This window comes from Mesorhizobium sp. M0136, from assembly GCF_040322515.1.
GTDB lineage: Bacteria > Pseudomonadota > Alphaproteobacteria > Rhizobiales > Rhizobiaceae > Mesorhizobium.
Genome location: NZ_JAMYTP010000021.1, coordinates 1 through 55,000, shown reverse-complemented (window position 1 = coordinate 55,000; position 55,000 = coordinate 1). Strand labels below are relative to the sequence as shown.

59 protein-coding genes and 1 pseudogene (1 of these 60 cut by a window edge) are annotated in these 55,000 nt (G+C 62.5%); 40 read left to right on the top strand and 20 right to left on the bottom strand.

What is annotated here, in order from left to right; translation table 11 throughout:
- Window positions 1-281: the 5' end (the start) of a hypothetical protein gene (locus NKJ35_RS23390; protein ID WP_352649715.1), read on the bottom strand. 313 nt of this gene lie to the left of the window's left edge; only the first 281 of its 594 coding nucleotides appear in the window; its start codon is at window positions 279-281; its stop codon lies off the left edge, out of view.
- Between the two features lie 119 nt (window positions 282-400).
- On the opposite strand from NKJ35_RS23390, the gene NKJ35_RS23385 reads away from it, so the two are divergent.
- Complete coding sequence (locus tag NKJ35_RS23385) at window positions 401-1,531, top strand: metallophosphoesterase (protein WP_352649714.1); 1,131 nt, start codon at window positions 401-403, stop codon at window positions 1,529-1,531.
- Between the two features lie 63 nt (window positions 1,532-1,594).
- Here the strand turns inward: NKJ35_RS23385 and NKJ35_RS23380 are convergent, their stop codons facing one another.
- Window positions 1,595-1,774, bottom strand: coding sequence for a CsbD family protein (locus NKJ35_RS23380; RefSeq protein WP_352479307.1), 180 nt, complete (start codon window positions 1,772-1,774; stop codon window positions 1,595-1,597).
- Window positions 1,775-1,922: 148 nt separating this feature from the next.
- Here NKJ35_RS23380 and NKJ35_RS23375 point away from each other — a divergent pair, with 148 nt between their 5' ends.
- Together NKJ35_RS23375 and NKJ35_RS23370 are read left to right on the top strand one after the other, a co-directional pair.
- Window positions 1,923-2,591 (top strand): glutathione S-transferase family protein, encoded by a 669-nt coding sequence (locus tag NKJ35_RS23375; RefSeq protein WP_352649713.1) that lies wholly within the window; start codon window positions 1,923-1,925, stop codon window positions 2,589-2,591.
- A gap of 77 nt (window positions 2,592-2,668) precedes the next feature.
- Window positions 2,669-3,424 (top strand): SDR family NAD(P)-dependent oxidoreductase, encoded by a 756-nt coding sequence (locus tag NKJ35_RS23370; protein ID WP_352649712.1) that lies wholly within the window; start codon window positions 2,669-2,671, stop codon window positions 3,422-3,424.
- An 18-nt stretch (window positions 3,425-3,442) separates the two neighbouring features.
- Here the strand turns inward: NKJ35_RS23370 and NKJ35_RS23365 are convergent, their stop codons facing one another.
- Window positions 3,443-4,294 carry a LysR family transcriptional regulator gene (locus tag NKJ35_RS23365; RefSeq protein WP_352649711.1) on the bottom strand — a complete coding sequence of 284 codons (852 nt, stop codon included), beginning with the start codon at window positions 4,292-4,294 and terminating at the stop codon, window positions 3,443-3,445.
- Between the two features lie 160 nt (window positions 4,295-4,454).
- Here NKJ35_RS23365 and NKJ35_RS23360 point away from each other — a divergent pair, with 160 nt between their 5' ends.
- The 8 genes from NKJ35_RS23360 to NKJ35_RS23325 all read left to right on the top strand — a co-directional run bounded on the left by NKJ35_RS23360 (window position 4,455) and on the right by NKJ35_RS23325 (window position 7,966).
- Entirely contained in the window at window positions 4,455-4,853 is a 399-nt protein-coding gene (locus tag NKJ35_RS23360) for a RidA family protein (protein WP_502904669.1), read from the top strand.
- 74 nt (window positions 4,854-4,927) lie between these two features.
- Window positions 4,928-5,719, top strand: coding sequence for an SDR family oxidoreductase (locus NKJ35_RS23355; protein ID WP_352649710.1), 792 nt, complete (start codon window positions 4,928-4,930; stop codon window positions 5,717-5,719).
- A gap of 50 nt (window positions 5,720-5,769) precedes the next feature.
- Window positions 5,770-6,138, top strand: coding sequence for a hypothetical protein (locus NKJ35_RS23350; protein WP_352649709.1), 369 nt, complete (start codon window positions 5,770-5,772; stop codon window positions 6,136-6,138).
- An 84-nt stretch (window positions 6,139-6,222) separates the two neighbouring features.
- Complete coding sequence (locus NKJ35_RS23345; protein ID WP_010915421.1) at window positions 6,223-6,432, top strand: cold-shock protein; 210 nt, start codon at window positions 6,223-6,225, stop codon at window positions 6,430-6,432.
- Between the two features lie 344 nt (window positions 6,433-6,776).
- Entirely contained in the window at window positions 6,777-7,004 is a 228-nt protein-coding gene (locus tag NKJ35_RS23340; RefSeq protein ID WP_352508855.1) for a hypothetical protein, read from the top strand.
- On the top strand, window positions 7,004-7,411 hold the full coding sequence (locus tag NKJ35_RS23335) for a hypothetical protein (RefSeq protein ID WP_352649708.1): 408 nt from the start codon (window positions 7,004-7,006) through the stop codon (window positions 7,409-7,411). Before NKJ35_RS23340 ends, NKJ35_RS23335 begins: the two co-directional genes overlap by 1 nt.
- A 1-nt stretch (window position 7,412) precedes the next feature.
- A complete protein-coding gene (locus NKJ35_RS23330) occupies window positions 7,413-7,577 on the top strand; it encodes a hypothetical protein (protein ID WP_352649707.1) in 165 nt (54 codons plus the stop codon).
- A gap of 50 nt (window positions 7,578-7,627) precedes the next feature.
- Complete coding sequence (locus NKJ35_RS23325) at window positions 7,628-7,966, top strand: YkgJ family cysteine cluster protein (RefSeq protein WP_352649752.1); 339 nt, start codon at window positions 7,628-7,630, stop codon at window positions 7,964-7,966.
- A gap of 47 nt (window positions 7,967-8,013) precedes the next feature.
- On the opposite strand, the gene NKJ35_RS23320 is transcribed toward NKJ35_RS23325, so the two are convergent.
- Together NKJ35_RS23320 and NKJ35_RS23315 are read right to left on the bottom strand one after the other, a co-directional pair.
- Complete coding sequence (locus NKJ35_RS23320) at window positions 8,014-8,337, bottom strand: helix-turn-helix domain-containing protein (RefSeq protein ID WP_352649751.1); 324 nt, start codon at window positions 8,335-8,337, stop codon at window positions 8,014-8,016.
- A 96-nt stretch (window positions 8,338-8,433) separates the two neighbouring features.
- A pseudogene (locus tag NKJ35_RS23315) lies at window positions 8,434-8,877 on the bottom strand (cupin domain-containing protein); the annotation flags it as partial.
- Between the two features lie 218 nt (window positions 8,878-9,095).
- Here NKJ35_RS23315 and NKJ35_RS23310 point away from each other — a divergent pair.
- Window positions 9,096-9,515 carry a nuclear transport factor 2 family protein gene (locus tag NKJ35_RS23310; RefSeq protein WP_352649706.1) on the top strand — a complete coding sequence of 140 codons (420 nt, stop codon included), beginning with the start codon at window positions 9,096-9,098 and terminating at the stop codon, window positions 9,513-9,515.
- An 86-nt stretch (window positions 9,516-9,601) separates the two neighbouring features.
- Window positions 9,602-10,213, top strand: coding sequence for a LysE family translocator (locus tag NKJ35_RS23305; protein ID WP_352649705.1), 612 nt, complete (start codon window positions 9,602-9,604; stop codon window positions 10,211-10,213).
- 61 nt (window positions 10,214-10,274) lie between these two features.
- Here the strand turns inward: NKJ35_RS23305 and NKJ35_RS23300 are convergent, their stop codons facing one another.
- On the bottom strand, window positions 10,275-11,318 hold the full coding sequence (locus NKJ35_RS23300) for an AraC family transcriptional regulator (RefSeq protein WP_352649704.1): 1,044 nt from the start codon (window positions 11,316-11,318) through the stop codon (window positions 10,275-10,277).
- Between the two features lie 182 nt (window positions 11,319-11,500).
- Between NKJ35_RS23300 and NKJ35_RS23295 the strand changes: the two genes are divergently transcribed.
- On the top strand, window positions 11,501-11,926 hold the full coding sequence (locus NKJ35_RS23295) for a GFA family protein (protein ID WP_352649703.1): 426 nt from the start codon (window positions 11,501-11,503) through the stop codon (window positions 11,924-11,926).
- Window positions 11,927-11,980: 54 nt separating this feature from the next.
- Window positions 11,981-12,496, top strand: a complete 516-nt coding sequence (locus NKJ35_RS23290) for an OsmC family protein (RefSeq protein WP_254820658.1) — start codon at window positions 11,981-11,983, stop codon at window positions 12,494-12,496.
- A gap of 102 nt (window positions 12,497-12,598) precedes the next feature.
- On the opposite strand, the gene NKJ35_RS23285 is transcribed toward NKJ35_RS23290, so the two are convergent.
- The 3 genes from NKJ35_RS23285 to NKJ35_RS23275 are packed head-to-tail and all read right to left on the bottom strand — an operon-like array spanning window position 12,599 to window position 14,511.
- Complete coding sequence (locus NKJ35_RS23285) at window positions 12,599-12,985, bottom strand: nuclear transport factor 2 family protein (protein WP_352649702.1); 387 nt, start codon at window positions 12,983-12,985, stop codon at window positions 12,599-12,601.
- 17 nt (window positions 12,986-13,002) lie between these two features.
- A complete protein-coding gene (locus tag NKJ35_RS23280) occupies window positions 13,003-13,449 on the bottom strand; it encodes an OsmC family protein (RefSeq protein WP_352649701.1) in 447 nt (148 codons plus the stop codon).
- A gap of 51 nt (window positions 13,450-13,500) precedes the next feature.
- Window positions 13,501-14,511 carry a zinc-dependent alcohol dehydrogenase family protein gene (locus tag NKJ35_RS23275; protein WP_352649700.1) on the bottom strand — a complete coding sequence of 337 codons (1,011 nt, stop codon included), beginning with the start codon at window positions 14,509-14,511 and terminating at the stop codon, window positions 13,501-13,503.
- 103 nt (window positions 14,512-14,614) lie between these two features.
- Between NKJ35_RS23275 and NKJ35_RS23270 the strand changes: the two genes are divergently transcribed.
- Window positions 14,615-15,226 (top strand): TetR/AcrR family transcriptional regulator, encoded by a 612-nt coding sequence (locus tag NKJ35_RS23270; RefSeq protein WP_352649699.1) that lies wholly within the window; start codon window positions 14,615-14,617, stop codon window positions 15,224-15,226.
- Window positions 15,227-15,384: 158 nt separating this feature from the next.
- Here NKJ35_RS23270 and groL read toward each other — a convergent pair whose 3' ends face one another.
- A complete protein-coding gene (gene groL, locus NKJ35_RS23265; protein WP_352649698.1) occupies window positions 15,385-17,040 on the bottom strand; it encodes a chaperonin GroEL in 1,656 nt (551 codons plus the stop codon).
- Window positions 17,041-17,102: 62 nt separating this feature from the next.
- Window positions 17,103-17,399, bottom strand: a complete 297-nt coding sequence (groES, locus tag NKJ35_RS23260; protein WP_006203049.1) for a co-chaperone GroES — start codon at window positions 17,397-17,399, stop codon at window positions 17,103-17,105.
- Between the two features lie 218 nt (window positions 17,400-17,617).
- Here groES and NKJ35_RS23255 point away from each other — a divergent pair, with 218 nt between their 5' ends.
- Window positions 17,618-18,553 (top strand): bifunctional helix-turn-helix transcriptional regulator/GNAT family N-acetyltransferase, encoded by a 936-nt coding sequence (locus tag NKJ35_RS23255; protein ID WP_352649697.1) that lies wholly within the window; start codon window positions 17,618-17,620, stop codon window positions 18,551-18,553.
- Between the two features lie 37 nt (window positions 18,554-18,590).
- Here NKJ35_RS23255 and NKJ35_RS23250 read toward each other — a convergent pair whose 3' ends face one another.
- The gene (locus tag NKJ35_RS23250) at window positions 18,591-19,979 is read right to left on the bottom strand and encodes an FAD-binding oxidoreductase (RefSeq protein WP_352649696.1); all 1,389 of its coding nucleotides are present in this window, start codon (window positions 19,977-19,979) and stop codon (window positions 18,591-18,593) included.
- Between the two features lie 144 nt (window positions 19,980-20,123).
- Between NKJ35_RS23250 and NKJ35_RS23245 the strand changes: the two genes are divergently transcribed.
- The 5 genes from NKJ35_RS23245 to NKJ35_RS23225 all read left to right on the top strand — a co-directional run bounded on the left by NKJ35_RS23245 (window position 20,124) and on the right by NKJ35_RS23225 (window position 27,543).
- Window positions 20,124-21,032: a LysR substrate-binding domain-containing protein gene (locus tag NKJ35_RS23245; protein ID WP_352649695.1), complete on the top strand. Its 909-nt coding sequence runs from the start codon at window positions 20,124-20,126 to the stop codon at window positions 21,030-21,032.
- Window positions 21,033-21,188: 156 nt separating this feature from the next.
- Window positions 21,189-21,668: a MarR family winged helix-turn-helix transcriptional regulator gene (locus tag NKJ35_RS23240; RefSeq protein ID WP_352479968.1), complete on the top strand. Its 480-nt coding sequence runs from the start codon at window positions 21,189-21,191 to the stop codon at window positions 21,666-21,668.
- On the top strand, window positions 21,665-22,843 hold the full coding sequence (locus tag NKJ35_RS23235; protein ID WP_352649694.1) for an HlyD family secretion protein: 1,179 nt from the start codon (window positions 21,665-21,667) through the stop codon (window positions 22,841-22,843). Before NKJ35_RS23240 ends, NKJ35_RS23235 begins: the two co-directional genes overlap by 4 nt.
- A gap of 304 nt (window positions 22,844-23,147) precedes the next feature.
- Window positions 23,148-24,683, top strand: coding sequence for a DHA2 family efflux MFS transporter permease subunit (locus NKJ35_RS23230; RefSeq protein ID WP_352479893.1), 1,536 nt, complete (start codon window positions 23,148-23,150; stop codon window positions 24,681-24,683).
- 175 nt (window positions 24,684-24,858) lie between these two features.
- A complete protein-coding gene (locus tag NKJ35_RS23225; protein ID WP_352649693.1) occupies window positions 24,859-27,543 on the top strand; it encodes an EAL domain-containing protein in 2,685 nt (894 codons plus the stop codon).
- Window positions 27,544-27,591: 48 nt separating this feature from the next.
- Here NKJ35_RS23225 and NKJ35_RS23220 read toward each other — a convergent pair whose 3' ends face one another.
- Complete coding sequence (locus tag NKJ35_RS23220; protein WP_023717111.1) at window positions 27,592-28,110, bottom strand: CAP domain-containing protein; 519 nt, start codon at window positions 28,108-28,110, stop codon at window positions 27,592-27,594.
- Between the two features lie 213 nt (window positions 28,111-28,323).
- On the opposite strand from NKJ35_RS23220, the gene NKJ35_RS23215 reads away from it, so the two are divergent.
- The 5 genes from NKJ35_RS23215 to NKJ35_RS23195 all read left to right on the top strand — a co-directional run bounded on the left by NKJ35_RS23215 (window position 28,324) and on the right by NKJ35_RS23195 (window position 34,644).
- Window positions 28,324-29,085 (top strand): Tll0287-like domain-containing protein, encoded by a 762-nt coding sequence (locus NKJ35_RS23215; RefSeq protein ID WP_023717112.1) that lies wholly within the window; start codon window positions 28,324-28,326, stop codon window positions 29,083-29,085.
- On the top strand, window positions 29,082-31,868 hold the full coding sequence (locus NKJ35_RS23210) for an ATP-binding response regulator (protein WP_352649692.1): 2,787 nt from the start codon (window positions 29,082-29,084) through the stop codon (window positions 31,866-31,868). Before NKJ35_RS23215 ends, NKJ35_RS23210 begins: the two co-directional genes overlap by 4 nt.
- A gap of 2 nt (window positions 31,869-31,870) precedes the next feature.
- Complete coding sequence (locus NKJ35_RS23205; protein ID WP_023717114.1) at window positions 31,871-32,242, top strand: response regulator; 372 nt, start codon at window positions 31,871-31,873, stop codon at window positions 32,240-32,242.
- 24 nt (window positions 32,243-32,266) lie between these two features.
- A complete protein-coding gene (locus tag NKJ35_RS23200) occupies window positions 32,267-33,832 on the top strand; it encodes an adenylate/guanylate cyclase domain-containing protein (RefSeq protein ID WP_352649691.1) in 1,566 nt (521 codons plus the stop codon).
- Window positions 33,833-33,945: 113 nt separating this feature from the next.
- Window positions 33,946-34,644, top strand: coding sequence for a superoxide dismutase (locus NKJ35_RS23195; protein ID WP_084642425.1), 699 nt, complete (start codon window positions 33,946-33,948; stop codon window positions 34,642-34,644).
- A gap of 483 nt (window positions 34,645-35,127) precedes the next feature.
- Here the strand turns inward: NKJ35_RS23195 and NKJ35_RS23190 are convergent, their stop codons facing one another.
- A complete protein-coding gene (locus tag NKJ35_RS23190; protein WP_352649690.1) occupies window positions 35,128-35,493 on the bottom strand; it encodes a winged helix-turn-helix transcriptional regulator in 366 nt (121 codons plus the stop codon).
- Window positions 35,494-35,599: 106 nt separating this feature from the next.
- Between NKJ35_RS23190 and NKJ35_RS23185 the strand changes: the two genes are divergently transcribed.
- Window positions 35,600-36,304, top strand: a complete 705-nt coding sequence (locus NKJ35_RS23185) for a glutathione S-transferase family protein (protein WP_352649689.1) — start codon at window positions 35,600-35,602, stop codon at window positions 36,302-36,304.
- A gap of 141 nt (window positions 36,305-36,445) precedes the next feature.
- On the top strand, window positions 36,446-37,270 hold the full coding sequence (locus tag NKJ35_RS23180; protein WP_352649688.1) for a DUF2189 domain-containing protein: 825 nt from the start codon (window positions 36,446-36,448) through the stop codon (window positions 37,268-37,270).
- A 6-nt stretch (window positions 37,271-37,276) separates the two neighbouring features.
- Here NKJ35_RS23180 and NKJ35_RS23175 read toward each other — a convergent pair whose 3' ends face one another.
- Window positions 37,277-37,909 carry a LysE family translocator gene (locus NKJ35_RS23175; protein ID WP_352479901.1) on the bottom strand — a complete coding sequence of 211 codons (633 nt, stop codon included), beginning with the start codon at window positions 37,907-37,909 and terminating at the stop codon, window positions 37,277-37,279.
- Window positions 37,910-38,139: 230 nt separating this feature from the next.
- On the opposite strand from NKJ35_RS23175, the gene NKJ35_RS23170 reads away from it, so the two are divergent.
- Window positions 38,140-39,000, top strand: a complete 861-nt coding sequence (locus NKJ35_RS23170; RefSeq protein ID WP_352649687.1) for a TIGR01459 family HAD-type hydrolase — start codon at window positions 38,140-38,142, stop codon at window positions 38,998-39,000.
- Between the two features lie 9 nt (window positions 39,001-39,009).
- Window positions 39,010-39,993 (top strand): bifunctional riboflavin kinase/FAD synthetase, encoded by a 984-nt coding sequence (locus NKJ35_RS23165; protein WP_254817425.1) that lies wholly within the window; start codon window positions 39,010-39,012, stop codon window positions 39,991-39,993.
- A 141-nt stretch (window positions 39,994-40,134) separates the two neighbouring features.
- Here NKJ35_RS23165 and NKJ35_RS23160 read toward each other — a convergent pair whose 3' ends face one another.
- The gene (locus NKJ35_RS23160; RefSeq protein ID WP_254817426.1) at window positions 40,135-40,689 is read right to left on the bottom strand and encodes an HdeD family acid-resistance protein; all 555 of its coding nucleotides are present in this window, start codon (window positions 40,687-40,689) and stop codon (window positions 40,135-40,137) included.
- Between the two features lie 350 nt (window positions 40,690-41,039).
- Here NKJ35_RS23160 and NKJ35_RS23155 point away from each other — a divergent pair, with 350 nt between their 5' ends.
- A complete protein-coding gene (locus NKJ35_RS23155) occupies window positions 41,040-41,945 on the top strand; it encodes an alpha/beta hydrolase (RefSeq protein WP_352649686.1) in 906 nt (301 codons plus the stop codon).
- A gap of 199 nt (window positions 41,946-42,144) precedes the next feature.
- Entirely contained in the window at window positions 42,145-42,951 is an 807-nt protein-coding gene (locus NKJ35_RS23150) for a MipA/OmpV family protein (protein WP_502896144.1), read from the top strand.
- Window positions 42,952-42,967: 16 nt separating this feature from the next.
- Here the strand turns inward: NKJ35_RS23150 and NKJ35_RS23145 are convergent, their stop codons facing one another.
- The 3 genes from NKJ35_RS23145 to NKJ35_RS23135 form a co-directional block, all read right to left on the bottom strand.
- Window positions 42,968-43,402 (bottom strand): RES family NAD+ phosphorylase, encoded by a 435-nt coding sequence (locus NKJ35_RS23145; protein ID WP_352649684.1) that lies wholly within the window; start codon window positions 43,400-43,402, stop codon window positions 42,968-42,970.
- A 2-nt stretch (window positions 43,403-43,404) separates the two neighbouring features.
- Window positions 43,405-43,779, bottom strand: a complete 375-nt coding sequence (locus tag NKJ35_RS23140) for an Xre family toxin-antitoxin system antitoxin (protein WP_352649683.1) — start codon at window positions 43,777-43,779, stop codon at window positions 43,405-43,407.
- Window positions 43,780-43,852: 73 nt separating this feature from the next.
- Window positions 43,853-44,038: a hypothetical protein gene (locus NKJ35_RS23135; RefSeq protein WP_352649682.1), complete on the bottom strand. Its 186-nt coding sequence runs from the start codon at window positions 44,036-44,038 to the stop codon at window positions 43,853-43,855.
- 43 nt (window positions 44,039-44,081) lie between these two features.
- On the opposite strand from NKJ35_RS23135, the gene ileS reads away from it, so the two are divergent.
- The gene (ileS, locus tag NKJ35_RS23130; protein ID WP_352649681.1) at window positions 44,082-47,072 is read left to right on the top strand and encodes an isoleucine--tRNA ligase; all 2,991 of its coding nucleotides are present in this window, start codon (window positions 44,082-44,084) and stop codon (window positions 47,070-47,072) included.
- 195 nt (window positions 47,073-47,267) lie between these two features.
- Window positions 47,268-47,948: a hypothetical protein gene (locus tag NKJ35_RS23125; protein WP_352649680.1), complete on the top strand. Its 681-nt coding sequence runs from the start codon at window positions 47,268-47,270 to the stop codon at window positions 47,946-47,948.
- Between the two features lie 84 nt (window positions 47,949-48,032).
- Here NKJ35_RS23125 and NKJ35_RS23120 read toward each other — a convergent pair whose 3' ends face one another.
- A complete protein-coding gene (locus tag NKJ35_RS23120; protein ID WP_352479909.1) occupies window positions 48,033-48,485 on the bottom strand; it encodes a nucleoside deaminase in 453 nt (150 codons plus the stop codon).
- Window positions 48,486-48,561: 76 nt separating this feature from the next.
- Between NKJ35_RS23120 and NKJ35_RS23115 the strand changes: the two genes are divergently transcribed.
- The 5 genes from NKJ35_RS23115 to NKJ35_RS23095 all read left to right on the top strand — a co-directional run bounded on the left by NKJ35_RS23115 (window position 48,562) and on the right by NKJ35_RS23095 (window position 54,761).
- A complete protein-coding gene (locus tag NKJ35_RS23115) occupies window positions 48,562-50,487 on the top strand; it encodes a pseudouridine synthase (protein ID WP_352649678.1) in 1,926 nt (641 codons plus the stop codon).
- Window positions 50,468-51,022: a 16S rRNA (guanine(966)-N(2))-methyltransferase RsmD gene (gene rsmD / locus NKJ35_RS23110; RefSeq protein WP_352649677.1), complete on the top strand. Its 555-nt coding sequence runs from the start codon at window positions 50,468-50,470 to the stop codon at window positions 51,020-51,022. Before NKJ35_RS23115 ends, rsmD begins: the two co-directional genes overlap by 20 nt.
- Before the next feature lie 97 nt (window positions 51,023-51,119).
- Window positions 51,120-52,484, top strand: a complete 1,365-nt coding sequence (locus NKJ35_RS23105) for a M16 family metallopeptidase (protein WP_352649676.1) — start codon at window positions 51,120-51,122, stop codon at window positions 52,482-52,484.
- A 166-nt stretch (window positions 52,485-52,650) separates the two neighbouring features.
- Window positions 52,651-53,901, top strand: coding sequence for a M16 family metallopeptidase (locus tag NKJ35_RS23100; protein WP_502904668.1), 1,251 nt, complete (start codon window positions 52,651-52,653; stop codon window positions 53,899-53,901).
- Complete coding sequence (locus NKJ35_RS23095) at window positions 53,898-54,761, top strand: patatin-like phospholipase family protein (protein ID WP_352649674.1); 864 nt, start codon at window positions 53,898-53,900, stop codon at window positions 54,759-54,761. Before NKJ35_RS23100 ends, NKJ35_RS23095 begins: the two co-directional genes overlap by 4 nt.
- Window positions 54,762-55,000 lie beyond the last annotated feature (239 nt).

The following is a 55,000-nucleotide window of genomic DNA, read 5'->3' as shown; positions in this document are numbered from 1 at the left end:
CTGAGATCGGAGAACGGGATCATCGCCATCTGCCCTGTGCTGCTGTCGCGAAACACTTCGATCAGCCCGCCGAACAGGTACTGCGACTGCGGCGATTGCGACTGGTATTTATTGGCAACCGCCACCATTCCGCCCGCCGCCGGACGAAATTCGCTGTGGATGCCAGGCCTTTCGAGAACGAAGCCGGCCTTGGCCGATTTGGCGTCGATGCACGCGGAGGCGTGCGCTGCGCTCGTCATCGCCAGGATCGCCATTGTCATGCCGATGGATGCAGTTTTCATGGCGTCCTCCTCTGCCCGCGCAAGTTGAATGCCGAAAGCAATGCCAGACCTGGGAGAACGTGTCGACACACTTTGCGAGCAACTGGACTGCCGGTTCGCGTCGTGCTGAATTTTAGCGCATGATGCATCGCATTTCCGCCCGACCGGTCTCCCGGCGCAGTTTCCTGATGAAGGCAGCGGCCGTTGCCGCGGCCGGCGCCGTTTCGCGCCCGGCCTTCGGCCAGACCGGGCAGCGCATTCCGCCGATCGACGCCACCTTCCTGTTTATCGCTGATGTCCATGCCTGTCGCATGGCGAACGGATTGAGCCCGCACTGCGAGCAGGAAGGCAAGACCGACGCCGCCCTGCTGCGCAATGTCGCCGCACTCAACGGCGTCGCCGACAGACAATGGCCAGCTGAAATCAACGGCGTGGCCACCGGTCTGCATTCGACGGGCAATATCGGCACGCCGCTCGGCCTCGTCGTTGGCGGCGACATCACCGATGATGGTGGCGGCCAGATCACCCAGCCCAGCGAAGGCACGCAGCTGCTCCAGTTCAGCCAGCGCTACCAGCAGGGCGTTGGCCCCGACCGCGTGCACATGCCGGTCTATGTCGGCCTCGGCAATCACGACCTCGACCAGAACGGCCCGCGCTCGCATGTCGACTGGTACCGCCGCGAAATGCGCGACTACGTCGAGGTCAATCACCGCCCCGGCGTTTTCTTCAAGCCGCCCGCGCCGGCGACCAACTACGATCTCGAGACCGATTGCTATTCATGGGATTGGGGCGGTCTGCATCTTGTCCAGACGCACCGTTTTGCCGGCGATACCGGCCATGGCGCAGTCAGCAGCCTGCCATGGCTGAAGCAGGACCTGGCGACCTATGCCGGCGACGGCCGCCCGGTCATCCTGTTCCAGCATTATGGCTGGGATAATTTTTCGATCGAAAGATGGGACGCCGCCGAGAAGACCTTCGACGACAACGGCACGGGCCCACCGCATTGGTGGAGCGAAGCCGACAGGCAGGCGCTGCTGGCTGTGCTGAAGGGCTACAACGTCGTCGGCATCTTCCATGGCCACCAGCACGCGACGCCGATGATCTATCACCGTGACGGGCTCGATTTGTTCAAGCCGAAGGCTGCCTTCATGGGCGGCTTTGCGTTGGCGCGGGTGACCGGCAGCAGCATGGATGTGGTTCTGGGCGAAGCCGCCGGAGATCATGGCGAGGTCGCCTTCACCAATGCGTACAGCAAAAGTCTGACTTTCTGACGGGCAGGAGAGGCCCAAAAAAGGCGGCCGAGCCGCCTTTTTCTGGTTTGCGAAGCCTCGGCGTCAAAGCGCCTTCTTCACCTTGTGCTTCACGTCGCCGTAAGCCTTCTGCATCTTGCCGGTCGCCTTGTCGACGTCACCTTCGGCCTCGGTGCGCCTGTTGCCGGTGGCCTTGCCGGCGGTCTGCTTGACCGAGCCCTTGGCTTGCTTGGCAACGCCGGCAACCTGATCCTTGTTCACCATCTCGCATCTCCTGAACCGTTCGCCTGGAGAAACGGTCGCGGATCGCTTAGGTTCCGGGTTCGGCCCGTCGATTGCGATAGCTTCCGGCCGCGAAGCCGACAGGATAGGGTGCGCCAGGACGCCCGAACAGACAGGGGCCGGAGGGACAATGGCTGAATTCACGCTCTTCATCGGCAACAAATGTTTTTCGTCGTGGTCACTGAGGCCGTGGCTGGCGATGAAGTATCTGGAGATCCCGTTCGAGGAAGGTCTTGTGCGCCTGCGCACGCCCGAGACCGCGGCCAATCTGGCCAGGATATCGCCGACAGGCCAGGTGCCGGTGCTGAACCATCGGCTGCCGAATGGCGAGGTCCGGATCGTCTGGGAAACCCTTGCCATCCTTGAATACCTCGCCGAGCTGTTTCCTGGGAAAAAGCTCTGGCCGGCCGACATCGGCGCCCGCGCGCTGGCCCGCTCGGCGGCGACAGAGATGCATTCCGGCTTTCGCGAGGTCCGCTATGGCTGGCCGATGAATTTGCGCCGGCCAAAAGGCCACAAGCCGCTCGACGCCGAAGGTGAGGCACAACGGGCGCGCATCGAGGAGCTATGGCGCGAATGCCGCGAAAAATACGGCAAAGGCGGCCCGTTCCTGTTTGGCCATTTCACCGCGGCCGACGCCATGTACGCGCCGGTCGTCACCCGCTTCGACACCTATGGCGGCACGCTGGCAACCGATACCCGCGCCTATGTCGACGCCGTGCTTTCGATGCCGGCGATGCGCTACTGGTATGCCGAGGCGGCGAAAGAGCCTTGGCCGGAGCCCGGCCCCGACGAATAGAGCCGAGCAAAGCTGGTCTTCCACTTCGCCGCCCGCGGCCTATCTGAAGATCGGGCTGGGGCCTTGGAGACTTCACAATGATATCTGTTCCTTCCGCATTGGCCGGCAAGGTCGCACTCGTTACCGGCGCATCGTCGGGCATTGGCGAGGCGACGGCTGCGGCTCTGGCCGCCGCCGGGGCCAAGGTGGCGATTGCGGCGCGCCGCACCGATCGCCTCAAAGCGCTGGCCGCGCGTATAGAAGAGGCCGGCGGCGCGGCGCTCCGCATCGAGGCCGATGTCACCAGCAACGATGATGTCACCGGGATGGTCGACAAGGTTGTCGACGAATGGAGCCGCCTCGACATCCTCGTCAACAATGCCGGGGTGATGCTTCTGTCGCCGGCCGCCGAGGCCGTGCTCGACGACTGGCGCCGCATGGTCGAGCTCAACCTGCTGGCGCTGATGGGGGTCACCAAGGCGGCGCTGCCGCATCTCAGGGCCGCCAAGGGTCACATCGTCAACGTCTCGTCGGTCGCGGGCCGTGTCGCCAATCCGGGGGCCAGCGGCTATGCAGCAACCAAGTTCGGCGTCGTCGGCTTTTCCGAATCGCTGCGCCGCGAAGTCTACGCCGACAAGGTTCGCGTCACCGTTATCGAGCCCGGCCTGGTGCGCACCGAGCTCGGCGACCACATCACCAATCCGGCGTTCAAGGCTGATCTGGACAAGCGGCTCGCCGCCATGGAGGCGCTGACCGCCGAGGACATTGCCGCGGCCATTCTCTACGCCGTGAGCCAGCCGCCACACGTCAACGTCAACGAGATCGTCATCCGCCCGACCGACCAGGAACGATGAACGGCGTCGGATCTTTCGCTACGCCTCAAATCCCGCCCGCAGGAAATCGCCACATTCCTCGACCAGCCGCGACGGGTCCCTCGCGAGGTAGACGCCGAAATCCGCCATCGGCGCCGGCGGCAAGTTGAAGCGTCCGTTGAGGCTTTGGCAGTCGGGCGGCAGTCCTTCATGCAGCAGAAGCCCGATGCCAAGCCCGGCCCTCAGCGCCGAGATCAGTGTCGCGAAGGTCGACACGCGGCAGCCGATCTTCCAGCCGATCCCGGCCTCGGCGAGCGAAGCCAGCATCCTGTCCTGCCAGGAGCAGGCGCCTTCGAAGATGATCAGCGGCAGCTCGACCTCGTCGTCGATCTCGATCATGCGGCTTGCCGCCCAGACCAGCTGTCGTGACAGATGGCCTCGCGGCGCCATTGTGAAGCGCGCCGGATCGGCCATGACGATGTCGCATCTTCCTTCGCCCAGCGACTTGCTGAGATCGCTGCTGCTGGCCGATGTCAGTTCGATCTCCACGGAAGGATGCCGGCGCCGGAAGTCGGCGATGATCAACGGCAGCCGCGTTACCGCCAAATCCTCGACGATGCCCAGCCGGACACGGCCGACCAGCCTGCGGCCTTCTATCTCACGCCTGGCATCGTCGCCGATCGCGATGGCCTTGCGGGCGAAGGCGAGCAGGATCTCGCCGGCCTCGGTCAGCGTCACGCCGCGCGGCGAGCGGTGCAGCAGCTCGGCGCCGACTTCGCCCTCGAGGCGCTGAAGCTGCATGCTCACCGCCGCCTGGGTGCGGGCAAGCCGATCGGCTGCCCGGCTCACCGTCCCGGTATCGGCCACGGTGACGAAGGCGCGCAGCAGTCTGACGTCGATATCTCCGGTCATAAGAATTCCTGATAGCTGTGTCAGCACTATCAGGCTATCCGAAAGCCCGATCTGAATTCAAGGTCTGCTCGCACGAACGAAAACAGGAGCAGCCACCCTGTCCTACAGAAGAAGATTTGAGGAACTCGGCGTCGCCTGGCCGTCGCTCGAGCGGCCCGCTTTGCCGTTCTCGCCGACGGTTCGCGTCGCCGACATCGTCTATGTCTCCGGCCAAATACCCGAGATCGGGCCGGAGATCGCCGCGATCGGCCAGGTTGGCGCAGAGATCGATCTGGCTGCTGCGCAGAACGCCGCCCGGCTTTGCGCTGCCAACATCGTCTATTGGCTGGACAGGGAACTGGACGGCAATCTCGACCGCGTCGTGAAATTCGCCAAGTTGACCGTCTATGTGAATGCGGCGGCCGGCTTTTCGGCCTATTCGGAGGTCGGCAACGGAGCATCCGAATTTCTGCTCCATGTTTTCGGCGGGCGTGGCGAGCACGCCCGCTGCTCGCTCGGAATGGCCGGCTTGCCGGCCAATGTTCCGGTCGAAGCCGACGCTATCGTGCATGTCCGCTGATGCACCCCCAAAGCATGCCCTCGGGCCTGATCCCGAGGCTGCGCAGTGAAACAAAAACCAGGAGGAGACTTGGCTTGATTAGCGCAAATCTTGAGGGGCGGAAGGCGCTTGTCCTCGGCGGAGGCAAGGGCCTCGGTTTCGGCGTTGCCGAAGCGCTCGCGGCGAAAGGTGCCGAGATCATCCTGGTCGGACGAGGGGAGGCGACCCTGGATGCGGCACGGCGCGCGATCGACGCCGCCGGCCACATCTGCTCGACCTTCAGCGCCGACCTCTCCGACCACGACAGTGTCTCCCGGCTGATCCATGCCGTCGAGGACGAGCATCAGCGGATCGACATCGTCCTGCTCAATGGCGGCGGCCCGCCGCCCTTCGCGGCCAGCGTCTTCGATGTGAGCGTCTGGGAGAAACAGTTCACCAGCATGGTGCTAAGCCAGATGCGCATCGCCATTTCTTTCCTGCCAAGCATGCAGGCGCGGCGCTGGGGACGCATCATCGCTGTTTCTTCGACTTCTGTCCGCGAACCGATCCCCGGCCTTACCGCTTCGAACGCGTTGCGTGCCTCGCTCGCCGGCTGGGCCAAGACGCTGGCCGGCGAAGTGGCGGCGGACGGCGTCACCGTCAACCTGTTGCTGCCGGGCCGTTTTGCAACGGACCGGACGAAACAGTTCGACGCCGTGGACGCAGCCGACAGGGGTGTCGCCGTTGAGGTGGTCGCCGCCGAGAGTCAGGCCGAGATCCCGGCAAAGCGCTACGGCAGCCCCGCCGAATTCGGCGCGGTTGCCGCATTCCTGGCCAGCGACGACGCCGCCTATGTTACCGGCGTGGCGTTGCCGGTGGATGGCGGGCTCAGCCGCGGCATGCTGTGAGGGGCAGGTGATGACGGCACGATTGCGTGCATCTCACAGGAACGCCCCTCGTGCCTTTTATCTGCGCGGGGGGCGTCCTGTTTGTCGTCCGCCTTTCTCAAGATCGCTCTTTCGAGAACGGCTTTCGACATCGAAAAAAATGCCCTGGCCCCGAAATGGTTCCCGGCTGGAGCAATTCCAGGACAAGTGTGAACGATTTTCCGTCCGGAATTGCGCAAAAACAAAGAGCTCCAAGTGGTTTTTGGCAGGCAATAGCCCGGCTTTTGCTGTCGGATTTGCCGGCGCGCCGGTCGCCGCCGCGCGTCTCCGCGAGTGTCGCAAATCAAAAAATTGACACGGCGCGCAAAGAAGTCTATAAGAACTTTGTCGATGTTTGTTTGACCGACTTTTGTTATCCGCGTGCCAAGGCGCGCCTTTGACGAACTTCCCCATCAAAATCGAGACAAACGTTGTTGTGCATCCGCATGACGACGAACGAATATTTGCCATGGAAAGGGTTCGTTATGAGCACAGGCACAGTTAAATGGTTCAACGCCACCAAGGGTTTTGGTTTTATTCAGCCTGACGACGGTTCTGCCGACGTTTTCGTCCACATCTCAGCCGTCGAGCGCGCCGGAATGCGCGACATCGTCGAGGGCCAGAAGCTTGGCTACGAGATGGTCCGCGACAACAAGTCGGGCAAGATGTCCGCCGACCAGTTGAAGGCGGCGTAAAACGGAATTCAGCTTCACCGGTGACCACGGATGTACTGGCACCGGTGAATGGCTAATTCCAGCGCATGATCGCGGGAGGCTAAGTCCCCAGTTCATGCGCATGAGAAGAGCGTCTCTTTGCGCGTCTCTCGGGATGCGCGGGCGCTCTCATGGAAGGTCAGGCGGTGCCTGGCCTTTTTCATTTTTGCGCTTCGACCGCCGAAAGAGCGCTGCTCGACGGCCCGGACGTGCTAAGGACGCTTCAGCAATTTGAAACCGGCTGCCGTATTGCTTTGTGCGGGATCCTGGCCGAAGACCAGTCTCGTCACCTTTTGGGCGGCGCGCTCCGAACCGGGAGAAAGACCTTGACCGAACCTTCAAAAAAACCTCGCGACCAGGCCGAATCCATCTTCAGCAAGACGCGGACCCAGTCGATGTCGCTCGACCGCATCAATTCCGAACGGGATGCCGTCAGCCAGGCCCGCGAAGCCAAGACCGCACGGCTGCGCGAACTGCGCCTGGAAAAGGAAGCCGACGACATGGCGGCGGCGGTTGCGCTCGCGGCCTCGCCGAAACGCGCGGGCAAACGCTGATGGCCACCAAACGTGTGCCTCAAAAGGCGATCGCCGCCGATTCGACCATTGCCGATGTCGTGGGCGAACTCGACAAGCCGGTCGAATATGTCCGGCGCGTGCTCGAAAAGCTCGAGCGCTGCCGGCGTGTCCACGGCGATGCCCAGGTGCGGCTCGGCGTGCGCGGCCGCGCCGAATGCCCCAATTATCTGATCGAATACGTCCGGGAAAACGCCAAGACCCGCGAGCGCGTGACCTACCACGATGCTGCCTACAGCGGCAGCACGCATCGCGAGCTGGCGCCCCGGCACATCGAGGAGGCCAGGAACTGGTCGCCCGAAGAAATGAACATCACGGCCGTTTCGGCGCTCATCGGCCGCCTTCGCAATCCGAACGCGCCATCATCGCGTTTCTCTGACGAGGATTGATATGGCAATCAAGTTTTCCGCCAAGGGGCAACCGGCAGCTCCTGCTGCCGCCGTGAAGCCGGCCAAGCCGGCCGCCGCGCCAAAAACCGGCGAAGCCGCCGAAGCGGGCACCGATCTGTTCAGGTCGCCGGCCGAAGCGTCGCCGCGCAAGCCAAAGAAGAAATAGCGCCCTTGCAGCAAAATGCCGGCCGGAAATCGGCGCCAAGGCTGCTTGCCCTGGCGGTCGCAGAGGATTTTTCGTCGCCACAAGAGGGTCCCGACCCGGTTGCCTTCGATTGCCAGACCTGTGGCGCCTGCTGCGCCTACTCGTCAAGATGGCCGCGCTTTTCAACCGAGGATGACGCTCAGCTCGACCTTATCCCGCAAAAATACGTGGCTGCCGACGAAGCCGGCATGCGCTGCGACGGCGCGCGCTGTTCGGCACTGTGCGGCGAAGTCGGCAAGTCGACCGCCTGCGGAATCTACGAGATCCGTCCCGACGTCTGCCGCGCGTGCATGCCGGGCGATGACGACTGCCTGATGGCGCGCCGGGCTCACGGACTGCCGACGCTGTAATGACAGCACACGGGCTGGCGTCTCAGGTTTGAAATTCGTCAGTCATATCATCGAAAGTCGCTGCGGTAGAGGCCGGGCGATCGTCCGGTCAACCGTTTGAACGCCTGCGAGAACGACGGCACGGATTCGTATCCGACGGCGCGCCCGATCTCGCCGATGTTCTGGTTCGTTTCGCGCAGAGCCTTGGCGGCAAGGTTCATCCGCCACCGGGTCACATAGGACAGCGGCGGCTGTCCCACCAGTTGAACGAAGCGACGCGCGAAGGTGGCTCGGGATTGTGCCGCGCCGCTGGCAAGGGAAGCGATGGTCCAGGGATTGCCCGGCCGCTCGTGGATCAGGCGCAAGGCCTGCGCAATGCCTTTGTCGCGCAAGGCGCCAAACCATCCCCCTGTTCCGAGTGGCTGATGTTCGATCCAGGCACGCAACAAGAAGATCAACGTGCTGTCGAGAAGGCGTGGGGCGACAATGTCGTGGCCGCCGAGATTGCCTTTCGCTTCGACCTGCAGAAGTTCCAGGGCAAGCCGCAGCGGGTCGCTGGTGGCGATCTGATTCCGGGTCAAATGAATCAGCGGAGGAAACAGCGAAACCATCGGATATGGCCCGACGCCGTCGAGTGAATACCTCGCACAAAGAAGAGTTGTCGCGCCGCTCTCGCTTTTCGGTTCTGGTCCGCTCCGATTTGCGGAAAGGACGGCGGATATAGATGCCGTTGGTGCACCCGCCGGATTGCAAAGGGCATGCCCGATACCGCTCGCGACAAGGATGACGTCTCCCTCGCCTAAGCGGATCGGCTCTTCTTCACCGGCTAGCCGCAACCAGCATTCGCCGTTCTGTATGACGTGGATGGCGGCATTCCTTGTCGGATCGACTGAAATACCCCATGGCCGATGCAGGGTCGCGCTGCCGATCATGGCGCTGCCAAATCGCAGCGAAGCAAGAACTTCGGACAAGGCGTCCATGAGAACCATCCTCCGACAATGAACCAGACGACGATATTAGACGATTGGATAAGAATCCAGGCGAATAGCGTATCGACCATCTCACAAGCGTGGCTGATCATGTTGGGCAATATCGGCCTGCGGACTCCTGTCCATGCCAGGCAAAAGCAGGCACCCCACGGAGCAAAAACATGCGTGACGAACCATCAAATCCAGTTCCAGCCAAGAGCTTTAATTCGCTCGAGACCAACAAGACGATCGTCCTGGACTTCATCGACAAAGCAGTAAACCAAGGCAACATCGACGCTGCTTCGATGCATTTTGGCGAACGCTACATCCAACATAATCCGAACATTGCGGATGGTGCAGACGGCTTCAAAGCCTATCTTCAACAGCTCAAACAGTCATTTCCCCTCGTGAGGGGAGAGGTGAAGCGGATTTTTGCCGAAGGGGATTTCGTCATCGTGCACATGCACGCAAAACGTGAACCCCAAGAGGAGGGCTTGGCCATTGTCGACATTTTCAGGCTGAAGGACAGCAAGCTCGTCGAACACTGGGAAGTTCGGCAGCCCATCGCGGACAGCAAGCTGCACGCCAACAGCATGATCTGAATGCGCATAGGCTCTCAGGCTGGCTTGTGCCCACACGTTTCGCTGATTACGCTGCCGGCGGCAGGGCCAACGCCGGGAGACCATCCGTGAGCATCGAATTCCTGTTGACGTCGCTGATTGTCGTGGCTTCGCCCGGCACCGGCGTTCTCTATACGCTGAGCGCCGGGCTTTCGCGTGGTGCGCGCGCCAGCATCACTGCCGCTGTCGGCTGCACGCTCGGCATCATCCCGCACATGGCGGCCGCCATCACCGGCCTCGCGGCACTGCTGCACACCAGCGCCGTCGCCTTCGAAACGCTGAAATATCTTGGCGTCGCCTATCTTCTCTACATGGCCTGGAACACGCTGAAGGAGAAGGGCGGCCTGAGCGTCGACGAAGATGTCGCGCCGCGATCCGCCGGCAAAGTGATCGCCTCCGGCATTCTGATCAACATCCTCAATCCGAAGCTGTCGATCTTCTTCTTTGCCTTCCTCCCGCAATTCGTCAGCACCACCGAACCGCATGCGCTGTCGAAGATGCTGGAACTCAGCAGCGTCTTCATGCTGCTCACCTTCTTGGTCTTTGTCGGCTACGGCGTTTTCGCGGCGTCGATCCGCAGCCATGTCGTGTCGCGGCCAAAGGTGCTGACCTGGATGCGCCGTACCTTCGCCGGAGCCTTTGTCATGCTCGGCGCCAAGCTGGCGCTGGCGGACCGGTAGCTCTCGCTCTTTTGACGCAATTCCGGACGGGAAACCGTTTTCACACCTTTCCTGGAATTGCTTACCGCTGCGGATCGGCCGGCCCGCCTGCGGTTTCGGAAGCCTCGCTGCCTCCGAAACCGGGCGCAGCGCGAACACCCAGCCGCCAGGCCGATGGCGGGACGCCGATCATCTTCTTGAACGCACGGCTGAACGCCGCCTCGGACTCGTAGCCGATTTCCGCCGCTATGTTTGCGACGTTGCTGTTGCCGGTGCTGAGCAGTTCCGAGGCAATCTGCATCCTCCATTTGGCGAGATAGTGCACCGGCGGCATCCCGACGAGCCTGGTGAAGCGCTCGGCCAGCACGGTGCGCGACAGCGCGGCCTCCTTCGCCAGCGCCTCCACCGTCCAATTGTGCGCCGGCCGGTCGTGGATCAGCGCCAGCGCCTTGCTCAGATGCGGATCGCGCAGGCCCGCCAGCCAGCCGGTTTGTTGTGGCGGCAGCGACTCCACATAACGGCGCAGCACGTCGACGAACATCAATTCGCTGAGCTTGGTGAGCACCGTCTCGCTGCCCGCACGCTTTTCCGCGACCTCCGACACCGCCAGCTTGATGAACTGGCCGAGCCAGCCGCCGTCGCCTTTCACGTCTCCGGCCTTGATGACCGGCGGCAGCGCTTCGAGTAGCGGATTGAAGGGCAGCGCATCGCAAGCGAGATAGCCGCATACCAGCCGGGCCGACAGCGATCCGTCCTTGACGTAGTTGATGGGAAACGGTGTCTGGCTGGCGGCGGCGATATCCAGCACATCCGCGGTCGGCGGATCCGCGCGCAGGGCCGGATTGCTCGACATGATATGCGGATCGCTCCTGGTGAAGACCACGACTTCGCCGGCCTCCACGGGTATCGCCTCCTTGCCGATGATGCGGGCGAAGCAGCGGCCGGCCGTGAGCACGTGGTAGGAAATCAGGTGATCCGCGCCCGGCAGTATCCTCGGCAGTATCGAGGCGGGGGAGGGCGAGCAGACCGCCCAGGGGTCCTGGGCCGCGATGTCGAAAAATGTCGCGCCGGTTAGACGCACCTTTTTCAAGAGGTCAGACAGAGGGTCCCCGGCCATTCCATCCATGTCCCGTAAGTTGCGCGGCAACCCGGCGCGACATCCCTTTCGAGTTCCGGACGCGCTGTCAAGTGAGGCGGACGCCCCGTCATTCCGTTCATTGCCGGAAGCTTTAAACCCGTCGGCGCTGAGCTCTGTCTCAAATCAGGTGCTGAGCGCAGTCGAACTCAAGAAAAATGAGGATCTAAGTTATGACGATACATAAGGGCGGGTGTTTTTGCGGCGCCGTGGAAATCGAAGTGCACGGAGCGGCCGAGGCAATGGGCTACTGCCATTGCAGTTCCTGTCGTTCGTGGTCGGCGTCTCCCGTGAACGCGTTCACGCTGTGGAAGCCGGAAAACGTCAAGGTCACCAAGGGCGAGGAGTTCCTGTCCGGCTTCGAGAAGTCAAACATGAGCGACCGTCAGTTCTGCACGAAGTGCGGCGGCCATCTGATGACCGATCATCCGCCGCTCGGACTGGTCGACGTCTATGCGGCCACGATACCGACGGTGAAGTTCACGCCGGGGGTTCACGTCAACTACGCCGAGACGGTCCTGCCGATGAAGGACGGATTGCCGAAGCTGAAAGACTTCCCCGCCGAACTCGGGGGCTCGGGCGTGAGCGTGCCGGAGTAACCCGGCAATGACACACGATTTCCATCAGCCACATCTCACGACAGGAGAATACGCATGGATATCACGACATTTCGCGCCACGCAGGAGCCGATCAAGGATCTTTATCGCAAGGATGCGCGCGCGGCACTTCTTACGCTGAAGGCCAAGGGCAGTGCCGACGACTCCAAGGTCACCTGCAAGGTCGAGACAGGACGTGGGCTCGCGCTGGCGGGTATCCATCCGAAGGCCGGGGGCAGCGGGCAGGAGCTTTGTTCCGGCGACATGCTGCTGGAAGCCCTTGTCGCATGCGCCGGCGTCTCGATGAGGGCGGCGGCCGCCGTTCTCGAAATACCGATCAAGTCGGCCGAAATCTCCGCCGAGGGCGACGTCGATCTTCGCGGCACGCTCGGCGTCACCGAAGGTGTGCCGGTCGGCTTCAAGGAGATCCGCCTGCGGTTCGACATCGAGACCGACGTTGCGCAAGACCGGCTGACTGACCTGCTCGAGCTCACCGATCGCTACTGCGTGATCTTCCAGACGATCCAGCGCAGTCCCAAGACCTTCGTGAAGCTTCACAAAGTCGTGCGGTAATCGCGCCCTGCCCGGAATCCTAAACTTTGGGGATTCCGGGCTGGGCCTGAGCGCGGCCTCACTGAATGCAGCTTGGCTGAATGCAGCTGGTCGCGCCAAGCGTTATCCCTTCACGTAGCCCATTGCCTCGACAATCTGCCCGTCCGCCACGCGCATCAGGTTGACGCCGCGGATGGAATTGCCGTCGGCCATCCAATAGCGCCAGCGGATCGTCGCCCGGTCGCCGGCGACGAAGGTTTCTTCGATGTCGAAGCGCGTGCCGGGTCCGGTCGCGATCGCCGACCACAGTTCGACGCAGGCGCCCTTGCCGATGCGGCGGGCGCCGTCCGGGGCCGGCGTGGTGTTCTCGATCACGCAGTCTTCCGCCACCAGATCGTCGAGCGCCGATGGGTCGTGGCGCTGGAAGACGTCGTTGTAGCGTCGCATGATCTCGGCCGTTTCGGCGGAGCGTTTGGCCGCGGCGATGTCGATGATGAGTTCCTGTGTCATTGGATATTCCTTTCCCTTCAGTGATCAGTAGCGGTTTCGATGAGGCGGGCCTTGAGCGTGATCACGGCGACGCCGGCCAGCGCCCGCGATACGAGGCAGGTCTCCTTGGCCGTCTGTGCCAGCCGCTCGAAATCCCCCTCCGCCAGCCCGGCGACGCTTGCCTCGGTCTCCAGCTCGATACGGGTCAGCGTCGGCCCGGCCGCGGTGGCGCCGAGATGAACTTTCGCGATCGTGTGGATGCGCGCGGGAGTGTAGCCTTCGCGGCCGAGAATGGCGCTTAGCGCCATCGAGAAGCAGCCGGCATGCGCCGCCGCAATCAATTCCTCCGGGTTGGTGCCGGGACCGTTCTCGAAACGCGACGGGAAGGAGTAGGCGCCTTCGAAGACGCCGCTACCTAGCCTCAGCCGGCCCGAACCTTCTTTCAACGATCCCTGCCATTGAGCTTCTGCTTCACGAATGGTCATTGCGTCTCTCCTTTTAGTTTGAGGCTCGATCGAATTTTGGGGGTGAACCAGTCAGGCGCCGTCGACGACCACTTTCCCGAAGACGTCGCCTTGCTGGAAATAGCGATAGGCGTCTTGGGCCTCGTCGAAGGCGAACACCTTGTCGATGACAGGCTTAAGCCGATGCACCGAGATGCCGCGCAGCATGGCTTCGAGGTTGGTGCGATTGCCGACGAACAGCCGGCTGATGGTGGCGAGGCTGCGCTGGTAGACCGGGCCGGGGATCTGCACCGTCCCGCCTTTCGCATCCTGTATGGTCAGAAGCACGATGCGCCCGTAAAGCGCGCAGGCGATCATCGATTGCGCAAAGGTCGGCGGGCCGCCGGTCTCGACGACGAGGTCGATGCCGCCGGTCTGCTCGCGCACCGCAGCACCCCATTCCGGCATGCCGGCTGTCGAGACGACGAGGTCGGCGCCCAGCGCCCGCAGCCGGTCCAGCTTCTCGCTGCGCGAACTGACGGCCACGACCCGGCAGCCGAGCAGCTTGGCGAATTGCAGCGCAAACAGCGCGACGCCTCCTGAACCGATGACAAGAATCCATTGGCCGGGCTTCGGCATCTCGGCCGCCGTCACCGCATTCCAGGCGGTCAGGCCGGCGCAGGTCAGCGTCGCCGCTTGATGCCAGTCGAGATGATCGGGAAGCCGCACCGCCCATTGCTCATCGAGCACCGCGTATTCGGTCAGCATCCCGTCCAGCGTGCAACCGAGCTGGTCGATCAGCCCGGCATTGATGCGGCCGTCGATCCAGCGCGCAAAATAGCTGCCGGTGATGCGGTCGCCGACGGCGAAGCGGGTGACGGAATCGCCGACGGCAACGACTTCGCCGGCACCGTCGCTCAGCGGGATAACGCCCTGGCGTGGCGCCAGTGGATAGTTGCCGTTGAGGATCATCGTGTCGCGGCGGTTGAGCGAAGCGGCGCGCACACGCACGGCGATCTCGTGTTGCTTCGGCGCCGGCTGCGCCTCGTCGCGCCTCACTAGGCGTTCGATTCCGCCGGTTCCTTCAAGGCGATAACTATGCATATCGGCCTTCTCTTTCGAATATGTAGACTGATCTACATATTATGTAGACCGATTGCTATATTCGAGGCAAGGCCTATAGTGTTCACTCCTGACAGAGGTTGACATGGCGAACGACACCCGCACCCGCATGATCGAGACGACGGCGCGGCTGCTGAGGCAGCGCGGCTACCACGGCACGTCGCTCAACGACATCTTGAGCGCCTCAGGCGCACCGAGAGGCTCGCTCTACTTTCACTTTCCGGGCGGCAAGGACCAATTGGTCATCGAGGTGACGCGCGACAGCGTCGCCGATGTCACGCAGAGGCTGGACGCCGCGCTCGCCGCCGAAAAGGACCCGGCGGTGGCTGTCCACCACATCTACCAGTCGGTCGCGCGCATGCTGGAAGACAACCAGTTCACGCTCGGTTGCCCGATCGCGCCCGTGGTGCTGGACTCGCCGGCAGACGTGCCGGAACTGGCCGAATTGTGCCGCTCGGCTTTCGAGCAGTGGATAGGCTTGCTCAGGGCCGCCTTCGTCAGGGCAGGGGTGCCCGAGCGCCGCGCGCACGCGCTCGCATTGCTGGTCGAATCATCGCTGGAAGGGCTGATGGTGATCGCACGCGCCACCCACGACCGTGCCCCTGTGCTGGCAGTAGCCGATGAAGTCGCGGCGCTGATTGAGGGTGCATTGCCTGCCAAAATCTCACCCTCGCGGCGGATTGACGCCGCCGTCTGAGCGGGCAAACCGCTAAGCAAAGCAAACAAAAAGGGCGACCTCTCGGCCGCCCTTTCCGTATCTGAAGGTAGATGGGCTGGACTAGAAATCCATGCCGCCACTCAAGCCCGCTTGCGGGCTTGAGCAACGTGAGTTCAAGGGCGTGCTTTATGGACTTCTTAGAAGTCCATGCCGCCCATGCCGCCCATGCCGCCGCCGCCCATGCCGCCAGGCATGCCGCCGCCAGCCGACTCCTTCTTCGGAGCCTCCGCGATCATGGCTTCGGTGGTGACCAGGAGGCCGGCGACCGAGGCCGCGTCCTGCAGAGCCGTGCGCACAACCTTGACCGGATCGACGATACCCATGGCGATCATGTCGCCATATTCGCCGGTCTGGGCGTTGTAGCCGAAGGTCGCGCCCTTGTTCTCGAGGATCTTGCCGGCAACGATCGATGCTTCCGCACCGGCGTTGGACGCGATCTGGCGGGCCGGAGCCTGTAGCGCGCGACGCACGATGGCGATGCCCGCGGTCTGGTCGGAGTTGGCACCGGTTGCCTTGATGGTCAGCGAGGCGCGCAGCAGTGCGACGCCGCCGCCGGGAACGATGCCTTCTTCGACGGCCGCACGGGTCGCGTTGAGGGCGTCATCGACGCGGTCCTTCTTTTCCTTGACTTCCACTTCGGTCGCACCGCCGACGCGGATCACGGCAACGCCGCCCGCCAGCTTGGCGAGACGTTCCTGCAGCTTCTCCTTGTCGTAGTCCGAGGTGGTCTCCTCGATCTGCTGCTTGATCTGGGCGACGCGGCCCTGGATCTCGGCCTTCTTGCCGGCGCCGTCGACGATGGTGGTGTTCTCCTTGGAGATCGACACCTTCTTGGCGCGGCCGAGCATGTTGAGGCCGACATTCTCGAGCTTGATGCCGAGGTCTTCGGAGATGACCTGGCCGCCGGTGAGAATGGCGATGTCTTCCAGCATGGCCTTGCGGCGGTCGCCGAAGCCCGGCGCCTTGACGGCAGCGATCTTCAGGCCGCCACGCAGCTTGTTGACGACCAGCGTGGCAAGGGCCTCACCTTCGACGTCTTCGGAGATGATGACCAGCGGCTTCGAGGTCTGCACGACAGCCTCGAGGATCGGCAGCATGGCCTGCAGGTTGGAGAGCTTCTTCTCGTGGAGGAGGATGTAGGCGTCTTCCAGATCCGCAACCATCTTTTCGGCGTTGGTGACGAAGTAGGGCGAGAGATAGCCGCGGTCGAACTGCATGCCTTCGACGACTTCGAGCTCGGTCTCGGCGGTCTTGGCCTCCTCGACGGTAATGACGCCCTCATTGCCGACCTTCTGCATCGCTTCAGCGATCATCGAGCCGACCGAAGCATCGCCATTGCCGGCGATGGTGCCGACCTGGGCAACCTCTTCCGAGGTCTTGATCTTCTTGGCGTTCTTGATCAGCGTCGCGACGACGTCGGCGACGGCGAGGTCGATGCCGCGCTTGAGGTCCATCGGGTTCATGCCGGCGGCAACCGCCTTGTGGCCTTCCTGGACGATCGACTGCGCCAGAACGGTCGCGGTCGTGGTGCCGTCGCCGGCGATGTCGTTGGTCTTCGAAGCAACTTCGCGGACCATCTGCGCGCCCATGTTCTCGAACTTGTCTTCAAGCTCGATTTCCTTGGCGACGGTAACGCCGTCCTTGGTGATGCGCGGTGCGCCGAACGACTTGTCGATGACGACGTTGCGGCCCTTGGGGCCGAGCGTGACCTTCACCGCGTCGGCGAGGATGTTGACGCCGCGCAGCATGCGCTCACGAGCGTCGCGGGAGAATTTTACGTCTTTGGCAGCCATTTTTAGCTCCTGGCAGGGGCTTGGATTAAGCCCGAAGATTTAAATGAGGGTGAGGCCGATATTCAGCCGATGATGCCCATAATGTCGGATTCCTTCATGATCAGAAGGTCTTCGCCATTGAGCTTGACTTCGGTGCCCGACCACTTGCCGAACAGGATGCGGTCGCCGGCCTTGACGTCCAGCGGGACGAGCTTGCCGGCTTCGTCGCGGGCGCCGGAACCGACGGCGATGATCTCGCCTTCCTGCGGCTTTTCCTTAGCCGTATCGGGGATGATGATCCCGCCCGCGGTCTTGGATTCGGATTCGACCCGACGAACGACCACGCGGTCATGAAGCGGGCGGAACTTCGACTTTGCCATTTTTTATTCCTCGATGAGAATGGTGAGAACAGTTCCTCCGTCCGGCGGCGCCGGACATGTGGTTAGCACTCATCTTGGGGGAGTGCTAACGTGGCGCTGAAATAGGCTGGCAGCTCGCGCGAGTCAAGACGCCCGGTGGGCATCCTCAGGACGATTGCTTCAAACGGATACTTGACTAAGTCAACTAAATGGCTGATCTTGCCGGGCAGGAGGATGCCATGACCATTCATCATCACCCAGGCAAGGAGCGGATCGACGCGGTGCGGGCCTTCAACCGCTTCTACACCCGCCAGATCGGGCTGCTCGACGAAGGGCTGCTGAAAAGCACCTTCTCGCTGACCGAGGCGCGGGTGCTCTACGAGCTGGCGCATCGCGATGGCCTGACCGCCACCGAGCTTGCGCGCGATCTCGGCCTCGATGCCGGTTATCTCAGCCGGCTGCTGAAGAAGTTCGAGAAGCGTGATCTGGTCGAGCGCGCCACGATTGAGGCGGATGCGCGGCGCTCGTCGATCGCGCTGACCAAGGCCGGGCGGCAGGCCTTCGCCCCGCTGAACCAGGGTTCGCACGAACAGGTCGCGGCTTTGCTCGAACGGCTTTCGGCTGCCGAACAGGACAGGCTGGTCAGGGCCATGCAGACGGTGCAGCGTCTACTGGGCGGAAGTGCCGAGCCCAGAATTCCCTATATGCTGCGGCCTCTGCAAGTCGGCGACATCGGCTGGATCATCCATCGCCAGGGCCTGCTCTACGCGCAGGAATATGGCTGGGACGAAACCTATGAAGCGCTGGTCGCCGAAATCCTCGGTGCCTTCGTCAAATCCTTTGATCCGAAATGGGAAAGCAGCTGGATCGCCGAGCGGGAAGGGGAGGTCGTCGGCTCGGTCTTCGTCGTGCACCAGTCGGACGAGGTGGCGAAGTTGCGCCTGCTCTATGTCGAGCCTTCGGCGCGCAGCCTCGGCATCGGCAGGCGGCTGGTCGAGGAATGCATCGGCTTTGCTCGAACCAAGGGTTATAGGACACTGACGCTGTGGACCAACGACGTGCTCACCTCGGCGCGCCGCATCTACGAGGCGGCCGGGTTCAAGCTGACCGACGAGGAGCGCCACCATTCCTTCGGCAAGGACCTTGTCGGCCAGAATTGGAATTTGGAGTTATAGCAGCGCCGCAGAATTTCGAGCATCGGCCTGCGGTCGCTCAGGTCGCAGGCTTAATGTTTTGGTTCAAGCGAAAGAGATTGGTGGGGTCATACTTGTTTTTTAGCGCGGCCAGCCTCGGATAATTCTCGCCGTAAGCCGCCAGAACCCGATCAATGCCCTCTTCGCCGAGATTATTGGCGTAGACGCCGCCGGTCGAGAACGGTCTCATTGCATCCCACAGGTCACGCGCCCATCGGATGTGCATTTCGTCGTCAGACGGATTGTCCCAGATCGATATCGGGAAGCAATCGTAAAGAGCATCTCGGTTGGCATAGGGCGTTTCATCCATCGGTACTCGCGAGATGGCGCCGCCAACCTGCTGCAGGACCAGAAGCGACTCGCGGGGTGCGGTCATGTAAGCCGCAAGCATGGCATCGATCGCCTGATCTGTGATTTCGCGCATGAACTGCGCCTTCCAGTAGTAGCGCCGCCCGCGCGGAAAGAGGCTATCCCCGGCCGATTGAATTTGAAGATAGGGGACAGGAGCAATCTGGCACTCAACCGGCGTGCCATATTCTCTCAGAGGTTGAATGATTTGCTGGCCCTCCTCGAGTGGGCCGATGTAGCACGCCGATATGCTGAAGAAGCGTTCGCCCGAGGGCGCCGTCACAAGTGCTGCATCCAGGCTCAGCTCATCCGGGGCGCCGCTCGAGAATGCATGATAGAACCGCATCGCATCGCGTGCCTCTTCGTAGCGGTATAGCATCGATCCCGCGATGAGGAGCGGACCCACGGGATGGAGCTTGTATTCGAAGGTCGTGACTATTCCGAAATTGCCACCGCCGCCCCGGATGCCCCAGAACAAATCTGCATATTCGGCCGCGTTTGCCGTGAGCAACCGGCCGTCCGCCGTCACGATTTCGACAGCGACAAGGTTGTCGCAGCTCAGTCCATGTTTGCGGCCAAGCTTGCCGAACCCCCCGCCGAGTGTCAGTCCGGCTATGCCGGTATCCGCGTTGACACCCATGGTCGTCGCAAGACCATGGACCTGAGTGGCTGCGTCGAACTCGCCCAGGTTCAAGCCGGCTTCTGCGCGCGCAACACGGCGGATCGGGTCGACTTCGATCCGCTTCATGCGGGACACATCGATCACCACGCCGCCGTCGCATACCGAACTGCCGGCGACGTTATGGCCACCGGCGCGGACGGCGACGAGGAAGCCTTGCGATCGGGCGAAGTTGACCGCCGTGACGACATCGCTGGATTCGGCGCAATAGAACACAGCCGCCGGCCTCTTATCGACCATGCCATTCCAAACTCTGCGCGCCTGGTCATAGCCAGGGTCGTCCCGAAGGATCAGATCGCCGCGAATCGCCTGCCTGAGCCGAGCGATGTCCGGCGCCTGCAACGTCGGCTCGGAACCGTCCATAAGCTTGAACATGCTCATCGACCCTTCGTGATCCGGCACGGTTGGACAGGCCGCTTTCGTTCACCGACATGCGCCGGACCACAATGATCTCATGCGGCGCCATTCGCTGCAAAATCGAATATCTCAGTCGCTGGATGAGCTAAATTCATCTAAACTGCGTGGATGAGAAAACTTCCGCCGCTCGGATCGCTTCGCGCCTTCGAAGCCGCTGCCAGGCTGATGAGCTTCAGGAAGGCCGCGACGGAACTCGGAGTGACGCCGACGGCCATCAGCCACCAGATTCGACTGCTGGAGGAGGTCTGTGGGCAACTGCTGTTCCGGCGGCGCCCACGACCGCTCGTGCTCACAGGCGTGGGCGAACGGCTATTCCCGGTAATTTGCAGCGGCTTCGACGCTTTCGCTGCGGCAATCGCATCAGCCTCGGCCGGTGTTGGCCAACGCCCGTTGCGCGTGACGAGCCCAAATGCATTTGCCAGCCGATGGCTTGTTCCGCGCCTGTCGAAGTGGCGCGAACAGCATCCGAACATTCCCTTGGAGATCATCGGGACAGACGCCGTTCTGGACCTGCAAGCCGGTGACGCCGACGTTGCGATCCGCTATGCGCGCAGGATGCCGCGGGACGTTCCCGCGCAGGAAATTTTTCGGGACGCATTCTTTCCGGTATGCAGCCCGGATCTGTTCGCAGGAGGCGACCGACAGATCGAGCGCGCCGCCGATCTGCTGCAATACCCGCTCATCCATTTCAATTGGACGAACCGCGACCCGGAAGCGCCGACTTGGCAGCGATGGCTGGCAATCGCACGCTCGATCGATCCCAGCATCCCGAATGCCAACCGGGCATGGGACTTGAGTTTCCGCGAAGAGCTGCACGCGATTGACGCGGTAGCGGCAGGCCAAGGCATCGCTATCTGCAGCGATGTGGTCGTCAGTGGCGAACTCGAGGCTGGCAGGCTGGTCAAGGCACATGATCTCTCTCTGCCAGGCTATGGCTTTTACCTTGCTGGCGTAGCCAATCACCCCCGACAAGCGCATATCGAAGCCTTTTCAGCCTGGGTGAGATCGATAGTCTGAGCATCTGAACGCCGATCTTCCGCATGCTCGTCACAAGCGCCCGGCGTAATAAATTGCTAACCACGATCGCCCTGCACCGATTGCCATGCACACTTACCGGCTTCTGGCACAATCGGGCTCCTTGAATTATGAGCACGCTTATTATATATGTCGCTCATGGTTTCCGACGGCATCGACAGATTGGGCTTTCTGATCCACGACGTGCAGCGCCTGATGCGCAAGCGCTTCGAGGCGCGCGCCAGTGGTTTCGGCCTTTCTTCGGCGCAATGGCGACTTCTGGTACGTGTCGCCAAGGAGGCGGGGGTCGCGCAGGCGCGGCTTGCCGAGCTTCTCGAAATCGAGCCGATCAGCGTCTCGCGTCTTGTCGATCGAATGGAGGAGGGCGGCTGGATCGAGCGCCGTCCCGACGCAACCGACAGGCGAGTGCGCATGATTTTCCCGACCGCCAAGGCGAACGCGGCCTACGCCCACGTCAAGAGCCTTGCCGGCGAGGTCTATGAGGAATCGCTCGTCGGCGTTTCGCCGGAAGATCGCCGCGTCCTGGTCAAGGCGCTGGAAACAATGGTGCAGAATCTTGCAGATGGTGAGACGCCGCCCTCGGAAAAAACGAAGAATACGGAAGGCGCAGCAGCATGAACGCGGTAGCCAAACTAGATGAGAATGCGGCCAAGCTGGAGATGGAAGCTCCCGCGAAGCCGGCGGCAGCTCCGGTAACGGTCGCTCCGCAGGTAGCTCCGGCGCCGGTGGTGCCGAAGAAGAAGCGCCGTGCCGGCCGCTTCCTTTTGATGTTTGTGCTGCCCGCTGCGTTGATCGCCGGCGGCAGCTATGTCTGGGTGACCGGCGGCCGCTATCAGGAGACCGAGAACGCCAATCTGCAGCAGGCCAAGGTGTCGATAGCCGCCGATACGGCGGGCCGCATCGTTCAGGTCGACATTTTCGACAACCAGTCTGTCAAGCAGGGCGACGTGTTGTTCGCCATCGATCCCGAGCCCTATCGGATCGCGTTGGCCCAGGCCGACGCGGCGGTGGCCGGCGCGCGGCTCAATGTCGAGCAACTGCGTGCGGCCTACAGCCAGGCGCTGGCGCAGGAGAAGTCCGACGAAAGCCAGGTCCAGTACGCGCAGTCGCAATATGACCGCGCCGCCGACCTTGCCCAGAAGGGCATCAACGCCAAGTCGTCGCTGGACGAAGCCAAGAACGACCTCGACAAGGCCAAGCAGCAGCTGGCCGTAGCCCAGCAGGGGATCGTCAGCGCCAAGGCGGCACTTGGCGGCAATCCCGATATCGAAACCGACAAGCATCCGACGGTAATGGCGGCGCTCGCCGCACGCGACAAGGCGGCTTACGATCTGGTCCAGACCAAGGTCAAGGCGCCTGCCGACGGCATCATCAGCCAGGCCGCTTCGTTCAAGGTCGGCCAGTATGTCGGTTCGGGCACGCCGCTGTTTTCGCTGGTCGAGACCGGCGACACCTGGGTCGACGCCAATTTCAAGGAAACCCAGCTCACCGACATGAAGCCAGGCCAGAAGGCCGAAATCGTGGTCGATGCCTATCCAGGCAAGACGTTCGAAGCCACCGTCAAGGCGATCGGCGCCGGCACCGGGGCCGAGTTCTCGCTGCTGCCTGCGCAGAACGCCACCGGCAACTGGGTCAAGGTCACGCAGCGCATTCCGGTCCGCCTGGAATTGGCCGATGCCGACGCCAAGGCGGCGCTGCGCACCGGCATGAGCGCTACGGTCACGGTGGACACCGGCGTTTCCCGCGGGCTGCCGAGCATTTTCCGCGGCGCCACGGCAGGCGAGGCCAAGTAAGGAGGCCGAACAGCGGCCGCATAGCAAACAGTGAGATGGAAGCAGGATTGATCCGAAGAAGGCGCAGGAAAAGTTGAATGCGTAAACGGGCTGCGCTGTAGCCTGCCTGAGCAGACAACTCGGCGCAGGATCTTCGGTCCTCAGGTTTCCGGGCGGCGGGCGTCCGCTTGTCGAGACGCTCAGTTGATGTAACCCCCACATCGATGCTCGCGTCCCACCGCGATGAGGGTCTCTCTACGGCGAGGGCCTCGCCGTCCGGAAACCTAATGTACACGTTTTTGTTACCTGCTGGAAGTTTTACGTCATGAGCAGCCCAGAACCCTTTCGCGAAGTACCGCACCGCGGCCTGATCACAGTCGCGCTCATGCTTGCGACGATCATGCAGGCGCTCGACACGACGATCGCCAACGTTGCGCTGCCGACCATGACCGGCGATCTCGGCGCCTCCCCCGACAACATCAACTGGGTGCTGACCTCCTACATCGTTGCCGCCGCGATCATGACGCCGGTGACCGGCTGGCTTGCCGACCGCTTCGGTCGCAAGGAGTTGTTCCTGACGGCCGTGGTCGGCTTCACCGTCTTCTCCATGCTGTGCGGCATCGCCTGGAGCCTGGAGACCATCGTTTTGTTCCGGCTCATGCAAGGCGTGTTCGGCGCCGCCATCGTGCCGCTGTCGCAGACCTTCTTGCTCGACATCAACCCTAGGGAACGCCACGGCCAAGCCATGGCCATCTGGGGCGCCGGCATCATGCTGGGACCGATCCTTGGCCCGACGCTGGGTGGCTGGCTGACCGAGAACTTCAACTGGCGCTGGGTGTTCTTCATCAACCTGCCGGTCGGCATCATCGCCTTCCTCGGCATGGCGGCGTATCTTCCCAGCGTTGCCCGGCGGGTGCGCAGCTTCGATTTCTTCGGCTTCACCATGCTCTCGCTCGGTGTCGGCGCGCTGCAGCTGATGCTCGATCGCGGCGGCGAGGTCGACTGGTTTTCCTCGATCGAGATATGGATCGAGCTCGGTCTTTCCATCACCGGCTTCTGGGTGTTCACCATCCACACATTGACGGCGGAGCACCCCTTTATCGACCCGAAGATCTTCCTCGATCGCAATTTCGTCACCGGGCTGGCGTTCATCTTTGTCATGGGCGTGCTCATCTTGGCGAGCATGTCGCTGCTGCCGCCAATGCTGTCGACCATCTTCGGCTATCCGACCCTCACCATCGGCATTGTCCTGGGACCGCGCGGTGTCGGCACGATGATCGCGATGCTGTTCGTCGGGCGGATCATGCACAGGATCGACGCCAGGATCCTCGTCGTCATCGGCTTTCTGCTGACCGCGCAGTCGCTCTACACGATGTCCAGCTTCTCGCCGCAGATGGACGACTGGCTAATCCTCAGTTCCGGCGTCATCCAGGGCCTGGGAATGGGCATGGTGTTCGTGCCGCTGTCGACCGTAGCCTTCGCCACGCTTGACGCACGCTTCCGTACCGATGCCACGGCGTTGTTCAGCCTGGTGCGCAATCTTGGCTCGTCGATCGGCGTGTCGGTGGTGACGGTTCTGCTGGTACGCAACACGCAGATCAACCATGCCGAGCTTTCGGCCTACATCAATCCGTTCAATCCCAACCTCTGGGCGGCATCGCCGGCAGCGGCGGGCGGCGATCCGACGGCGCTGTCACTGATGGATCGCATGGTCAATGTCCAGGCGATGATGATCTCCTACGTCAATGACTTCAAGCTGCTGATGATGATGACGCTGCTTGCCATTCCATTTGTTTTCCTGCTGCGCAAGCCAAAGGCCGCGCCGCCCGCCGGTGGGGCGCCTGCCGCGCATATGGACTAAGCCTCAGGGCTTACGGCAACCACGACCGGCTCGAGGCTTCCGTTGGCTGTCCCGGTCGCGTCGGCGTTGAGCTAGGTTCACCTGCCATTAGTATATCCGGACCAATATGCACTCGCTTTTGGGTTGAAGGCGAGCCTCCATTGCTTGCCTCAAGCATCAGCGGGAGGAATTGTGTTTGGCCACGAAATCATCCAGGCAAACCGCCGAAGCGCCCGAGTCTGCCAATCTGACGACGTTGGCAAAACTGGCGACCACCTCGTACGAAGTCCTCGAGCGCGAACTTCGCTCCACGATTGCGGCGCTTCAGGACCAGGCATTGCGGTTCCAGACCGCGATAGAGAACATCTCGCAAGGCATCTGTTTCTTTGACGCCGATGAACGGCTGATCCTGTGCAACCGACGCTACGCGGAAATCTATCGCCTTGCACCGGAGCAATTGCAGCCGGGTGTGGCGCTGCGCGAAATCGTCGAGCGGCGCGTCGCTGTCGGGACCTCGGCAATGAATGCGGACGCCTATCTGGGGTTGGCCCGGGCAGTCAATTCGGGCACGGCTTCGGGGAACTGGACAGCCGAGCTCGCCGATGGCCGGACAATTCAGGTCTGCCATCAACCGATGCCTGACGGCGGCTGGGTGGCCACCCACGAGGACATCAGCGAGCTCAGCGCCAATCGCTTGGTCGTTGACGAGCGTATCTCCTTGCAGACGCTGATCGACCTGGTGCCTGACTACATGTGGGTGAAGGACACCGAAAGCCGCTTCGTCGTCGCGAACCGAGCCATTGCGTCCGATAGCGGTCGGGACAGCACGAGCGACATGATCGGTCTGAGCGACTTCGACCTTCATGCGCCGGAACTTGCGCAGAAGTTTCGCCATATCGAGCAGCAACTGATGCGCGACGGACAGCCGATGATCGACGAGGAGGAGTTCGTCGTCGATGCGTCAGGCACCGGCAAATGGTTCCTGTCGACGAAACTGCCATTGCGCAACGTTCAAAACAACATTTTCGGCCTCGTCGGCATTGCCCGCGACATCACTGCGCGCAAGCAGGCCGAAATCCTGCGCGACGGGCAGGCGCATATCCTCGAGATGATCGCAAAGAGCGCTCCCCTCGAAGATGTGCTCGAGCGGCTCATGCGTCTGGTCGAATCCCAACTGGCGGGGATATTCGGTTCGGTCTTGCTGCTCGACAAGGATGGCAGCCACTTGCGTCACGCCGCCGCGCCCAGCCTGGCGAGAGACTACACCGACGCCGTCGACGGCGCCGCGGTCGGCCCCGGAGCAGGGTCTTGCGGAACCGCAGTCTATCGGCGCGAGCCGGTGATCGTCGCTGACATCATGCACGATCCGCTTTGGCAGGATTATCGCGAACTCGCGCGGCCGCACGGTTTGCGTTCATGCTGGTCGACCCCGATCCTGTCGCATCAGGGCGCCGTGCTTGGCGTCTTTGCGATGTATTCGATGACGGTGCGCGAACCGACCGAGGCCGAGACTCGCCTCATCGATTTCACCACGCGCATCGCCGGGATCGCCATCGAACGCAAACAGGCCGAAGACCGGATCCACTTCATGGCCAACCATGACGTGCTGACCGGGCTTCCCAATCGCGCCTTGTTGGAGGATCGGCTTTCACAGGCGGTCTTGTACGCCCAGCGATACGATCGCTGGGTGACGGTGGTGTTCATCGATCTGGACAATTTCAAATTCGTCAACGACACGCTCGGCCACAATGCCGGCGACGAGCTTCTGAAGACCGTCGCTAGCCGCATGGTCGACTGCGTAAGGGCGACCGATACCGTCGTGCGGCTTGGCGGTGACGAATTCGTCATCGTGCTGTTCGACCAGCCGGCGAACGTCGATCTCGTTTCCGAGACGTTGCAAAAGCTCAGGGCTGCACTCGCCGAGCCGGTTCGGCTCGGAGCACATCTGGTGCGGGCGACGGCCAGCATCGGCATTGCCAACTATCCCAAGGATGGAACGGATCCCGATACGCTGCTGGCAAATGCCGATGCGGCCATGTATCGCGCCAAGGAGTTCGGCCGCGACAATTTCCAGTTTTACGCTCCGGAGTTCAACACCAGGGCGCATGAAAAATTCGTGCTTCAGGAAGAGTTGCGAAACGCCTTGGCGCGTTCGGAATTCACGCTGCTCTACCAGCCGCAGGTGGACCTTCGGTCAGGTCGGGTTTTTGCGGTCGAGGCGCTGATACGCTGGAACCATCCAACGCTTGGCACGGTAATGCCGACGATGTTCATACCGACCGCCGAGGAGACAGGTCTGATCGTACCGATCGGCGACTGGGTTCTGCGTGAGGCGTGCCGGCAGAACAAAGCCTGGCAAGACGCGGGACTGCCGCCCTTGACCGTTTGCGTGAATGTGTCGGCGCGGCAATTCAGGGAGCGCAACCTGATCGATCGCATCGTCAGCGCGCTGAAGGGCAGCGGCCTGGAGGCCAGGTATCTCGAGCTGGAGGTGACCGAGAGCCTGATCATGCAGGATATCGAGCTGGCGGTCGCCACCATGAACGCCCTGCAAGGCCTGGGTGTCCAGATCTCGATCGATGATTTCGGCACCGGCTATTCCAGCCTCAGCGCACTCAAGACCTTTCCCGTGGCGCGGCTGAAGATCGACAAGTCCTTCATCAAGGATCTCGCCGCCGACGAGAACGATCAGGCTGTGGCCAGCGCGGTGATTTCATTGGGGCAAAATCTCAACCTGAGGGTCATCGCCGAGGGCGTTGAGACAGATGATCAGGTGGCCTTCCTGCGCAGGAACAATTGCGACGAAATGCAAGGCTATCATTTCAGCAGACCGGTTTGTGCGCAGGACATCAAGGAGTTGCTCGGCGGCCGCAAAGACTGACGGCTCGATCATCCGGCACGGACTCCGCCGACCAAAGGCGAAACCGTGCTATCTTCCGAGCACAAGGCACCAGTAGCGAAGCGTGTTGTCGCGGCCGTCGCGTACATAGGCGAGGCCGAAGCGGGTGAAGCGCGGGTCTAGCATGTTGCGGCGGTGGCCTGGCGAATGCACCCAGATATCGAACAGCTTCTGCTGGTCGAAGCGGCCTTCGGCGATGTTCTCGGCGGCGGCGCCGGCAATGCCATTGTCTTTGACGCGCGAGGCAAAGTCCTTGCCCCAGCCGGTGGTGTGATTCATGCGGCCGCGGCGCGCCATGTAGCCGGCCTGCTGCAAGGCCGCCTGTTCGAGACGAGGATCGGCGACAAGCGGTCCAAGACCGGCTGAGGCCCGAATGCCGCTCAGGGTGCCGGCCGCGGAAGCAGAGACACCGGCGCCTTCGCCGGTGGGCAGCACGGCGGTTGCGCAGGCGGCGAGCCCGGCAAGGGCACCAAGGCCGGCAGCTCTGAGCAGCATGCGCCTGTTCAGGCTTGGTTTGCCTTCATAATTTTCAATTCTCGCAACGGTCATGCCCGCCTGACATAGCGGTGATCATGGCTTTTGCCGGGCAGGCGATTAGAATCTCGCTCAAGCCGACCCACAGCGCAACAAAAAGGGCCGAGCTCGCGGGTCGCAAGTCGCCCAGACTGTTCGTTGCGGAACCAGCAAAGTTTGCCGCTGGGTCCCCGCCTTTTATCGTGTTATGCTAATATACCCTAAAGGCCGTCCTTGAAGGGAACGGAAATGTCCGCCATGTCAACGTTGACCCGGACTTTCATTGCCGCTGTTCTTGTCGGCTGCGCACTCGTCGTGTCGTCTGCCATCGGAGCGGGAGTTACCGAGGATGTCGTGACGGGAACGCGACTCGCGGAATTGCTCCGTGCGGGGCGAAGCATCATCTCGAACTATCAGACGCTCATCAATGATCCTGCTCTTGGCGACAAGCACCTCGACGGTGAGCGCATTACGAGAGAAGCCATCGCCGCATACTCAAAACACACCGGCCACGACCCGCTTTCGGGCGGATTGACCGAGCGCGACCGGCGTCTGCTTGAGGCCCAGATTGAGGCGATGCGAGAGGTGGTGGACGAACAGCAAGATAACATCAACCGCGCGGGAACCGCTTTCAAAGGCTTCGTGCCGGCGGTGTTTGCGCGTCTGATGAATGACAAGTTCGCTGCCAAGGCCGGCAACGAAGCTCGGGTGCGCGTGACCGCGCCAGAGCAACTCGTGCGCAACCGCAAATCGCTTCCGGACGCATGGGAAGCACGGATCATCGAAAGCGTCTTGCTGGATCCGCAGAGAGCAAAGGGAGAAGCCTACACGGAAGTCACCGAGGCGGATGGGCGCCCTGCATTTCGAATGCTGCTGCCCGAATACTATACAGGCTCGTGTCTTTCCTGCCACGGCGAGCCGAAGGGCGAGATCGACGTGACAGGATACCCAAAGGAGGGCGGCAAAGCGGGCGATCTGGGAGGCGCGATAAGCATCGTCTTGTTCAAATGAGCGCTTTGGAACAATCACCGCACCGCGTGGAAACGGTATCGGCGCCGGCGAGGCCCTTTGCGCGTCCCTTTGCCAATCTACCGATTTCGGCCCGCATAGCTGCGCTGACAGCGGCCGGCCTTATCAGCCTCATCGTATCGTCAATCTTTCTCACACAGGCACTTTATCGCAGTGCAGATCGAACTGCGGAGACCAAAACATTTTTCGACGCCGCGTCCACTGCGGCTGCGGCGCACGCAACATTCGGCGAATTGCGATACTGGCTGACTGATCTGTCGGTTAGCTTGTTGATGAATTCCCAGCGTAATGCCGAGCAGGCGCGCGAGCGACTGCTGGCACATCTGGACCGCCTTTCGAAATCATCACCGGATGCGGTCAGGGAAATCCGCGTTGAGATGGATGCCTATGTCAAAACAGCGCTAGAGGCAGCAGACAGCTATACTCAAGACAACCGCATCATCGGCAACACTCTCCTCGCCGAGGCGCGTACCCACAGCGCAAACGTGGATACTGCGCTTAACAAACTCGTCGACCGAGCGAGCGCCGAGGCAGAAGCCGCTCGCAACGAGGTCGTAACGGAAACCCAGAAAACGGCGACTACTGCTGCTGTTCTGGTGGCCATCGTGGTGATGATCGGGTCGCTTCTCACCATCCTTGTTCTTCGCTCGATCGTCGGACCGTTGCGGCGGCTGAACCGGGTAATCGGAAATCTGACGGAAGGACGCTACGACGTCGAAATACAGGCAGAGGGAGGGGACGAGCTCGGCGCGATGGCGCGGACGCTTCGGCTTTTCCGGGCGAGCGCAATTGCAAAGCAACGACTGGAGGATGAGGCGGAGCGGCAAAGACGGACGATCGGAGCGGCACTCGAGGCGATTTCTGACGGATTTGTCCTGTTCGATTCGGAGGACAAGGTCCTTCTTGCCAACAGCAAATACTGCGAAATCTTTCCCGACAATGACCGAGCTACTCTGCCGGGGCAAAGCCTTCAGGATATTCTGAAAAGACGCTTGGCGAGCGGGCACGTCGACCTTGAGAGCGCGTCGCCGGAGGAATGGATTGCGACGAGGCTGCGCATCCAGAAGGATCCGGCAGGCTTCGTCCACGAGGGTCGCTTCGGAGAACGCTGGGTCCGCGTCAGCAAACGAAAGACCCCTGACGGCGGGACCGTCGCCGTTTACACCGACATCACGGAACTGAAGCAGAGAGAGGTCGAACTCGAGCGGGCCAAGAGTCATGCTGAAGCGGCAAATGAGGCCAAGAGCAGCTTCCTCGCGTCCATGAGCCACGAGCTGCGCACTCCACTGAACGCGATCATTGGCTACAGCGAGATGCTGATCGAAGAGGCGAGCGACCAGCAAATGAATGAGTTCGTGCCAGATGTGGAAAAGATCGCCGGGGCCGGTCGCCATCTCCTCGCGCTCATCAACGACATCCTCGATCTGTCGAAGATCGAGGCAAATAAGATGGCAAATTTCCTTGAGACTTTCGACGTCGCCGACTTGTTGCGCGATGTCCAGGCCACAGTCGCGCCACTGATGGCGAAAAACCGAAACAGTTTCGTTATGGACCTCGCGGGCGACCTCGGGAAGATGCATTCGGACCAGACGAAGTTGCGTCAGAACCTCTTCAATCTCCTCAGTAACGCAGCCAAGTTCACCGAGGGGGGCCGTGTAACACTGGCGATTCGACGCGAGAGGAGATCGGACGGCGACTGGCTGATATTCACAGTGTCCGACACCGGGATCGGGATGACGCCAAAGCAGCAAGAACGGCTCTTTGATGCTTTTACGCAGGCAGACGCCTCCACCACTCGCAACTACGGCGGGACGGGATTGGGCCTCAGCATAACCCGGAGTTTCTGCCGCATGATCGGAGGCGTTGTAACCGTTAAAAGCGAGTTCGGAAAAGGCTCGACTTTCACAATGGAGATTCCAGCCGAGTGCGACGAAGAACCTGGCGAGCAGAAACCCGCCGAGCCGCTGTCGTCGAGGCACTCGGAGCAGGCGGTTCTGATCATAGATGACGAACCAGCCGCCCGAACTCTCATCGCCAGGTCCTTGGCTGAGGCGGGACTGGCATCAATCGAAGCAGCAAGCGGCGAGGAAGGCATAGCCGCGGCGCGAGCGCATCGCCCGGCCGCAATCGTTCTCGACATCATCATGCCGCATCAGGACGGCTGGTCAGTGCTGCGCTCACTGAAGGGCGATAAGGAGCTCTGCGAGATTCCGGTAATCCTTGCGACGATACTTGCAGATCGCGAACTCGGCCTCTCACTCGGTGCGGTCGAATACCTCACGAAGCCGATCGACACCCAGAAGCTTATACGAACAATAGAGGCTTGCGGCGGCGGCAACCGCGATGTGCTTGTTATTGACGACGATCAAGCCTCCCGCGACTTCCTTCGGCGTATCCTGATCAAGAAGGATTGGCGGGTTCACGAGGCAAGCGATGGCCTGCGCGGCCTCAAGCTGATGAAGCGGTTGTTACCGCGTCTGGTCCTGCTTGATCTGCTGATGCCCGAAATGGACGGGTTCCAGACCCTGAACGAGATGCAGCAGGTGCCCGAGCTTCAGAACATTCCGGTCGTCGTCGTGACTTCCAAGGATTTATCGGCGGACGAGCTCAAGTGGCTTCGCGACAGGGCGGTCGCGGTTGTAATCAAGGGCGCAAATAGTCGGTCTCAGTTGGTCGAGGCCCTCGAGCGCCAGATCTTCCCACTTGGGTCGACAGGTGCCAGCATTGCCGATCGCGGAACCGCCCCAATGGCTGAAGGAAGCTAAAGATGACGAGGATCCTTCTGGTAGAAGACAACGAATTGAATCGCGACATGCTTTTGCGGCGGTTGTCACGGCGTGGGTTCGAAGTCCTCATTGCGGAAAACGGACAGTCGGGCGTGGAACTCACCGTTTCGGAAAGGCCCGATCTCATCCTCATGGATATGAGCTTGCCGGTCATGGACGGGTGGGAGGCGACCCGGCGGATCAAGGCTGATCCGGCCACCTCCGGGATCCCGATCATTGCGCTTTCTGCGCACGCGATGGCCAACGATCGCGAAATGGCACTCGAAGCAGGCTGCGATGACTACGATAGCAAGCCGGTGGACCTGTCGCGACTTGTCCAGAAAATTGAACAATTGCTTGCCGCGAATCGATGAGGCGCGGACCGACGGTTTGAAAATATGCCTGCTAAGAACAAGTTCCAACGCCATGCGATCGCCGTCCATCTGGCGCAACAGCTCGCCGGACCGGCGCGGGCAATCTCAGGATTTCAGGAGTTGCTAACCGAGCAGGTGCAGGACCTCGGTCTGGCCCACATGAGACCGGATCTAGAGAAGGTTGGCGCCGCTGCTTGCGAATTGAGTAGCCTGATCGACAGCTTGATCCACGGCAAAGCGGACAATCAGAACCGGGCAGGGGTCGAGATCGAGGCGAAACTGCGCCACGACTTGCGAACGCCGCTCAACGCCATCATCGGCTATTCCGAAATGATTCGTGAAGAAGCCGAAGAATTGCACGAATACGCGCTGGAAGAGGATGTCAGGGTGATGCTCGCCGCGGCGGCTGAGTTGCTGGCGCATGTCGATGCGATTGCCGGCCTCTCGCGCGCACCCGACAGCGAGGAACCGCGGACCACGGATCAGGCTGAGATCGATGTGGCAGGGCTCGAACGGGCACTGATCAAGGCAGAGCACGACGCAAGCTCCGGTCACGGTGGCCGCATACTTGTCGTCGACGACATCACCAGCAACCGCGGTCTCCTCTCGCGCCGCTTGCAACGTGACGGTCATCAGGTAGTCACTGCCGAGTCCGGTCCGTCGGCGCTGACTCACCTCGCGGAACACGAGTTCGACCTAGTTCTGCTGGACGTCCTGATGCCGGACATGAACGGCATCGAGGTGCTCTCGCGATTGAAAGCGGAGCGCCGATGGCGGCATATCCCTGTCATCATGATATCGGGGTTGGACGAAGTGGACGCGGTGGTCCGCTGCATCGAGGCGGGGGCCGACGACTACTTGCCTAAACCTTTCAATCCGGTCCTGCTGCGCGCCCGGATCAACTCGAGTTTGGAGAAGAAACGTTGGCTCGACCGCGAGCACCAGTATCTTCAGCGGATCGAGGCGGAGAAGCGGCGGGCTGACTCGCTTCTCCATGCGATCCTGCCCGGTCAGATCGTGGCACGGCTGCAACGGGGCGAAGAGTTCATTGCCGACCGGTTCGATGAAGTGACCATTCTTTTTGCCGATATTGTCGGTTTCTCGAGCATAGCGGCAAGGTTGCCGCCGTCGGACCTGATCAAACGCCTCGACGGGCTATTCAGCACGTTCGACGTCTTGGCGGAGAAGCATGCCGTGGAGAAAATCAAGACCATCGGAGACGCCTATATGGCTGCGGGCGGTGTTCCGGAACCGGCAGCTGACCATGCCGACAGGATCGTGGCACTGGGGAAATCCATGCTGGACGCGTTGAAGCCCTTAGCGTGGGGCAACGATGGTTTTCGGATCCGCATTGGCGTGCACACGGGACCGGTGATCGCGGGCCTGATCGGCCGGCATCGGTTCGTCTACGACGTCTGGGGCGAAACCGTGAATATTGCAAGCCGGCTCGAGTCCCACGGCGTGGCCGACCGCATGCAGATTTCGGAGGCAACCAAGCAGGCCCTGCACACCTCCTGGAAGCTCGAACCGCGCTGTAATGTGGAACTGGCAGGTGTCGGCAGGATTGAAACCTATCTCGTTCAACACTGATCGGAACAATGGCTAACCCTCAGGGAATTTCGCGAAGCGATGCTTGGAGTCGCGACACCTCGTAAACGAACAGCATGCAGCATTGGCGTTCCACTTTCACCCGGAGCTACACCATGAACAGGCGTCAGAGTCTTCTATTTCTCGCAGGAGCATCGGCCGCGGCAGCCAACACAACCCTGTTGGGCGCCGCGGCCTTTGCGCAGGAGACCCAACCCTTCAAGCTCCCACCGCTCGGCTACGCGAACAACGCATTAGAGCCGCACATCGACGCGACCACGATGATGATCCATCACGACCGCCATCACGCCGCTTATGTGAATGCCTGCAATCAACTCGTGCCGCTTTGGCCCGAGCTCGCCAGCACGCCGATGGAGGCTATTCTGGCAGATCTGGGCAAGGTCCCGGAAGGCGTGCGCAACAATCTTGGGGGACATTGGAATCACACTCACTTCTGGGAGCTGATGACTCCCGGGGGCCCCAACCAGCCCGGTGGCGACCTCAACGCCGCCATAAGCAGCACCTTCGGCAGCTATGCGGGCCTGACCGAAAAGCTCACGGCGGTTGGCCTTGGCCGCTTTGGCTCCGGCTGGGTATGGCTTGTGGTGAACAAGGACAAGAAGCTCGACATCGTCAGCACAGCCAACCAGGACACGCCGCTCGAGCTAGGGGCGCGTCCGGTGATTGGCGTCGACGTCTGGGAACACGCCTATTATCTCAAGTATCAGAACCGCCGCGCCGACTACCTCAAGGAATGGTGGCGCGTGGTGAACTGGGACAAGGCCCTCGCCAACTTCAAGAAGTCGACCGGCTGAGGGGGCCGCAGATCGCGACGCCTCGTCCCTTCAGCCGCAGCAGCCGGCCGCGTTCGTGGTCACAGCTGTTTTTTTCAGCGTCTCGCGCGAATACCGAGCGGTTCGCCGGCTGGGGTAGCGCCTTCGGTTCAGACATCCCGGTTGCCAATTTCCGCGACTGGCTTGTCTGTCGTGTTCACACCTTTGATATGCCCCAAGCTGTGACCGAAGGGCAGCAACGGGTCCGAGACGCGACCTTCGCGGCATCATTGGCAAAGGTCCGCAAGTGGCGCAAACCAGCCCACGCTATGCTGGACGCGAAGGTCAGCTTTTTGGCCCAATCATCCCGAAAGCGGATCTCCGCTTCCGGCCCAAACGCGACGTTAGAGTATCTGCTCGGCAATGACAGCTTCTGGCGCTGTCCGTGCATTCCGATATTCGGCCGGATCCTATCCAAAGCGGTTGTCCAGCCTCGGATAGCAAGCGTCAGATTTTCACGATCGGCTAGGCCGCTGTGTCTAGCCACGTTTCCGGCATCGGTGGAGCCTGGCCGACCCGGTCGTCCCCGGTATGTTCCCACCATCTGCCCAAGGCCTCGATGAGCGGCACAAGCTTGAGACCGGGCGTCGTGAGGTCGTAATCCACGCGTAGCGGATAGCCGGCATGCGCCGTTCGCCGCACGATCCCGGCTTCCTCCAGCTTGCGCAGTTCCAGCGCCAGGATGCGGTGCGACACTGCCGGGTTGTCACGCCTCAAATCGCTGAAGCGCTTGGTACCATCCTTGAGATAATAGAGCAGCAAGGTGGGCCAGCGACCGCTGAGCACACGCATGGTCTCCTCGATCGGGCAGCGTGAGACGACATCTTTCATGGCGGGGACCTGGTTACAGAATAGTGCCTAATTTACATGGGGCGACCAGTGTTTAGGGTCAAGTTTCGCTGCGCAGCGTGACCCCTAACATGGAAGAGACAAAGAAATGGAACCTATTCTCCTTTACGGCTTCCCGCTGGGAAGTTCGATGGGGCTTGTCGCTGCTTTTGAACGCCTCGGACAACCCTATCGCCTGTGTCGTGTCGACATGCTTACTGAGATGAAGAACGACGCCTATGCCAGCATCAACGGCCGTCAGGAAACGCCGGTGTTGATCACGGAGGAGGGCAGGGTGCTCACCGAGACCATGGCGATTGCCGCCTGGCTCGAAGCCCGCGATACGCAACGCCGTATCAGCTTCGATCCTCGCTCGCCGGAGGCCGACCGGATGCACCAGCTGGTCGCCTTCATAAACACCGGCTTCACCGCCGCCTTCACCCCGCTCTGGGCGGCATATGAAATGGAGTCGGCCGAACCGGTGCTGCTGGCGACCTTGCGTGATTTCGGCCGCAAGGTCGTTACCAACCGCCATAACCAGCTTGAGGCGATGATCCTCGACACGGATTTCCTGATCGGCGAGCGGCTGACGCTTGCCGACACCACGTTGATCGGCGTGGCGCGTTGGGCGGAGTTCCACCAGGCCGTCGACGGCGCCGCTTACCCAAAGTTGGCGGCGCTACGCCGCCGCATCGAAGCCGATCCGGCCGTGGAATACGCGCTCGCTGTCGAGGCTGGCGAAAAGCCCGCCGGGTCAGGCGCTTGCTTCGGTCACTTGCCGCTGGCCGTGGTGATCGATCGCTTCGCGGCGTAACTGTTCGCTCAGCGCCCGGCGCCCCGGCGCCGGGCGCTGGCGACAAGCACGCCCAGATCGGCTATCATGTCACCGTTCTTGAAGTGGCAGCTGCGGGCGGCCATCCTGGCGGTGACCGCCCCGACACACGGGAGAAAGGTTATGGCCGGCTTTCATGTCATGGCTGATGCACGTGGAATGCATGTACAGCCCACGGTGCGCCGCATCAGCACCGAGGATCTGATTGATGCGCTCCGTCTCGGCGTCGAGGATTTCTGGGCCAAGCCGTCGCATTATGTGTTCCTGTGCCTGATCTATCCGGTGGTCGGACTGATCCTGACGCAGTGGACCTCGGGCTCGAACGCCATCCAGCTCATCTATCCGCTGATGTCCGGCTTCGCTTTGGTCGGTCCGTTCGCGGCTATCGGCCTTTACGAAATCAGCCGCCGGCGCGAATTCGGCATGGATACATCCTGGTGGCATGCGCTCGACGTGCGCCACTCGCCGGCGCTCCCCGCGATTGCAGTCATCGGTATCATGCTGCTGGTACTGTTCCTGCTCTGGCTGTTCACCGCGCAGTCGATCTACACCAGCCTGTACGGCAATCAGCCTCCAGCCTCTATTGCCGGCTTTATTCGCGAGGTGCTGACGACCAGCAAGGGCTGGACGCTGATCCTGCTCGGCAACCTGGCCGGGTTCGCCTTCGCAGCGATCGTGCTGGCGACGACCGTCGTCGCCTTTCCGCTGCTGCTGGACCGCGATGTCGGCGCGGTCTCGGCAGTCGAGACGTCGGCGCGCGCCGTCCTGACAAACCCGCTGCAGATGGCGCTGTGGGGCCTGATGGTCGCCGTGCTCCTGGTCATCGGCTCGATCCCGCTATTTGCCGGGCTTGCCGTCGTCATGCCCATCCTTGGCCACGCGACCTGGCATCTTTATCGCAGGGTGGTCGAACCGGAGCGGGCGGAGCAGGTCAGGCGGCCAATGTAGGACCGATCAGCGTTGCGCGTCGGTTGCCATCTTGACGGCCAGCGCGGTCAGCACCGTACCCATCATCCAGCGCTGGATCACCATCCATAAGGGCCGCCCGGCGAGGAAAACGGCGATCGAGCCGGCCGTCACCGCGATGATGGCATTGACGGTCAGGCTGATCGCGACCTGCGTGGCACCGAGCACCAGAAGCTGCGACAGCACGTGGCCCTTGCCGGGGCTGATGAATTGCGGCAGCAGCGACAGATAGAGCACTGCCACCTTCGGGTTGAGCAGGTTGGTCATCAGGCCCATCGCGAACAGCTTGCGCGGCCTGTCTTTCGGCAGTTCGCGGATATGGAAGGGCGAGCGCCCGCCGGGCTTCACCGCTTGCCAGGCGAGCCACAGCAAATAGAGCGCGCCGGCAAGGCGCAGCACATCATAGGCAAAGGGTACGGCGAGCAGCAGCGCGGTGATGCCGAACGCCGCCGACAGCACATAGAACAAGAAACCGAGCGCCACGCCGCCCAGCGAGATCAGCCCGGCCTTCGGCCCCTGCGACAGCGAGCGCGAGATCAGATAGATCATGTTCGGGCCGGGCGTCAGCACCATGCCGAGGCAGACCAGCGCGAAGGCAAGGTGGTTGGCGGGTTCAGGCAAGAGCGCATCTCCGGATGGGAACACTCACCACATACTTCCATCATCCGCAAGGGCATGAGGGCAGGAGCCTTTGCGCCAGTGCGCCGGGCCTCCTGCCTTAGTTCCCGGACGACAATCTTGCGGACACAATGAAAGCTGGTGACAGGGCGAAGCGCTTCGGTTAATCCGGGCCGGCCGCTACGGACCGTCGGTCGCGGCGCTTGCAAGCATCATGGTACAGGGACAACGGCATGGCGGATTCGCCCGACATCATCGGTTCGCTCGCAGACTTGTCGGGAGCCTATTCAGCCATACTGTGCGACGTCTGGGGCGTGGTGCACAATGGCGAATGGCATTTCCCGGTGGCGGCTGCCGCGCTGATCGCTGCTCGCGCGGCGAGAATACCTGTCGTGCTGATCACCAATTCGCCGCGCCGCAGCGCCGACGTGGTGGCGCAGATGAACGCCATCGGCGTTCCTCCCGCTGCCTATGACCGTGTCGTAACGTCCGGCGACGTTACCCGCGATCTGATCGCCGAAGGGCCGCGAAAGATCTTCCATATAGGCGCCGATCGGGATTTCACGCTCTATGAGGGCCTCGACGTCGAGCTCGTCGAGGAGTTCGAAGCATCCGGCGTGGTCTGCACCGGCCTGTTCGACGACGATGTGGAGAAGCCGGAAGATTATGCCGATCTTCTACGGCGGCTGCGTGCCAGGAACCTGCCCTTCATCTGCGCCAATCCCGACATCGTCGTCGAGCGCGGCGAACGCATGATCTGGTGCGCAGGCGCTTTGGCCCGCGAATACGCACAGCTTGGCGGACGCACGCTGATCGCCGGCAAACCCTACGCGCCGGTCTATGACGTCGCCATGAAGGAGGTCGCCGTCATTCTCGGCCGCCCGGTCGAGCGTTCGCAAGTTCTGGCCATCGGCGACGGCATGATGACCGACATCAAGGGCGCGGCCGACAATGGCTTCGACGTGCTCTACGTATCGGGCGGCATCCATGCCCGCGATTACGGTGAGACGCTGCAGCCGGATCCGGCCAGGCTCGCGGCCTTTCTGGAAAAATACGGCTACAGGCCGGTCGCGGTGATTCCCAGACTGCAATAGGTTCAACCCATGACGGCAATGTTCGAACGCATTTCCGCAACCGCACCGCTGCCGGCCCATCTGCGCGGCGGCGTGGTGGCTATCGGCAATTTCGACGGCGTCCACCGCGGCCACCAGGCGGTGCTCGAACGCGCGCGCGCCGAAGCGGAGCGTCGCGGCGTACCCGCCCTGGTGCTGACCTTCGTACCGCATCCGCGAAAGGTTTTCAGGCCGGACATGCCGTTGTTCGTGCTGACACCGCCGCCGATGAAGGCGCGGCTGTTGTCGCATCTGGGCTTTGCGGCGCTGGTCGAGCAGCCGTTCACACGCGAGTTCGCCTCCTTGTCGGCGGAGGCTTTCGTCACCGGCGTGCTCGAGCGCAACCTCGGCATAAGCCACGCCGTCACCGGCTTCGATTTCCATTTCGGCAAGGACCGCCAGGGCGGTCCGGCCTATCTGATGGCTGCCGGCGAGCGCCACGGCTTCGGCGTCACGCTGGTCGATGCGTTTCGCGACGAAAGCGCCGAGGTGGTGTCGTCGAGCCGCATACGCACGCTGCTGTGCGAGGGCAATGTGGCCGAGGCCGCCGGCTTGCTCGGCTACCGTTTCACCGTCGAGGCGGAGGTGATCGGCGGCCAGCAGCTCGGCCGGACACTCGGCTTTCCGACCGCAAACATGAGGCTTTCGCCGGAAGCCACCCTCAAGGAAGGGATTTATGCCGTCCGCTTCCGCCGCGCCGACGGTTCCCTTCATGATGGCGTCGCCAGCTTCGGCCGCCGGCCGACGGTCGACGACAATGGCGCGCCATTGCTGGAGACCTTCGTCTTCGACTTTTCCGGCGACCTCTATGGCGAGATTTGTGCCGTGTCCTTCTTCGGCTACCTGCGCTCGGAGGTGAAGTTCGACGGGCTTGACGCGCTGGTCGCCCAGATGAAGCGTGACGAGGCCGAGGCGAAGGCACTGCTCGCCGGCGTCAGGCCGCTTTCCGGGCTGGACCGCGCGATCGCGTTTTGACAACCCGCGCCGTCGTCGTCCGCGTCGCTTCGCCCTGGGATGACGAAGCTGGGGATTTCAGCCAATCTCGAAGGTATGCGATAGAAATGAACGACGAGCATTACCTGTCGGCGTCCTGCAATCCGCCATGTCGATCACAATTTATCTCTTCAGCGCCAGGCCGACGGCAATGAAGGTCCAGCCTTGGAAAATCAGGTCGACGGCTAGGAACAGGCCGAGCACCCACACGCTGTTGAACGGCCAACCCATGGCGATGACCAGTCCCGCCAGCGCGCTGATGACGCCGGCCGTGACCACCCAGCCCCAGCCCGGCTGCGGCCGGTGGCTGTAGCCGACCCAGGCCCTGAGCACGCCTGAGGCAAGCAGCGCGACCGCCAGGAGGAATGTCAGCACCGCCGAGGCCAGCAGTGGATTGTAGAAGGCGAAGAACCCGGCGACGGCGTAGAGAAGCCCGCTGAGCAGCCAATAGAAGAAGCGGCCCCATGTCTTCACGCCGAAGGCATGGATGATCTCGACAATGCCGGCCATCAGCATCAGCCAGCCGACGACATAAACCGAGGCGACGGTTGCGATGAACAGATTGCCGAAAGCAATGCCGCCGAAGATGAGCAGCAGCACCCCGAGCGCGACGAACCATCCCCACTTCGCCCGCGTCTGGCCAATGGCGTCTTTCATGGCATCGCTGTGCACGGTCATTGCCCTTCTCCGTCAAGGTTGCCTAGCTTCTTTGTTCCGAAAGGTAGCGCCGATCGCCTTGCCCGTCCAGCGAGCAGGGTGTGAGCGCCACACTCCCGAGCGATCCGCTTGCCAGACCTTCGCTTTTTATCCGAAGCGGCCAAATACCAGATGGAATATTCGATCGTGTGCAGGGGTGGGCCAGCGCTAAAAGATGACAAGCGGGTTTACGGGCGACCCCCGTCGTCCCGTGTATTCGCCATGGCGCAAGTGAAACGAAAAATTGCCAGCGCTGGAATTGGCCCTTTATCGATGACGTGCGGCTGCTGCTGTATACCGTTTTCTACGCTTGATGAGGCTGGGGAAGCAAAATGAGCGATATGGACGAACACCGCGATCTGCTGGAGATCAACGCCATCCGCAGGCTGTTGACGTCAAAACCACGAACGGTCCGCTGGGACGAACGCCGGGCACGGCTCGACGAAGTCGGTTCGGTCTGGCCGGTCGCGGAGGACATCCGATGCGAGCATGTGGTTTTCGATGGCCTCGAGGGAGAGTGGTCCCTGGCGCCTGGCAGTGACAGGGATAAGATTCTGCTCTTTTTCCACGGTGGCGGCTACTGCTCCGGCTCTCTTAAAAGTCATCGTCGAATGGTGACCGAGGCAGGTCGGGCAATGGGAATGCGCACCCTCGCGATCGCCTATCGACGCGCGCCGGAACATCCTTTCCCTGCGCAACATGAAGACGCACTCACCGCATGGCGCTTTCTGAGGCGGCAAGGCATCGCGCCGGATCGCATCGTGGTTGGGGGAGACAGTGCGGGCGGCAATCTCACCCTGTGCCTGGTCAGTATATTGCGCACGGCAGGCGAGCGGTTGCCGCGATGTCTTTGGCTGTGTTCGCCCTGGACGGACCTTTCGATGTCCGGCGCGACACTATCAACCAAGGACGCAATCGACCCTATCATCCACCGGGCGTATTTGGGGGAACTGGCAACCGCCTATGTTCCCAATGGCGTTGGTCGGCGCGATCCGCTGATCTCGCCTTTGTTCGCCGATCTGAGCGGATTTCCCCCAATGCTTATACAAGTCGGTTCGGCCGAGACGCTGTTGTCGGACGCAACTCGGCTCGCGGAAGCCGCTGGCGCGGCTGACGTCAAAGTACGTCTCGAAATTTGGCCGCATATGATTCACGCTTGGCCGGTTTGGAATGCGGGGCTGGGTGCCGGTCGGCGCGCTCTTCACAGCGCGGGCATGTTTGCCCGCGAATATTTATAACCCCTGCCGAGGCAGCTGCTGGCGCATTCCAAACGTCTTGATCTGGAATCTTGGTGCGCCAGTACAATTCGCTGCAATGCGGAAAACAGCCCGGCCAATGCCGCCAACGTTACGGACATTAAGTCAAATTTTACCGAACTGGCGCCATGGCTTGGATAAAGGCTGATAGTGTTCGTCAACGCGTTCGACGTATGGAGTAATGATGCGGTCTGTCCCGACGGTCTTGGCCGCATTCATGCTCGGCGCCTGCGGCGTTGCCAAGGCAGGCGAGGGCACCTTTGGCTGGATGTCCGGAGACTGGTACCTGACGGTCGGCGCCACCGGCATGGTTGCCCCGAATTTCGAAGGCGGCAAAAAGTACCTGCTCAGCGCCTCGCCGATCATCTCGCTCGGCAAAGCTGGTCCCGCGGCGCGCTTCACCTCGCGCAACGACAATATCTCGTTGGCATTGATCGACGATGGCGGCGTCCGCGCCGGCCTGACAGGCAAGTTCCTGTTTTCCCGCGACGGTGGTGATGCCGACGAGTTGAAGGGCCTCGACCCGGTGCGCTGGGGCGGCGAGGCCGGCGGCTTCTTCGAATTCTATCCTTTGGATTGGCTGCGTGCCCGCGCCGAATTGCGGCATGGCATTCGCGCCCATAACGGCTTTGTCGCCGATATCGCCGCCGACGCCTTTTACGATGTGACGCCCGATGTCAGGATTTCGGGCGGGCCGCGCGTTTCATTCGCCTCATCGGACTATTTCGACGCCTATTACGGCGTTGATGCCGAGGAGTCCCTGGCCTCGGGGCTCAGCGAATATCATCCCGGTGGCGGGGTGAAGTCGGCGGGCCTGGGCGGCGCGGTGACCTGGAAGGTGACCGAGCCGATGACGGCCAGTCTGTTCGGCGAATATTCCCGCCTGATGGGCCCGGCCGGCGATTCCAGCCTGGTCAAGGAGCGCGGCGATCGCAACCAGTTCACGATCGGCGTGTCGACAACCTACCGCTTCGATTTCTCGATGTGAGCGGGCGGGCGTCGGCTCATTTGATCAAACGGCTGTCGAACGGATAATGGTATAGGCCCGCAATCGTAATGCGTGACGCATCGTCATGGGTCGGGTTGAGCAGATAGTTGTTTGCCTTGCGCATTATGATCGAAGGAATTTTCATGAGCGCGTAACGATTGGCCGAGAGAAAGTCCGTGCCCTGTCGCCGTGTCGATTCCATGTCCTTGTCCCAGCCGTCCTGGATAACCGGTTCGGTCATTTCTATTCCGTCCGGAACGTCGATTTCGATAAGCTGGTAGGTTTCCGGAACGGTTTCGCGCGTCGCATGCACCAGTATCTCCAGCAGTGCCGTCGAAGGGTGGTCGGTGCAATAGACGATGGGCATTCCGCGCCTGTTCCATCTTCCATCAACGAGCGTTCCGCCACGACCCGAGAGATCCGCGAAATTGGAGATGCGCCAGATGCGCATCGTCAGGCAAGCATGCCAAAGTCGATACGGATAAGCTCGTCGGAAACGACGTGGGCGCCGGTCTCTGTCTCAAGGAGATCGATCGGCCTTGCACCATCCAATGCTATGATCTCGCTTCTCAGCCAACGCTGGGCTTTCTCATGGCTACCGAATACCCGATCCGCCTGCTCGGCGATGCGTTCAAGGCGCAGGGCGCGGTCGGATTCAGCTGGCGAAAGCGGCTCGGCATGTTCCTTGCGACGCGCCAACGTGCGGCGGGGGGCAACGATACGATAGAGTTCTTCGCTACTGAAACCCAGACTGCGCAGATGATCGATCTTGTCTGTAGGGACGGAAAAGTCGTGTGTTGCGCGAATTGCCCTTGCTGCGACCGACATGAATTGTTTCCTTGGTACTGCAGGCCATTTGCCTACAAATGTATGCGCAATTGGCACCTAACGCAAGGAAGCATCAGAGTTCGGGCTTTTCAATATCGCCTGTCTCGGTTAAAAGCCCAGCCATGACGAGCTTTTCGCGCCTTCTCGCGACTGCGATACGAATTACAGGCCCGGTGTTCCGGGCGGCTTGACCGCCGCCGGAGCCGCCGGGAATCTTGCGCGCGGCCTCTCGCGCTTTTTCCAGATCATGATAGTTCAACGCCCGGGCTCTTTTGCCGCCGGGCAACGCATATGGCAGACGAATGACTGATACCGAGACCGCCGAGACGATCGACTATTCCAAAACGCTCTACCTGCCGCAGACGGATTTTCCGATGCGCGCCGGTTTGCCGGAAAAGGAACCGCTGCTGGTCAAGCGCTGGCAGGATATGGACCTTTACCGCAAGTTGCGCGAAGACGCAGCCGGCCGCGAAAAATACGTGCTTCACGACGGCCCGCCTTACGCCAATGGCAACATCCATATCGGCCACGCGCTGAACAAGATCCTCAAGGACGTCATCACCCGCTCGTTTCAGATGCGCGGCTATGACTCGAACTATGTACCCGGTTGGGATTGCCACGGCCTGCCGATCGAATGGAAGATCGAGGAGCAATACCGCGCCAAGGGCAAGAACAAGGACGAGGTGCCGGTCAACGAGTTCCGGCAGGAATGCCGTGAGTTTGCGGCGCACTGGATCAAGGTGCAGGGTTCCGAATTCCAGCGCCTCGGCGTCGTCGGTGACTTCGACAATCCCTATACGACGATGGCTTTCCATGCCGAGGCGCGGATCGCCGGCGAGCTGCTGAAATTCGCCATGTCCGGCCAGCTCTATCGCGGCTCAAAGCCGGTGATGTGGAGCGTCGTCGAGCGCACCGCGCTGGCCGAGGCGGAGGTCGAATACCAGGACTATGAGTCGGACACGATCTGGGCGAAGTTTCCGGTCGTCAGCCTCGCTCGCCAGGTTATCAACATCGAGGATGGGCAGCCAGCCTTGGATCCCAAGCTGACGCAGACGTCGCTCGATCTGCTTGATGCCAGCGTCGTCATCTGGACGACGACGCCGTGGACAATCCCCGGCAACCGCGCCGTCAACTACTCGCCGCGCATCAACTATGGTCTCTACGAGGTTACGGCGGCCGAGAACGCCTTTGGTCCCCAGCCCGGCGAAAAGCTGATCTTTGCCGAGAAACTTGCAGACGACGCTGCCGCGAAGGCCAAGGTCACCCTGAATCGGCTTCGCAACGTTGGCGCCGAAGAGCTTGAAAATCTGACGCTTTCGCATCCCCTCAAAAGTCTGGGTGGCGGCTACGATTTTCCCGTGCCCATGCTCGCCGGCGATCATGTCACCGACGATGCCGGCACCGGTTTCGTCCACACCGCGCCGGGACACGGCCGGGAAGACTTTGACGCCTGGATGGATGCCGCCTCTGATCTTCGCCAGCGCGGCATCGACACTGCGATCCCCTTCACCGTCGACGATGCCGGCTTCTTCACCAAGGACGCGCCGGGCTTCGGCCCGCACCGCGAGGGTGGAGCGGCGCGCGTCATCGACGACAATGGCAAGAAGGGCAACGCCAACCGGGCCGTCATCGACGAGCTGATCAAGCGCAACGCGCTGTTCGCGCGCGGCCGCCTGAAGCACTCCTATCCGCATTCCTGGCGCTCGAAGAAGCCGATCATCTTCCGCAACACGCCCCAATGGTTCGTCTATATGGACAAGGAGCTTGGCGACGGCACGACGCTGCGCGGCCGCGCGCTGAAAGCCATCGACGATACCCGCTTCGTGCCCGCCGCCGGCCAGAACCGCATCCGCGCCATGATCGAGGAGCGCCCCGACTGGGTGCTGTCGCGGCAGCGCGCCTGGGGCGTACCGATCGCCGTCTTTGCCGATGCCGACGGCAACGTGCTGCGCGACGAGGCAGTCAACCAGCGCATCATGGACGCCTTCGAGAAAGAAGGCGCCGACGCCTGGTTCGCCGCCGGCGCCAAGGAGCGTTTCCTCGGCAATCACGATGCCTCGAGATGGCAGCAGGTCATGGACATCCTCGATGTCTGGTTCGATTCAGGCTCGACGCATGCCTTCACGCTTGAGGACCGGCCCGACCTGAAATGGCCGGCCGACCTCTATCTCGAAGGCTCCGATCAGCATCGCGGCTGGTTCCACTCGTCGCTGCTCGAAAGCTGCGGCACCAGGGGCAGGGCGCCCTATGATACCGTCGTCACCCATGGCTTCACCATGGATGAGGAGGGGCGGAAAATGTCGAAGTCGCTCGGCAACACGGTCGTGCCGCAGGACGTCATCAAGCAGTCCGGCGCCGACATCTTGCGGCTGTGGGTGGTGACGACCGATTATTGGGAAGACCAGAGGCTCGGCAAGAACGTGCTGCAGACCAATATCGACGCCTACCGCAAGCTGCGCAACACCATCCGCTGGATGCTGGGCACACTCGCCCATGACGACGGCGAGGAGGTGCCGCTGGACAAGATGCCGGAGCTGGAGCGGCTGATGCTGCACCGGCTCGCCGAACTCGATGAAGTCGTACGCTCGGGCTACGACGCGTTCGAATTCAAGCGCATCACCCGCGCGCTGCTCGACTTCATGGTGGTCGAGCTATCGGCCTTCTATTTCGACGTCCGCAAGGACGCGCTTTACTGCGAAGCGCCTTCCAGCGTGAAGCGCAAGGCTTCCGTGCAGGTGGTGCGCCATCTCTTCGACTGCCTGGTGAAATGGCTGGCGCCGATGCTGCCCTTCACTATGGAAGAGGCTTGGCTCGACCGTCATCCGGATGCGGTCTCGGTGCATCTCGACCAGTTCCCGAAAATCCCGGCGGACTGGAAGGACGAGGCGCTGGCGGAGAAGTGGCGCAAGGTGCGGCAGGTCCGCCGTGTCGTCACCGGCGCGCTGGAAATCGCCCGCGCGCAGAAGGTCATCGGCTCTTCGCTGGAAGCGGTGCCGGTCGTCACCCTCGACGATGCCGCGCTCGAAGCGGCGATCGCCGATGTCGATATGGCAGAGATGGCGATCACCAGTGATCTGGTTATCGTGCACGGCAAGGCGCCGGCGGGCAGCTTTACCCTCGACGACGTCAAGGGCGTCGCCGTGGTCGTCGAGAAGGCGGAGGACCGCGGCCTGGTGAAGTGCGCGCGCTCCTGGCGCTACACCGCCGATGTCGGCTCAGATCCGGAATTCCCGGACGTTTCGGCCCGTGACGCCGCTGTCCTGCATGAACTCAAGGCTTTGAGCCGCCTCTAAGGCGGTGCACAAATGCCACGGCGGGCAGCCGATCGGCCCCGGCGCGTTGCCCTTAACGAGTGGTTGAGGTAAACACGCGAAACTCCGGACGACAAATTGTCGCCGGAATTCCGTCGGAAGAGCATAGGCGACGGGGACCGGACCTTTCTTTGGCCGGCGGCAATCGAGAGGCTGTCTACAGTGGGACTTTTTGGCATGACCGAGAGAACTTACGCGCGCGTTGCGCTGCTGGCGCCGCTTGTCGTATCGGGCCTCGCCTTGTCCGGCTGCATGGGCTCGCCCACTTACGGGACCGACAAGCCTGCTGCCTCGCAGCTTGCCGACGACCTCACGGGGGCTTTTTCCTTTGCACCCAAGCGCAAGAACAACATCGACTACAAGCCGCGCCCCACGCTGGTGAAGCCAGGGCCGGGGCAGAAGGAAGTGTTGCCGCCGCCCCAGGAAAGCATCGAGACGGCAAGTGCCGAATGGCCCGAATCGCCGGAGCAGCGCCGTGCCCGCCTGCGCGCCGATGCCACCCTGCATCAGGACGACCCGGCCTACCAGGCGCAGATTGTCGATGACGTGCAGACCGACCCGGTGGCCGTCAAGGCCGCGATGGCGCAGTCGGCTTCGAGCCATCCGCCGGCCTGGACTCCAGCGGATTCGGACAAGGGCCGCGCCGCGGAAGTCAAGCGCCGTCTGGCTGAAGGCAAACAGGGCGACCCGACCACCCGCAGATATCTGAGCGAGCCGCCGGTGCAATACCGCGCCGCCGCCCCCACCGCGCCGGTGGATGACCTCGGCGAGGATGAGTACAAGAAGGAACGCCGCCTCAAGAAGGAGGCGGCCGCCAAGAGCAAGAGCGGCGGCATGTTCGACTGGCTGCCCTGGTAGACTGGCTGGGCCAGAGACGTTCTTGCCTGGATTGGCTGGCTGGATTGGCTGACTTGGATTTGGACCGTCTGCCGGACCGGAAAATTAGGGTCCGCGTCGCTCGCGAAAAAAGTCTTTCAGCAGCGCTGCCGCAGCGTTCTCGGCCATGCCCGGATAGATGTCGGGCACATGGTGGCAGGTCGGTGACGTGAAGAAGCGAACGCCGTTGACCACTGCGCCGCCCTTCTCGTCGGCAGCGCCGAAATAGAGCCGGCGCAACCTGGCGAAGGAGATGGCGCCGGCGCACATGGCGCACGGCTCCAGCGTCACATAGAGATCGTGGCCGCTGAGCCGCTCGCTGGAAAGCTTGCGGCAGGCTTCGCGGATCGCCAGCATCTCGGCATGAGCGGTGGGATCGGCGAACTCGCGGGTGCGGTTGCCGGCACTCGCAACGACCGTATCGCCGCCGACGACGACCGCGCCAACCGGCACCTCGCCACGCTGGGCGGCGGCTTCGGCCTCTTTCAGCGCCAGCGCCATGAAATCCTGCCGCTTCACGCGGTTTCCATTCCGATTATCTCCTCGCCACTTGAGCGCGATCCTGTTACTACCCGCGCAAACGAGCAAAGGCCACATGGACGACAAAAAGAAGAAATTCCCGCGCAAGGCCGGCCCGAAACCGGCGGGGCCGCGCGGTCGCGATAGCGCTCCTGGCAAGGGCGTCAAGCCGTCCTTCGGCGCCAAAAAAACCTACACTCCGCGCGGCGACCGGCCGGCGGCGGCCGAAGGCGAACGGCCGAAGCGCGACTTCAAAGGCGACCGGCCATTCAGCAAAGGGCCGCGTCCGGAAGGCAAGCCTTATGAACAGCGCGACGGTCCACGCAAGCCGTACGCACCGCGCGGCGACCGGCCAGCGGCGGCCGAAGGCGAACGGCCGAAGCGCGACTTCAAAGGCAGCGACCGGCCGTTCAGCAAAGGGCCGCGTCCGGAGGGCAAGCCTTATGAGAAGCGCGAAGGTCCGCGCAAGCTCTACGCGCCGCGCGGCGACCGGCCGGTCGCAGCCGAAGGCGAGCACGGTGAAAGGCGCTTCGACCGTCCCAAGCGTGACTTCGGCGATCGTCCTAAGCGTGATTTTGGCGGCGATCGGCCGCAAGGTGCACAAACGGCACGGGCGGCGTCGGACGGCGGCTTCAAGCCGCGCCCGCGTCGCGTCGAGGTAACGGAAGAAGCCGGCGAACGCATTGCCAAGCGGCTGGCGCGTGCCGGCCTGGCCTCGCGCCGCGATGCCGAGGAATTGATTGCGGCCGGTCGCGTCAAGGTCAATGGCAAGGTGTTGTCCTCGCCGGCCTTCAACGTGATGCCCGGCGACATCATCCATCTCGACGGCATGGAGATCCCGCCGATCGAGCGCACCAGGCTGTTCCTGTTCCACAAACCGGCCGGCGTGGTCACCACCAATCGCGATCCCGAAGGCCGCAAGACCGTCTTCGATGTGCTGCCCCCCGGGCTGCCGCGGCTGATGACCATCGGCCGGCTCGACATCAACACCGAAGGCCTCCTGCTGCTTACCAATGATGGCGGCCTGTCGCGCGTCCTCGAACTGCCGGCCACCGGCTGGCTCAGGCGCTACCGCGTGCGCGTCCACGGCAAGGTCGAGGAAAGCGCGCTTGCCGGCCTGCGCGAAGGGCTTGCCGTCGACGGCGTCTTTTATGGCGCCATCGAAGCGACGCTCGACCGCGAGCAGGGCTCGAACGCCTGGCTGACACTCGGCCTGCGCGAAGGCAAGAACCGCGAGGTCAGGAACATCCTGGGCTCGCTCGGTCTCGACGTGACGCGGCTGATCCGCATTTCCTACGGGCCGTTCCAGCTCGATGATTTGCCGGAAGGCCATGTGCTGGAGATCAAGGGCCGCGTGCTGCGCGACCAACTCGGCGAGCGTCTGGTCGAAGAGTCCGGCGCCAATTTCGACGCCGATATCGCCAAGCCATTTTCCAACAAGCCGGTCAGGCGTGAGCGGGAGGAGGAGCCCGAGCGGCCGAAATTCACCCGCGACGGCGAACGCCGGCCGATCGGCGAGGGCGGCCTGATCAAGAACCGCAAGCGTCGCGAAGGCAGCCGCGACGAAGCGCTCGGCAAGCTGTCGACAAGCCCCGACAGGAGCTTTGGGCCGAAAAAGAGCTTTGGCGAGCGTGGCCCCAGACCTGAACGCAGCGACTTCGGGGACAAACCCCGTGGCGACAAGCCGCGTGGCGGCTTCGGTGGGAAGAAGTCCGAACGCGAGCAGCGGCCGATCGAGCCGCCGGGCCAGCGCAAGGCCAATGTCTGGATGGCGCCGGGCGCACGGCCGATCGGCAAGGGCAGGGCGGAGGCAGACGCCGCCAAGGCGGCAGAAAACAAGGCGCGCAAGGCCTCGTTCAAGCCGTCTTACAGCAAGCCCGGCGGCAAGCCGCAAGGCGGCGGCGCAAAGCCGTTCGGCAAGCCACGCGGCGAGCGTCAGGATGGCGGTGGCGACCGGCCGCGCGGCGGCCCGAAGGGAAGCAATGCGGATCGTCGGCGGTGAGTTTCGCGGGCGTCCGCTGGCGACGCCCCGCACCTTTGCCATCCGCCCGACCACCGACCGCACGCGTGAGGCGGTCTTCAACGTGCTGGCGCATCGCTTTCCCGAAAGACTGGACGGCGCGCGGGTCCTCGACCTGTTCGCCGGCACCGGTGCGCTCGGCCTCGAAGCGCTGTCGCGCGGCGCCTCCTACGCTGTCTTCATCGAGGAATCCGCCGAAGGGCGCGGCGTGATCCGCACCAATGTCGAGGCCTTCGGCCTCACCGGCCGCACCAAGATATTCCGCCGCGACGCGACGGGCTTGGGCGAGGCGGGCACCATCGCCGCATTCGGCCTGGTCTTTGCCGATCCGCCCTATGGCAAAGGCCTTGGCGAACGTGCCTTGCGCTCGGCCAAGGCCGGCGGCTGGCTCGCCCCCGGCGCGCTCTGCATCGTCGAGGAAGCGACGGCGGCGCCGTTCGAGACAGGGCCGGGCTTTTCGGTTGTCGACGAGCGCAACTATGGCGAGACGGTCATCCGGTTCATCGAGGCCGCCTGAGTTCGGTGTCCGCGATGGCGCCTTCAAAATGACGCACAATTCGCTTTGCCTCGACCAGCAACCCCGCCTATCGTCCGACCACAAACCGGAGCCATCTATGACATTTCAGGCTGAATGGCTGCGCGGAACGCTCTTGGGGCTGGCTCTGGTGATGGCCGCGCCGGCTCTGGCGGGCAACAATCCCGACGACGGCGTCGTGACTGATTTCCTGCTCGACAACGGCATGGAGGTCGTCGTCATCCCCGATCACCGCGCCCCGATCGTCACCCATATGGTCTGGTACAAGATCGGCAGCGCCGACGAGCCGCCGGGCAAGTCCGGCATCGCCCATTTCTTCGAGCATCTGATGTTCAAGGCGACCAGCAACCATGCGGCCGGCGAGCTCGACCGCGCCGTCGCCGCCATCGGCGGCTCGGACAACGCCTTCACCTCCTACGACTACACCGCCTTTCACGAGACGGTGGTGCCGCAGGCGCTCGGTGAGATGATGGGCTTCGAGGCCGACCGCATGCGCAACCTCATCCTCAACGACGATGTCATCAAGACCGAGCGCGACGTCATCCTCGAGGAGCGCCGCTCGCGCATCGACTCCAATCCGCAGGCGGTGCTCGACGAGGAAGTCGATGCCACGCTGTGGCAGAACCAGCCCTACCGCATCCCGGTCATCGGCTGGATGCAGGAGATGGAGAAGCTGAACCGCACCGACGCGATGGCCTTCTACAACAAATATTATACACCCAATAACGCCGTGCTGGTGGTGGCGGGCGATGTCGAACCGGAAACGGTCAAGGCGCTGGCCGAAAAGACCTATGGCAAGGTCGCGCGCGGCCCGGATCTGCCGCCGCGCATCCGCCCGGTCGAGCCGGAGCAGAACACCAGGCGTACGGTGACGCTGACCGACGGGCGCGTCAGCGTGCCGAGCTTTACCACGCAATGGGTGGTCCCGTCCTATCACACGGCAAAGCCCGGCGAAGCCGAAGCGCTCGACGTGCTGTCCGAAATCCTCGGCGGCGGCAACCGCAGCCGGCTCTACCAGGAGCTTGTCGTCAGGCAAGGCATCGCCGCGACGGCCGGCGCCTTCTTCCAGGGCACCATGCTCGACGACACCAATTTCGCCGTCTACGGCGCGCCACGCGGCGATGCCAAGCTTGCCGACATCGAGGCCGCGGTCGACACCGAGATCGCCCGCATCGCCAAAGACGGCGTCACCAGCGACGAGCTGGAAAAATCCAAGGACCGTTTCGTCCGCTCGATGATCTTTGCCCGCGACAAGCAGGAGGACATGGCCAACATCTACGGCTCGACACTCGCCACCGGCGGCAACGTCCAGGACGTTCAGCAATGGCCGGACCGTATCCGCAAGGTCACCGCCGACCAGGTCAAAGCGGTCGCTGCCCGCTATCTCAATCTCGACCACGCAACGACCGGCTATCTTCTGCCGCAAACCCAAGCTGGGAATTGATGTGATGATGAGCCAGCATGGTCCCGCTCTGCCTTCTCCCCTCGTGGGCTCCTCCCCTTGTCCCACAAAGGGAGAAGGGAAGCGCCAGCACGCCGGCCCGCTTCTAGCGACCCTGTTCCTCTCCCTCGTCTTCCTCGTCCTGCCGGCGCTTTCCGCTCGCGCCGCCATGAACATCCAGGAGGTGACCTCGTCGAAGGGCATTACCGCCTGGCTGGTGGAGGATTATTCGGTGCCGATCGTCGCCATCCGCTTCGTTTTCGATGGCGGCGCGACGCAGGATCCGCCCGGTAAGGAAGGGCTTGCCAATCTGATGAGCGGCCTGTTCGACGAAGGTGCCGGCAACCTCGACAGCGAGGCCTTCCAGATCAAGCTTGACGAGGTCGGCGCCGAGATGAGCTTCGATGCGCAGCGCGACGGCATCTACGGTTCGATGCGCATGCTGGCCGACCAGCGCGACGGCGCCTTCGATCTGCTGCGCGTGGCGGTCAACCAGCCGCGCTTCGACCAGGTGCCGATCGACCGCATCCGCGCGCAAATCCTGTCCGGCATCATCGCCAGCGAGCGCGATCCCGATACGCTCGCCCAACGCAAATGGCTGGACGCGATCTACGGCAGGCATCCCTATGCGCGGCCCGACCAGGGCACCAGGCAAAGCATCGCGACGATCACGCCGGCCGATCTCAGCGCCTTCCACAAAGCAAATTTCGCCCGCGACGGCCTGCATGTCGCGGTGGTCGGCGCCATCGATGCCGAGACGCTGAAGCAGAAGCTCGACCTGGTGTTCGGCAGTTTGCCGGAAAAGCAGGCGCTGACGCCCGTTCCCGACATCGACCTGAAGCTCGGCCAGCAGCTCGAGGTCGTGTACGACCAGCCGCAGGCCTCGCTGCAGCTCGCCTATCCCGGCGTGAAGCGGAATGCGCCGGATTTCTTCGCCGCGGTGCTGATGAACGAGATCCTCGGCGGCGGCACCTTCACCTCGCGGCTGTTCGACGAGGTGCGCGAAAAGCGCGGCCTGGCCTACAGCGTCAGCTCCGATCTCGTCGACCACCAGCATTCCGAGGCGCTGTCCATCACCACCTCGACCCGCGCCGACAGGGCGGCCGAGACGCTGGCCGTGGTGCGCGACGTGGTCAAGCGTATGGCCGAGGAGGGGCCGACCGAAGCCGAGCTGGCGGCGACCAAGAAATACATGATCGGCGCCTATGCCATCAACAACCTGAATTCCTCGGGCGCGATCGCCTCAACGCTGGTCGAGATCCAGCTCGGCAAGCTCGGCATCGACTACATGCAGCGCCGCGCCGCCCTGATCAACGCGGTGACGCAGGACCAGGTGAAAGCGGTGGCGAAAAAGCTGCTCTCCGCCGAGCCGGCCGTCATGGTGGTCGGGCCGAGGCTGGGCGCGGCCAACAAGGGATGAGCCCTAGCTTCGGCATCGCCTTTGGAGGCGGCGGCGCGCGCGGGCTGGCGCATATCCATGTTATCGAGGCGCTCGACGAGCTGGGCATCAGGCCGGCGGCAATCGCCGGCTCGTCGATCGGCGCCATCATGGGCGCCGGCATGGCCTCTGGTATGACCGGCAAGGACATCCACGACTATGCGCGCTCGATCCTCGGCCGCCGCGCCGAGGTGGCGACGCGCATGTGGCGGGCGCGGCCCGGCACTTTTGCCGAGGCAATGCAGGGCGGCCTGCGGGTCAGCCAGTTCAATGTCGAGCGCATCCTCAAGGCGTTCCTGCCCGATGCCATTCCCGAGACCTTCGCCGAACTCAAAATACCGCTGAAGGTGACGGCAACGGATTTTTATGGCCACAAGCTCGCGGTGTTGGCCGAAGGCGAACTGCCTTCGGCGCTGGCCGCCTCGGCGGCGATTCCGGCGGTGTTCCGCCCGGTGATGCGCGACGGCAGGATGCTGATCGACGGCGGCATCTACAATCCCGTGCCGTTCGACCTGATCGAGCTCGACGCCGACATCATCATTGCCGTCGACGTGGTCGGCGCGCCGACCGAGGCCGGCCGCAAATTCCCGACCTCCGTCGACCTGATGTTCGGCGCCACGCAGCTGATGATGCAGTCGATCATCGCTAGCAAGCTGAACCAGAGCCGGCCCGACATATTGATCAGGCCGGCCGTCTCGAAATACCGGGTGCTCGATTTCATGAAGGTCGAGGCGCTGATGGCCGAGACGGTGGCGATCAAGGACGAGCTGAAGCGCGAGATCGAGAAGGCGCTGAAGGCGCGGGAAGACGCTGCGGTCGAGGGCAGGCAGCGGACGGTGTAGGGGCGCTGCCAATCTCTCCCCTTGAGGGGGAGATGTCGCCGAAGGCGACAGAGGGGGTCGTCTCGCGTAATGCGCCAACCCCCCACTGCCGCAAGAGAGGAGCCGAGCCCGGTCGAACCGCCCCCTCTGCCCTGCCGGGCATCTCCCCCTCAAGGGGCCTGTTGCGCAGTAACCGGGGATGTTTGGATGGGGCGGGATCGCAGGGATTTCGCTCGTCTTTGTGAGCTCCGCCCCCTTGT

Excerpts from the sequence above, each read along its gene's own strand:
- NKJ35_RS23385 (WP_352649714.1), top strand. The coding sequence starts at position 401 with ATGATGCATCGCATTTCCGCCCGACCGGTCTCCCGGCGCAGTTTCCTG.
- NKJ35_RS23380 (WP_352479307.1), bottom strand. The coding sequence starts at position 1,774 with ATGGTGAACAAGGATCAGGTTGCCGGCGTTGCCAAGCAAGCCAAGGGC.
- NKJ35_RS23375 (WP_352649713.1), top strand. The coding sequence starts at position 1,923 with ATGGCTGAATTCACGCTCTTCATCGGCAACAAATGTTTTTCGTCGTGG.
- NKJ35_RS23370 (WP_352649712.1), top strand. The coding sequence starts at position 2,669 with ATGATATCTGTTCCTTCCGCATTGGCCGGCAAGGTCGCACTCGTTACC.
- NKJ35_RS23365 (WP_352649711.1), bottom strand. The coding sequence starts at position 4,294 with ATGACCGGAGATATCGACGTCAGACTGCTGCGCGCCTTCGTCACCGTG.
- NKJ35_RS23345 (WP_010915421.1), top strand. The coding sequence starts at position 6,223 with ATGAGCACAGGCACAGTTAAATGGTTCAACGCCACCAAGGGTTTTGGT.
- NKJ35_RS23335 (WP_352649708.1), top strand. The coding sequence starts at position 7,004 with ATGGCCACCAAACGTGTGCCTCAAAAGGCGATCGCCGCCGATTCGACC.
- NKJ35_RS23330 (WP_352649707.1), top strand. The coding sequence starts at position 7,413 with ATGGCAATCAAGTTTTCCGCCAAGGGGCAACCGGCAGCTCCTGCTGCC.
- NKJ35_RS23310 (WP_352649706.1), top strand. The coding sequence starts at position 9,096 with ATGCGTGACGAACCATCAAATCCAGTTCCAGCCAAGAGCTTTAATTCG.
- NKJ35_RS23300 (WP_352649704.1), bottom strand. The coding sequence starts at position 11,318 with ATGGATGGAATGGCCGGGGACCCTCTGTCTGACCTCTTGAAAAAGGTG.
- NKJ35_RS23295 (WP_352649703.1), top strand. The coding sequence starts at position 11,501 with ATGACGATACATAAGGGCGGGTGTTTTTGCGGCGCCGTGGAAATCGAA.
- NKJ35_RS23290 (WP_254820658.1), top strand. The coding sequence starts at position 11,981 with ATGGATATCACGACATTTCGCGCCACGCAGGAGCCGATCAAGGATCTT.
- NKJ35_RS23285 (WP_352649702.1), bottom strand. The coding sequence starts at position 12,985 with ATGACACAGGAACTCATCATCGACATCGCCGCGGCCAAACGCTCCGCC.
- NKJ35_RS23280 (WP_352649701.1), bottom strand. The coding sequence starts at position 13,449 with ATGACCATTCGTGAAGCAGAAGCTCAATGGCAGGGATCGTTGAAAGAA.
- NKJ35_RS23275 (WP_352649700.1), bottom strand. The coding sequence starts at position 14,511 with ATGCATAGTTATCGCCTTGAAGGAACCGGCGGAATCGAACGCCTAGTG.
- NKJ35_RS23270 (WP_352649699.1), top strand. The coding sequence starts at position 14,615 with ATGGCGAACGACACCCGCACCCGCATGATCGAGACGACGGCGCGGCTG.
- groL (WP_352649698.1), bottom strand. The coding sequence starts at position 17,040 with ATGGCTGCCAAAGACGTAAAATTCTCCCGCGACGCTCGTGAGCGCATG.
- groES (WP_006203049.1), bottom strand. The coding sequence starts at position 17,399 with ATGGCAAAGTCGAAGTTCCGCCCGCTTCATGACCGCGTGGTCGTTCGT.
- NKJ35_RS23255 (WP_352649697.1), top strand. The coding sequence starts at position 17,618 with ATGACCATTCATCATCACCCAGGCAAGGAGCGGATCGACGCGGTGCGG.
- NKJ35_RS23250 (WP_352649696.1), bottom strand. The coding sequence starts at position 19,979 with ATGAGCATGTTCAAGCTTATGGACGGTTCCGAGCCGACGTTGCAGGCG.
- NKJ35_RS23245 (WP_352649695.1), top strand. The coding sequence starts at position 20,124 with ATGAGAAAACTTCCGCCGCTCGGATCGCTTCGCGCCTTCGAAGCCGCT.
- NKJ35_RS23240 (WP_352479968.1), top strand. The coding sequence starts at position 21,189 with ATGGTTTCCGACGGCATCGACAGATTGGGCTTTCTGATCCACGACGTG.
- NKJ35_RS23235 (WP_352649694.1), top strand. The coding sequence starts at position 21,665 with ATGAACGCGGTAGCCAAACTAGATGAGAATGCGGCCAAGCTGGAGATG.
- NKJ35_RS23230 (WP_352479893.1), top strand. The coding sequence starts at position 23,148 with ATGAGCAGCCCAGAACCCTTTCGCGAAGTACCGCACCGCGGCCTGATC.
- NKJ35_RS23220 (WP_023717111.1), bottom strand. The coding sequence starts at position 28,110 with ATGACCGTTGCGAGAATTGAAAATTATGAAGGCAAACCAAGCCTGAAC.
- NKJ35_RS23215 (WP_023717112.1), top strand. The coding sequence starts at position 28,324 with ATGTCCGCCATGTCAACGTTGACCCGGACTTTCATTGCCGCTGTTCTT.
- NKJ35_RS23210 (WP_352649692.1), top strand. The coding sequence starts at position 29,082 with ATGAGCGCTTTGGAACAATCACCGCACCGCGTGGAAACGGTATCGGCG.
- NKJ35_RS23205 (WP_023717114.1), top strand. The coding sequence starts at position 31,871 with ATGACGAGGATCCTTCTGGTAGAAGACAACGAATTGAATCGCGACATG.
- NKJ35_RS23200 (WP_352649691.1), top strand. The coding sequence starts at position 32,267 with ATGCCTGCTAAGAACAAGTTCCAACGCCATGCGATCGCCGTCCATCTG.
- NKJ35_RS23195 (WP_084642425.1), top strand. The coding sequence starts at position 33,946 with ATGAACAGGCGTCAGAGTCTTCTATTTCTCGCAGGAGCATCGGCCGCG.
- NKJ35_RS23190 (WP_352649690.1), bottom strand. The coding sequence starts at position 35,493 with ATGAAAGATGTCGTCTCACGCTGCCCGATCGAGGAGACCATGCGTGTG.
- NKJ35_RS23185 (WP_352649689.1), top strand. The coding sequence starts at position 35,600 with ATGGAACCTATTCTCCTTTACGGCTTCCCGCTGGGAAGTTCGATGGGG.
- NKJ35_RS23180 (WP_352649688.1), top strand. The coding sequence starts at position 36,446 with ATGGCCGGCTTTCATGTCATGGCTGATGCACGTGGAATGCATGTACAG.
- NKJ35_RS23170 (WP_352649687.1), top strand. The coding sequence starts at position 38,140 with ATGGCGGATTCGCCCGACATCATCGGTTCGCTCGCAGACTTGTCGGGA.
- NKJ35_RS23165 (WP_254817425.1), top strand. The coding sequence starts at position 39,010 with ATGACGGCAATGTTCGAACGCATTTCCGCAACCGCACCGCTGCCGGCC.
- NKJ35_RS23160 (WP_254817426.1), bottom strand. The coding sequence starts at position 40,689 with ATGACCGTGCACAGCGATGCCATGAAAGACGCCATTGGCCAGACGCGG.
- NKJ35_RS23155 (WP_352649686.1), top strand. The coding sequence starts at position 41,040 with ATGAGCGATATGGACGAACACCGCGATCTGCTGGAGATCAACGCCATC.
- NKJ35_RS23150 (WP_502896144.1), top strand. The coding sequence starts at position 42,145 with ATGATGCGGTCTGTCCCGACGGTCTTGGCCGCATTCATGCTCGGCGCC.
- NKJ35_RS23145 (WP_352649684.1), bottom strand. The coding sequence starts at position 43,402 with ATGCGCATCTGGCGCATCTCCAATTTCGCGGATCTCTCGGGTCGTGGC.
- NKJ35_RS23140 (WP_352649683.1), bottom strand. The coding sequence starts at position 43,779 with ATGTCGGTCGCAGCAAGGGCAATTCGCGCAACACACGACTTTTCCGTC.
- ileS (WP_352649681.1), top strand. The coding sequence starts at position 44,082 with ATGACTGATACCGAGACCGCCGAGACGATCGACTATTCCAAAACGCTC.
- NKJ35_RS23125 (WP_352649680.1), top strand. The coding sequence starts at position 47,268 with ATGACCGAGAGAACTTACGCGCGCGTTGCGCTGCTGGCGCCGCTTGTC.
- NKJ35_RS23115 (WP_352649678.1), top strand. The coding sequence starts at position 48,562 with ATGGACGACAAAAAGAAGAAATTCCCGCGCAAGGCCGGCCCGAAACCG.
- rsmD (WP_352649677.1), top strand. The coding sequence starts at position 50,468 with ATGCGGATCGTCGGCGGTGAGTTTCGCGGGCGTCCGCTGGCGACGCCC.
- NKJ35_RS23105 (WP_352649676.1), top strand. The coding sequence starts at position 51,120 with ATGACATTTCAGGCTGAATGGCTGCGCGGAACGCTCTTGGGGCTGGCT.
- NKJ35_RS23100 (WP_502904668.1), top strand. The coding sequence starts at position 52,651 with ATGAACATCCAGGAGGTGACCTCGTCGAAGGGCATTACCGCCTGGCTG.
- NKJ35_RS23095 (WP_352649674.1), top strand. The coding sequence starts at position 53,898 with ATGAGCCCTAGCTTCGGCATCGCCTTTGGAGGCGGCGGCGCGCGCGGG.